The organism is Psychrobacter sp. ANT_H56B (genome assembly GCF_008369245.1).
Classification (GTDB): Bacteria; Pseudomonadota; Gammaproteobacteria; order Pseudomonadales; family Moraxellaceae; genus Psychrobacter; species Psychrobacter cryohalolentis.
In genome coordinates this window covers 115343-157084 of sequence record NZ_VOBF01000008.1, presented here as the reverse complement: position 1 = coordinate 157084, position 41742 = coordinate 115343, and the positions used below count along the sequence as shown (strand labels likewise).

General features: G+C 43.5%; 32 protein-coding genes, 2 tRNA genes and 1 rRNA gene. 21 read left to right on the top strand and 14 right to left on the bottom strand.

Features of this window, described 5'->3' with window-relative positions; translation table 11 throughout:
- The 5 genes from rrf to FQ082_RS10520 form a co-directional block, all read left to right on the top strand.
- Positions 1-106 (top strand): 5S ribosomal RNA (gene rrf / locus FQ082_RS10540); the annotation flags it as partial.
- Between the two features lie 173 nt (positions 107-279).
- Complete coding sequence (locus FQ082_RS10535) at positions 280-1131, top strand: nucleotide-binding protein (protein WP_262498204.1); 852 nt, start codon at positions 280-282, stop codon at positions 1129-1131.
- A 179-nt stretch (positions 1132-1310) separates the two neighbouring features.
- Positions 1311-1724: an OsmC family protein gene (locus FQ082_RS10530; RefSeq protein WP_149493063.1), complete on the top strand. Its 414-nt coding sequence runs from the start codon at positions 1311-1313 to the stop codon at positions 1722-1724.
- A 1-nt stretch (position 1725) separates the two neighbouring features.
- Positions 1726-2190 (top strand): flavodoxin family protein, encoded by a 465-nt coding sequence (locus FQ082_RS10525; protein ID WP_149493062.1) that lies wholly within the window; start codon positions 1726-1728, stop codon positions 2188-2190.
- 73 nt (positions 2191-2263) lie between these two features.
- Complete coding sequence (locus FQ082_RS10520; protein WP_410477388.1) at positions 2264-2917, top strand: DUF938 domain-containing protein; 654 nt, start codon at positions 2264-2266, stop codon at positions 2915-2917.
- Positions 2918-3007: 90 nt separating this feature from the next.
- On the opposite strand, the gene FQ082_RS10515 is transcribed toward FQ082_RS10520, so the two are convergent.
- Positions 3008-3805 carry a dienelactone hydrolase family protein gene (locus FQ082_RS10515; RefSeq protein ID WP_149493061.1) on the bottom strand — a complete coding sequence of 266 codons (798 nt, stop codon included), beginning with the start codon at positions 3803-3805 and terminating at the stop codon, positions 3008-3010.
- A gap of 444 nt (positions 3806-4249) precedes the next feature.
- Here FQ082_RS10515 and FQ082_RS10510 point away from each other — a divergent pair, with 444 nt between their 5' ends.
- Together FQ082_RS10510 and FQ082_RS10505 are read left to right on the top strand one after the other, a co-directional pair.
- Positions 4250-6337 carry a catalase gene (locus tag FQ082_RS10510; protein ID WP_149493060.1) on the top strand — a complete coding sequence of 696 codons (2088 nt, stop codon included), beginning with the start codon at positions 4250-4252 and terminating at the stop codon, positions 6335-6337.
- Between the two features lie 267 nt (positions 6338-6604).
- A complete protein-coding gene (locus FQ082_RS10505; protein ID WP_149493059.1) occupies positions 6605-7387 on the top strand; it encodes an MBL fold metallo-hydrolase in 783 nt (260 codons plus the stop codon).
- A gap of 57 nt (positions 7388-7444) precedes the next feature.
- Here the strand turns inward: FQ082_RS10505 and FQ082_RS10500 are convergent.
- The 7 genes from FQ082_RS10500 to leuS form a co-directional block, all read right to left on the bottom strand.
- Positions 7445-7520, bottom strand: a tRNA-Lys gene (locus FQ082_RS10500).
- A gap of 156 nt (positions 7521-7676) precedes the next feature.
- Positions 7677-7752 (bottom strand) — tRNA-Lys (locus FQ082_RS10495).
- 337 nt (positions 7753-8089) lie between these two features.
- A complete protein-coding gene (locus FQ082_RS10490) occupies positions 8090-10087 on the bottom strand; it encodes a MacB family efflux pump subunit (protein ID WP_149493058.1) in 1998 nt (665 codons plus the stop codon).
- A 93-nt stretch (positions 10088-10180) separates the two neighbouring features.
- Entirely contained in the window at positions 10181-11548 is a 1368-nt protein-coding gene (locus FQ082_RS10485) for an efflux RND transporter periplasmic adaptor subunit (protein WP_149493057.1), read from the bottom strand.
- Between the two features lie 235 nt (positions 11549-11783).
- Positions 11784-12860 (bottom strand): DNA polymerase III subunit delta, encoded by a 1077-nt coding sequence (locus tag FQ082_RS10480; protein ID WP_149493056.1) that lies wholly within the window; start codon positions 12858-12860, stop codon positions 11784-11786.
- A 73-nt stretch (positions 12861-12933) separates the two neighbouring features.
- Positions 12934-13593: an LPS assembly lipoprotein LptE gene (lptE, locus tag FQ082_RS10475; protein WP_149493055.1), complete on the bottom strand. Its 660-nt coding sequence runs from the start codon at positions 13591-13593 to the stop codon at positions 12934-12936.
- Positions 13594-13705: 112 nt separating this feature from the next.
- Positions 13706-16393, bottom strand: coding sequence for a leucine--tRNA ligase (leuS, locus tag FQ082_RS10470; RefSeq protein ID WP_149493054.1), 2688 nt, complete (start codon positions 16391-16393; stop codon positions 13706-13708).
- Between the two features lie 227 nt (positions 16394-16620).
- Here leuS and FQ082_RS10465 point away from each other — a divergent pair, with 227 nt between their 5' ends.
- Positions 16621-16992 carry a Spx/MgsR family RNA polymerase-binding regulatory protein gene (locus FQ082_RS10465; RefSeq protein ID WP_011512918.1) on the top strand — a complete coding sequence of 124 codons (372 nt, stop codon included), beginning with the start codon at positions 16621-16623 and terminating at the stop codon, positions 16990-16992.
- A gap of 31 nt (positions 16993-17023) precedes the next feature.
- Here FQ082_RS10465 and FQ082_RS10460 read toward each other — a convergent pair whose 3' ends face one another.
- From FQ082_RS10460 to FQ082_RS10435, 6 genes are all read right to left on the bottom strand, one after another.
- Positions 17024-17257 (bottom strand): hypothetical protein, encoded by a 234-nt coding sequence (locus FQ082_RS10460; RefSeq protein ID WP_041752979.1) that lies wholly within the window; start codon positions 17255-17257, stop codon positions 17024-17026.
- 27 nt (positions 17258-17284) lie between these two features.
- The gene (gene argB / locus FQ082_RS10455; RefSeq protein WP_149493053.1) at positions 17285-18184 is read right to left on the bottom strand and encodes an acetylglutamate kinase; all 900 of its coding nucleotides are present in this window, start codon (positions 18182-18184) and stop codon (positions 17285-17287) included.
- A gap of 101 nt (positions 18185-18285) precedes the next feature.
- On the bottom strand, positions 18286-20136 hold the full coding sequence (locus FQ082_RS10450) for a phosphomannomutase (protein ID WP_149493052.1): 1851 nt from the start codon (positions 20134-20136) through the stop codon (positions 18286-18288).
- A gap of 93 nt (positions 20137-20229) precedes the next feature.
- Positions 20230-20694: a dUTP diphosphatase gene (gene dut / locus FQ082_RS10445; protein ID WP_149493051.1), complete on the bottom strand. Its 465-nt coding sequence runs from the start codon at positions 20692-20694 to the stop codon at positions 20230-20232.
- Positions 20695-20844: 150 nt separating this feature from the next.
- Positions 20845-22248, bottom strand: a complete 1404-nt coding sequence (gene mgtE / locus FQ082_RS10440; RefSeq protein WP_149493050.1) for a magnesium transporter — start codon at positions 22246-22248, stop codon at positions 20845-20847.
- A gap of 96 nt (positions 22249-22344) precedes the next feature.
- Entirely contained in the window at positions 22345-24378 is a 2034-nt protein-coding gene (locus FQ082_RS10435) for a UvrD-helicase domain-containing protein (protein ID WP_149493049.1), read from the bottom strand.
- Positions 24379-25373: 995 nt separating this feature from the next.
- Here FQ082_RS10435 and ndhC point away from each other — a divergent pair.
- The 13 genes from ndhC to FQ082_RS10370 all read left to right on the top strand — a co-directional run bounded on the left by ndhC (position 25374) and on the right by FQ082_RS10370 (position 41691).
- Entirely contained in the window at positions 25374-25997 is a 624-nt protein-coding gene (gene ndhC, locus FQ082_RS10430) for an NADH-quinone oxidoreductase subunit A (protein ID WP_149409784.1), read from the top strand.
- 124 nt (positions 25998-26121) lie between these two features.
- A complete protein-coding gene (locus FQ082_RS10425; protein ID WP_011512925.1) occupies positions 26122-26790 on the top strand; it encodes a NuoB/complex I 20 kDa subunit family protein in 669 nt (222 codons plus the stop codon).
- A gap of 130 nt (positions 26791-26920) precedes the next feature.
- On the top strand, positions 26921-28696 hold the full coding sequence (nuoC, locus tag FQ082_RS10420; RefSeq protein ID WP_149493048.1) for an NADH-quinone oxidoreductase subunit C/D: 1776 nt from the start codon (positions 26921-26923) through the stop codon (positions 28694-28696).
- Positions 28697-28849: 153 nt separating this feature from the next.
- Positions 28850-29359, top strand: coding sequence for an NADH-quinone oxidoreductase subunit NuoE (nuoE, locus tag FQ082_RS10415; protein ID WP_149493047.1), 510 nt, complete (start codon positions 28850-28852; stop codon positions 29357-29359).
- Positions 29356-30780: an NADH-quinone oxidoreductase subunit NuoF gene (gene nuoF, locus FQ082_RS10410; RefSeq protein WP_149493046.1), complete on the top strand. Its 1425-nt coding sequence runs from the start codon at positions 29356-29358 to the stop codon at positions 30778-30780. The genes nuoE and nuoF overlap by 4 nt, the downstream gene beginning before the upstream one ends.
- A gap of 10 nt (positions 30781-30790) precedes the next feature.
- Positions 30791-33919 (top strand): NADH-quinone oxidoreductase subunit NuoG, encoded by a 3129-nt coding sequence (gene nuoG / locus FQ082_RS10405; protein WP_149493045.1) that lies wholly within the window; start codon positions 30791-30793, stop codon positions 33917-33919.
- Positions 33920-33968: 49 nt separating this feature from the next.
- Entirely contained in the window at positions 33969-34964 is a 996-nt protein-coding gene (gene nuoH / locus FQ082_RS10400; protein ID WP_041753375.1) for an NADH-quinone oxidoreductase subunit NuoH, read from the top strand.
- Positions 34965-35019: 55 nt separating this feature from the next.
- On the top strand, positions 35020-35568 hold the full coding sequence (gene nuoI, locus FQ082_RS10395) for an NADH-quinone oxidoreductase subunit NuoI (protein WP_149493044.1): 549 nt from the start codon (positions 35020-35022) through the stop codon (positions 35566-35568).
- The gene (gene nuoJ / locus FQ082_RS10390) at positions 35565-36296 is read left to right on the top strand and encodes an NADH-quinone oxidoreductase subunit J (protein WP_149493043.1); all 732 of its coding nucleotides are present in this window, start codon (positions 35565-35567) and stop codon (positions 36294-36296) included. Before nuoI ends, nuoJ begins: the two co-directional genes overlap by 4 nt.
- Before the next feature lie 98 nt (positions 36297-36394).
- Entirely contained in the window at positions 36395-36703 is a 309-nt protein-coding gene (nuoK, locus tag FQ082_RS10385) for an NADH-quinone oxidoreductase subunit NuoK (RefSeq protein WP_041753378.1), read from the top strand.
- Between the two features lie 4 nt (positions 36704-36707).
- Positions 36708-38582: an NADH-quinone oxidoreductase subunit L gene (gene nuoL, locus FQ082_RS10380; RefSeq protein WP_149493042.1), complete on the top strand. Its 1875-nt coding sequence runs from the start codon at positions 36708-36710 to the stop codon at positions 38580-38582.
- Between the two features lies 1 nt (position 38583).
- Complete coding sequence (gene nuoM, locus FQ082_RS10375; protein WP_149493041.1) at positions 38584-40209, top strand: NADH-quinone oxidoreductase subunit M; 1626 nt, start codon at positions 38584-38586, stop codon at positions 40207-40209.
- Between the two features lie 3 nt (positions 40210-40212).
- The gene (locus FQ082_RS10370; protein ID WP_149493040.1) at positions 40213-41691 is read left to right on the top strand and encodes an NADH-quinone oxidoreductase subunit N; all 1479 of its coding nucleotides are present in this window, start codon (positions 40213-40215) and stop codon (positions 41689-41691) included.
- The last annotated feature ends 51 nt before the right edge of the window (positions 41692-41742 follow it).

Sequence of the window (41742 nt, the reverse complement as noted above, 5' to 3'; positions counted from 1 at the left end):
CAATAGCACGATGGAACCACCTGATCCCTTCCCGAACTCAGAAGTGAAACATCGTCGCGCCAATGGTAGTGTGGTTCGCCCATGTGAGAGTAGGTCATCGTCAGCTCTCTATTCCAGATAAACCCCCAACGTTAATTCGTTGGGGGTTTTCTTTTGCCTGACGTTTGGATGGGGTGGTGTTTATCGGATAATCGTGCTTACGCTCTAAGAATGTGATAACTCTTACCTTTTCACATTAATATCATCTACAATTGTAAGTTAATGATCTGTTAGAGGGTAATGAATTATGGAGATTATGAGTTGAGAAAACCACGATTATTTATTGCTTCCTCGGTTGAGAGTCTTCCAATTGCTGAGGCTGTGAATGCCAATCTTGATCATGACTTTGAAGTTACTATTTGGAAGAATGGTACATTCAAACTATCTTCTTCAACAATCGAAGATTTAGTAGAAAAGTCATCGACTGTAGATTTTGCTTTATTTATTTTTGCACCTGATGACATTGTTACGATTAGAAATAGAAATGAGCATGTAGTCAGGGACAACGTGATATTCGAAATGGGTTTATTTGTTGGCGCAATTGGGAAGTCTCGCTCTTTTGTTTTAAAGCCACGTGGTATAGAAATGCACTTGCCGACTGATTTATTGGGAGTAACTCCTGCAGACTTCGATGCGAACCGTTCCGATGAAGATTTAGTTTCTGCAACTAATAGAGCATGTTTTTTGATTAAATCTGAGGTAGAGCGATTGGGAACTATAAATCATGCTAGTCTTTCAGAATCTAGAACAATCATTGCTAATCCTGTGAACTATGAGCTAAAAGAGCAAGACTATGAACTCTTAGCTACTTGTCTTCAGAGTTATGTTGCCGATCCAATCGGTCTTCCATTTCATAGGATCTCTAACAACTTTCATGGAGTGAACGAAGCTATTCTTCAAATATCACTTATAAAGCTTGAACGTATGGGATTAATAACAAAGTCTATTGAAACTGATCATCAGGATGGTTATGATTTCTACACATATTCAATTACCGAGTTAGGTGTAGATGAGCTTTTGAAAAATGAAGACTTTCTGCAAATAAACAAACCTATATCACCTAATAGTTTTAGGGGAAATATTTCATTTTGAGATTTAAAGTGAATATGTAGCCAACTCACTTTAAAAAGCTATAATTCATACCAGTAGAATACCATTATCGTATGTATTACATTTATTCTATCTGTATGTACAAAGCATTATATATAAACTATTTTTCTAAAATTTTTTAGAGAAGTGCTTATTTAACAATATCTACTACAGAGAATCTCATGACTACCTCAAAAGTAACCTACCAAGGCGACCTACGCACTACTGCTATTCATCTACAATCTAATAATGAAATTATTACTGATGCGCCGACTGACAATCAAGGTAAGGGCGAAGCTTTTTCACCGACTGATTTATTGGCAACCAGCTTAGCCAGTTGCATGCTGACGATTATCGGTATCAAAGCTCATGATATGGAAATTGATATCGCAGGCACTACCGCTGAAGTAACGAAAGTAATGGCAGCTGACCCGAGACGCGTTAGTGAAGTGCATATCGCCATTACTTTTAATCAAGAGTTGGATGATAAGACGCAAAAAATATTCTATAACACCGCGCTCACTTGTCCGGTTGCGAAAAGTATCCATCCTGATATTATTCAAAAAGTGGCTATTAATTGTAAGAATAATAATTAATATGGCTACCAAAACCTTACTTATCGTTGCTCATGCACCATCGCCTAATACCAAAAAATTGGCACAAGCGGCTTATAAAGGTGGCAATCATCCCGATATAGATATTAATGTCATATTGAAGTCGCCACAAGATACCCAGCCTGAGGATGTGCTGGCGGCAGATGCGCTACTACTAGGTACTACTGAGAACTTGGCTTATATGGCAGGGCTGACCAAAGACTTTTTTGATCGCTGTTATTATCCGGTGTTAGAGAAGAAACAGGGTATGCCATTTGCGTTATATATTCGTGCAGGACATGATGGTACGGGCACCAAACTTGCGATGAAGACGATTACCACTGGTCTGCGTTGGGAATGGATTCAAGAAGCACTGATATTGCAAGGTGATTGGCAAGAGGCATTTACTGAGCAAGTAGAAGAGCTTGCTATGACACTAGCAGCTGGGGTAGAAGCGGGTATTTATTAGTTTTTTAATGCTTTGCTTGTAGTCATTATTCCTATCAAAGCTGTGATAACGAAGGCATATAAGGATATTAGCAGTGTTTAATAATGATTTAGATAATAGCCAATCTATTGCTCCTGTTGGTATGCCATTTTCTCAAGCCTGTGAAAACAATAAGCAACCAATTTTAGAAATTTTACAGCAGGAATTGCAAGATTTTAATCATGTATTGGAAGTGGGTTCAGGAACAGGTCAGCATAGTGTGTATTTTGCACCGAGATTGGCTCATTTAAAATGGCAGACCAGTGATGTGTTAGCTCATCATGCCACTATCAGTGCTTGGCATACTGCTTACCCTGCGCCCAATCTATATGCTTCACTGGCTTTTGATTTGGCAGTTGATCCATTACCGATGAGTCTTGCTAGCAATGAGCCCTACGATGTGGTGTTTACTGCCAATACCCTACATATCATCTCATGGTCGTTGGTGGAAAAATTGTTTGAGTTAGTAGGTGATGCTTTACCTATCAATGGAAAGTTAATCGTATATGGACCATTTAATGAAAACGGACATTATACCAGCGCGGGTAATCAGCAGTTTGATAGTAGTCTCAGGCAACGCGACGCAAAGAGCGGCATTCGTCATTTAGAAGACATAATAGCTTTGGCAAAAACACATCATCTAAACCTATCTGATAAATATGCGATGCCAGCCAATAACCAGCTATTGGTATTTCAAAAAATTAGATAATGAAGCTTTGGCATAAAAAGACCTCTTAATTACGATTGATTGAGAGGTCTTTTTATTTAGAGCTACTTATGTTGTTTACATACAGTCAAATTACTTATAGGCTTCTGCTAAAAAATCTAAATAACGTTTCCAAGAACGCTCATCAGCACGGGCATCATATCTATCGCTTCCGAACACACTAAATGCATGTGGCGCACCACTATAGGTTAGCATCTCATGTGGCACTTTTGCCGCTTCTAACGTCTTACCCAAAGTGGCAAAGCTTTCAAGGGAGACGGATTCATCCGCAGAGCCATGAAATACCAATATCTCGCCAGTCGTCTTATCATAACTTTGACCTATTGGGGTGTCAAAGGCACCATGGAAAGGGACAAACGCTTTTTGTGGGAATCCTGAGCGTGCTAGCTCTAAAGCAACCGTACCGCCAAAACAATAGCCCATCGTTACACCTGTGCGTGCATCATTGCCTTGCTCTTGGCCAGCGTTCAATGCGCCTTGAAGTAGGCGGCGCATTTTGCTGCGATCGTCATATAGTGCACCGGTTAAGCGTTTATTGTCTTCAATAGTTGACGGGCGGATACCTTTCCCAAACATATCAGCAGCCAGTACGTTATAGCCCTCACTTGCCAACATATCAGCGCGCTTGCGCTCATAATCTGTTAGCCCATCCCAATCATGAATCAGTAATATAAATGGCGCATTGGGTTTATCTGCTTTGGCGTAATAGCCCTCATAGGGTTGATTATCTACTGTATAAGTGACATTTTTAGTGGTAATCGCTGCCGCTGTTTGGCTAAGTAGTAGTGCTGTTAAGCCTAGAGAGGCGCTGTACAATAACTTTTCGCCGTAGCGCTTAGATGATTTAATAGAAGTGGATGTGAATGTCATGGTAGCCTCATTATGTTAGTTAAAAAATGTCAGTGAAAAATAGCCTATTTCAAAACCGATCCACCCTTTTAACCCTAATGAGCAGACACCTTTTACAGGATAGCGTAAAGAATAACGACATAACAACGCTATATTGTTAAAAATAATAAGTGTTTCTATCGTTTATAAGTTTAACTAATGCCTGATTTTCTTAACCAAATATCAACACGCTTAACCATATAGTTGACATACCTGAGCAAGATTTTTGAGTAAGATAATTGTTGAGCTCAGCATTGCTATCTCAAGAGTGCTTGAATCAGTTTTTATCTTTAACCGTGCTACAACACAGAAAATAAACGGACATTTGAAGTCGCCACTATCGCTACGGATATAAAAACTGTGTTAGCGCTTATTAAATGGTCTAGTTATAGTCCATTTTTACTCATCAGCTAGCTAGGATATTTTATGAATAAGAATATTGATCATACCGACCCCGCTAAAGACATGAATATGGAACGTGGCAATGGTGGTGAAACCCATCAACGTGCAGGTGATGACACCAAAGTACTCACCACCCAACAGGGTGTACCAATTTCTGACAATCAAAACTCACTCAAAGCAGGACCGCGCGGTCCAACGCTATTAGAGGATTTTGTCTTACGTGAAAAGATCCATCACTTTGATCATGAGCGTATTCCTGAGCGTATTGTGCATGCGCGTGGTAGTGCCGCACACGGTTATTTTGAGCTGACCGAATCATTAGAAGAATATACCACGGCTAAAATTTTGACTGAAACCGGTAAGCAAACCCCATTATTTACACGTTTTTCAACTGTTGCAGGTAGTAAAGGCTCAAAAGATACACCGCGTGATGTACGTGGTTTTTCAGTCAAAGTTTATACCGAAGAAGGCAACTGGGATTTGGTCGGTAATGACATGCCGATTTTCTTTATCCAAGATGCAATGAAATTCCCAGACCTTGTCCATGCAGTCAAACCTGAGCCGGATCGTGGTTTTCCGCAAGCAGCGTCCGCTCATGATACGTTTTGGGACTTTGTATCATTAAGTCCTGAAACCATGCACAACGTCATTTGGTTGATGAGTGATCGCGGGATACCACGTAGCTTACGCATGATTGAAGGTTTTGGTATTCATAGTTATCGCCTAATTAATAAAGAAGGCAAAAGTACCTTTATGCGTTTCCACTGGAAACCAGTGCTGGGTGTACAATCAACGACATGGGATGAAGCGGTAAAAATCTCTGGTGCCGATCCTGATTATCATCGCCGCGATTTGTTTGAGTCGATTAATAACGGTGATTTCCCTGAATGGGAATTTGGTGTGCAATTATTCACGGAAGAAGAAGCCAATGACTTTCCGTTCGACCATTTAGATGCAACCAAGCTGATTCCAGAAGAAATGGTGCCCGTCAAAATCGTTGGTAAAATGGTACTAAATCGTTATCCTGATAATTTCTTTGCTGAAACAGAGCAAGTGGCTTTCTGTCCATCGCATGTACCGCCGGGTATTGATTTTAGTAATGATCCCTTATTACAAGGTCGTCTGTTCAGCTACTTGGACACTCAGTTATCGCGCTTAGGCTCACCGAATTTTGCACAAATTCCAATCAATGCACCAAAATGTCCATTCGCTAATAATCAGCAAGATGGTCATATGCAGATGCAAGTGCCAAAAACGCGCGTGCTTTATGAGCCACAAAGTCTTGATCCTACCAGACCACGTGAGAGTGTGAAGAAAGGCTTTGCATCTTTTGCTGAGACGCTAGATGATGGTGTTAAAGGTCGCGTGCGCGCTGAGAGCTTCGCGGATCATTATAGTCAGCCACGTATGTTCTATCGCAGCCAAACGACAGTTGAACAAGCACATATTGCCTCAGCCTATGCTTTTGAGCTAGGTAAAGTAGATACAGCGCATGTCCGTAGTCGTACGCTTAGCCATTTACGTAATATCGATGAAGATTTGGCAAGTCGCGTGGCAAAAGCGTTGGGTATGGAGCTGCCAGAAGCTGCTGAATCTGCCGCACCTATTCAAGATATGGAAGTCTCTCCTGCCGTAAGAACGATTGGTCTGTCACCTAAGAGGTTAAAGGGTCGCATGATTGGTATTTTGGTAGCGGAAGGCTCAAAGCATAGTGAAATAGAAAAATACGAGAAGGCAGCGCAAGCGCAAGGTGCCAGTGTCAAAATTATTGCACCGAATAAAGAAGTCAAGTTAGACGATAATACCATTATACAAGTTGATGAGCGCGTAGCAGGCGGTCCGTCTGTGATGTTTGATGCCGTGGTTAGTATCATCATGCCTGATCAAGCTAAGAAGTTGGCTAAAGACAGTGCCACGTTAGACTGGTTCACGGATGCTTATGTGCACTGTAAAGCGATTTCTTATTGCGGGGCAACGGACGAGTTTATTTTAAGTAAACTACCGATTGAAAAAGATGCCTTTGTCACGCCACTATCTGATGTAGACGTCTTTATTGAAAATGCCAAATCGCGCCTATGGGAACGTGAGCCAAAGGTTCGTGACTTAGCTTAATTTGGCTTAATATATTCGTATTTAAATCTCCAACAATGAACTCAGCCACTGTGCTGGGTTTTTTTATTCTTTAACCTAAACAATCTTTGGTCACAAGCGTTCACTGAATATCACTTCTAAACCTTTATTGAACGTTATAATAATCAATCATATTGCTTAATAACATCAAGAATACGGCAATGAATAAGCTGGTTAAATATAGCCTTTGCTTTCATATATGGATATTTAAATGGCTAATATAAGCGTTATATTAGATAAAGGGATATTATGAGTTTAGTAGATATTGTTGCGATAGAAGGATATATTCAGACAACGTATATGGCGGTTTATCCTGACAAGTTATTATTGTTAGATTCAGGGTGTCGATGTGATGTCGATAAGATTTTAGCGTATATCACTGACACTCTAAAACGTCCAGTTGAGCAACTTAAGACCGTCATGGTCACGCATATGCATCCCGATCATGCGGGCGGCGCTAAGCTGTTGCAGCAAAAAACCGGCTGTCAGATAGTTACCGCAATGTCCGAAAAGCCTTGGTACCATGGTATTTTGGGTAGAATTGCCCATCTGAATGATTTGGGATTGACTTATTATGTCGCCAGTCGTCAAGGTAAGTCTATGACCAACGTCTGGTACCACCCCATTTTAAAAGCGGATATCACTGTTCAAGATGGCGACCGTGTGCCAAATTTTGACGATTGGATCGTCTTGGAGACGCCAGGGCATACCGATCGAGACTTGTCTTTATGGCATCCGCAAAGCAAGCAGGCGTATACCGCAGATCTCATATTAATCATCAAAAATAGATTTGTCTCGCCTTACTTAATTACCTTACCTGACGCTTACCGCGCGTCATTGGACAAGGTAAAAGCACTGCAACCAGATACTTTATTACTGGCGCATGATAAAAGAGTTAAGCTTAGCGATAAAGACTTTGAAAAATTGATAGAACGGGCACCGAATGAACCACGCAAAACAACGTTACAAAATGGTTTTAAGCTCATGCTTGCACAAGTTAAATTTGCTCGTAAAAGAGTACATACCCCTTAATCAAATAATACAAACAAAAAAAAGCCCAATCATTAAATGATTGGGCTTTCCTAAATATGGTGGGCCGACCGCGACTCGAACGCGGGACCAATTGATTAAAAGTCAACTGCTCTACCAACTGAGCTATCGGCCCTGAGAAGCGTTAAAAAATTGTATGACAATTTTAGCTTCGCAAGATAAATTTCCTTAAAGGGAAATTTATTAAAACAAGACATCAAAAAGGATGTCTTTAAACTTATTACATCACTACCGGATAGGGTAGCATACATAACAAGCGTAATACTAAAGATGGTGGGCCGACCGCGACTCGAACGCGGGACCAATTGATTAAAAGTCAACTGCTCTACCAACTGAGCTATCGGCCCTGAAGAGTATAAAAAAAGCACTGCTTTTTAACTCTACAAGAGAAAATTCTTTTAAGGGAATTTTCGGTAAGCTTAAAATCTTTCTTTATTGACTACTCAATATCAAAAGAGGCATCAAACTCGTTTCACATTTAGATAATTTGTATCTCTAAACGTGAGAGCACATTATATATATAATTAAGACAAATACAACCCCGAATCAGAAAAAAAGTTAAAAATCTTAGATAATAATGAATGTTTTTTAACTTTGACCCTTATTTGGCTATCGAGTCACCTATTACCGCTGATAGTTTGTTATTTTAAAAATGATGTTTGAAAATTTTTGCTTAAAATTTTACTAATCTCTAGAGAGTGCTTCTACTGGATCCAATTTGGCAGCATTGCGTGCTGGTAAAAAGCCAAAGACCACGCCGATAAGCGTTGAGCAGACAAAGGCGGCAATAATGGAGGTCGAAGAATAAATGACTTTAAAACTATCACCACCAACACGGTTGATCAGCTCACCAATAGCAAATGCCAGTCCAATGCCTAATAAACCACCTAAGATACAAACCAAAATGGCTTCAATCAAAAACTGCTGCATGATATCGCTTTGACGAGCACCGACTGCCATACGTACGCCAATCTCATTGGTGCGCTCGGTCACGGATACCAACATGATATTCATGACGCCAATACCGCCGACAATCAGCGAGATAATGGCGATAGAGGATATCAGCAAGGTCAATGCTGCCGTTGTAGACTCAATGGTTTGACGGATAGAGTCGGAGTTACGTATGCGAAAATCATCGGTACCGTGACGGCTTGTCATCAGATCTGAGATGGCAGACTCAGCGGCAGAAGAGGAGATGTTAGTATCAATCAGCGCAATAAAACTCTCGATATAGGCGCTGCCTATGAGCCGTGACATCATGGTGGTATAGGGCATATATAAAGTAGGAGTGTCGACGCTTCTACTAAAACCGCCTTCGTTTGGCTCCAGTACCCCAATCACGCGTCCAGGAACACTCCCTATTAATAGTACCTCACCGATAGGGTTTGCTATAGTAGGAAAGAAAGTTTTATGTGCATTGCTGTCGATAATAATATCTTGGGTACGGCGTAAGATGCTTTGTTCATCAAAGCCTTGACCCATTGCCAATGTTTCACCACTGACATCGAGATAATCTTTACCTACTCCGCTGATACTGGCGGCTTCTTGGACATTACGATAGCGGACGCTCATATTGCTATTCAGCTGGGGACTGACACTAAGTACATAAGGCTGATCTGCAACCGCTTGGGCATCCTGTGGGGTCAAATTGTCATCATTATACTGACGTCTAGGATCGCCGTAAGGGTAGCCGTCAGTGACGGTGATGGTATTGGTACCTAGTGAGCTAATATTGGACAAAATCTGCGCTTGTGAGCCTTTACCGAGCCCGACAACCGACACCACAGAGGCGATACCAATGATGATACCTAGCATTGTCAGCAGAGTACGCATTTTGTGCGCACGCATAGCAAGTAAAGACATTTTAAACGATTCAAGCAAGCGGTCGATAAAGCTGCCAAATGCGCTCTTACGGTGTTTGTCTATTATCGACGCAGATTGTGCTGCTGGACGCTGATAGTCTTCGTTTTTATAATCGGCAATGATATAACCGTCTTTGATTTCAATCACGCGCTCAGCTTGAGCAGCAAGACTGGGGTCATGCGTTACCATAATAATCGTATGACCTTGCGCATTTAAGTCTTTTAAAATTTGTACGACATCTTTGCCTGACTTGCTATCTAGCGCGCCTGTCGGCTCATCCGCTAAGATAATATCACCGCCGTTCATCAATGCCCTTGCGATGGATACACGCTGCTGCTGACCACCCGATAACTGGCTTGGGCGATTATTGACTTTGTCCGCCAGTCCCAAGTCTGATAAGAGCTTTTCGGCACGCTCATTGCGCGCTTGCCCATCCATCCCTGCATAGACGGCAGGCACAGAGACATTGTCACGGGCACTGATGTCACCCAATAGATGGTAACGCTGAAAAATAAAACCAAAGTGTTCACGGCGCAGCTTTGCCAGTTCATCAGGGGCTAAACGATTAACGGATTGACCAAATACTTGATAATCGCCGGCAGTCGCTTGATCCAAGCAGCCCAAAATATTCATCAAGGTTGATTTGCCTGAGCCTGATTGTCCAATAATAGCCACCATCTCGCCTTGATGGATGGTTAGATTGATATCGTGCAATACACGAATGGTCTGCTCGCCCGCTTTAAACTCTCTAATCAAGCCTTTGACTTGCATCAAAGGCTTATCAGTGTCGGCGTTAGCATAAAGATCTTGGCTGCTCATTTACTATCCTGCTTATCTCAATCAATATCAAAGCTGATTTGTCGCTAATTTAAATTCATTTAAATCTTGTTCTATCTGATTCTGGAGTTAGGGCTAAAATGGTCGACCGCCTCTGCCACCATCGCCTTTGCTGCCACTATCTGGTCCCTCTTCGCTTAAGATAACCTCGTCACCTTTTTTAAGACCGCTCAATATCTCCGCATTGACGCGGTTATTGATACCGACTTTGACAGTTTGTTCAACCACTGTGCCATCAGCTTTAAGAACGCGTACATTTGCCATAGTCGCCGTAGAATCACTGTCAACATTCGTCACAGTATTCTTAGTAGTCACATTTTTAGATTTTCCAGTTTTACCGGCAGGTTGCAGTGCGGCAGAAGGGATAAGTAGCGCATTTTTGGCTTGGTTAATGACAATATAAACTTGCGCGGTCATATCAATACGAAAGCGGCGCTCGGTATTGGGTACTTCAATATAACCGACATAATAAATGGCAGCATCGGTCGAGCTGGTATCACTGATTTTTTCAGGAGCCGGTTCAATCGCTTTAAGAATCGAATCATATTTTTGATCGGGATTACCGATGATATTAAAATAAACAGGCAAGCCCGCTTTGACATTAATGACGTCAGCTTCAGAGATTTGAGCATTGATGCGTACGGTAGATAAATCAGCTAAGGTCACAATGGTCGGTGCACTTTGATTGGCATTGACCGTCGTCCCTTGCTCAGTCGTTACCGATACTACAGTACCTGACATCGGCGCGCGAATGGTGGTGTAGCTTAAATCTTCTTGCGCGGTGCTGACGTTGGTTTGAGATTTACGTAATGCTGCCTGCTGGCTGTTAATATTCGCTGCAGTAGTGGCAATAGCGGCTTTAGCAGTATCGATAGAGGCACGCGCATTGGCGACTGCTGCCTGCGCAGTTTGTACCTTTGTCCCTTGAGTATCATAATCCTGCTGTGATATCGCGTCGATAGCGAGTAAGCCTTGCAAGCGTGAAAAATCTGCTTGCGCTTGTCTTAACTCAGCTTGGCGGCTGGCAAGATCTGCCTGCGCACTTTTTAAACCTGCTTGACGACTTAATGACTCAGCTTGCGCACTTTGTAGCGCCGCTTCACTTTGCTCAAGGCTTGCTTGCTCATTGCTCAGACTGTTCTTCTGCGTTACTTGGTCAATCTGCGCAATCAAATCGCCTTTTTGCACCTCATCACCGACTTCAACGAATAGTCGCGTCACTTCACCAGATACTTGCGCACCAACATCGACGGTATTTAAAGCCTTAACTTTGCCCGATGCCATAACGTTGTTTTCGATATCGCCAATCTCAGCGGTCGCTGTTAGATAGTTGGGTGTTACTTCTTTTGGTTTTAAGGTTTTATAGGCTAAAACCCCTAAAGCGATGATGACGAGGGCAATAATGCCCCATTTAATAGCAGAGTTTTTGCTAATTTTGCGCATGACGACAATCCAATAACAAGAAAATCAAATGTAACTATAATAGAGGCTCGATGGACAAAAGGGAATGGGAGTTAGTTTGCGAAAGGTTAAGAAGAGATATTGAGGCAGGTTTTGCAGAGGAGATTTGGATTTTTGCAGGAATTTTATCGTTGAAAAAGCAGGTTAAGAAATAATATCGTTCTTAGAGGTATTATTGGTTACTGACTGATAAATAACTAAGAATTCATCACTTTGGTTATTTAGTAGGGAATAAACGTTTTCCTGATAACTCTAACGCTGTTAGTAGTAATAGCTCCCACGCTGGTTGGATGATAAGTCCTTTAATTGCCTGATCACAGCGATAAAGCAGAGTAGGCCACGCTGCTGTTTGCACTTTTGACTGACGACGACAGGCTTGCTGATATAAGCCTTGTTTACTGCGCCAAATACCTAGGGCTTGCGGATCTTGTCCATCCATCAGTTGCATGATTTGCCGCATGTCTTTACTGATTGCCCATAACACCAGTGTCGTTGGCTCATCCGTGGCTTTGAGTTGAAAAATGATTTTAGCGACTTGGGCACTATTGCCAGCAAGCATCGCATCGGACAAATCAAACACGCTAAACTGCGCATCGCTGACCAATGCCGCTTGTAAGTCATTAATATCTAGTGCGACCTGTGATAGGTGCGGGCTAGAGTTTGTAGTTCCTTGAATGGCAGCATCATTATTTGCTATGAGTTGTGGGGCAAACAAATAAGATAAGCGCCATAAGGTTTGATAGGCACTGAGCAAATGATGTTCAGTATGTGACATGAGTAGCTGCCACGCTTCTTGCGATAGCTTTAAGCCAAACTGCTGCGCTTGTATCTGCAATAACTGCTGACGCTGCTGCTCATTGTACAAATTACAGTCGATGACGTGACCATATTGCGCAAATGGCGTAAACCATTTGCTGCTCTGAGCGCGTTTGTCTTGTTTTGGGGTCAACCATAATAAGCTATGACTGTGGCTGCCTGCTTGAGCGTCCTGTGCAAAGCGTTCAAGTTCTGTAATGACTGCCTTATCAGGTTTATGGTTGCCTGTGACAATCAAGGCACTGGCATCATCAAATAAAGACTGGCTGCCAAGCTCTGACAATACTTCTTGCCAGCTCTTAACTGATACCAGCTCAATACGCTTAATGGCGTAATTCTGCGCGCGCCAATGTGGACGCAGCGCATCGATGAGCCATTGACTTAATAATGGCTCGTCACCATGTGCTAGCCACAAGCCTGCTACAGCAACTGAGGATCGCTGTAGTTTTGGATAAGCTTGTATAAAAGTATCTTGCATAAAAGGCTGACGCACACAAAGTTGTGAATAAAAAAGCAAAGCCAAAAAATTGCTAAGCTACATTTGAGCCATATTAAGGTTTGGGTACAAGAATCGCCGTAGCGCCTGTACCTTTACCGATTTGCGCAGAAGTAGTGGCGCTGGCAGGTGTCACCTTTGGCAGGGCAATCGCGACATATTGATCGGTGATACGTCTTGCTAAACTGTCATAGAGCCATTCACGAATTTGATCACCTTGCTGATCGTCGGTGCTCACTGACGCTTCGTTATACTGATAGCTACGTTCAACTTGAATCGGATTACTGAGCGTTATAGGCTTACCATTATCTATGCTTTGATAGCTAACATCGGCTGATATCACTAAGCGAATTTCTGTTAATACGCCGACCAATTCATAACGCTTAAAACGTACGTTATTGACGGTAATCGCAGCGATGGTTTCAGCGCCTACGTTTTGATTGTTACTAGCCACATCAGTCAATGTCATGTTAGTAATGACATCAACACCCAATGCCTCAAGGCGTTTTGTGAGCGGCAGCTTCAGTGGGAATGCGGTGCGATTATCTTCGATAATTACCGCGGTCTTCGCTACATCAAACAGCATGGGCGCATCATAACCGCGTAGTTGAAAGCCGCAGCCACTAAGACTGGCAGTCGCCCCAACGATGGCAAGCATTGGCAGAGATGCAAGTAATGCGGTCGCTAGTTTATGTCTATTCGACTTAGTAGGCATGTGCTTTTTCCCTTACATGTTGTTCGATATGACGGGATAGCACGGTGCTTATCCGTCATAATCGCTATTCTTATTGTGATAAGAAAACCTAAAATATCCGCGTTTAATTATCCTAACCTGCAACCACAATATTAACCAGTTTATTCGGTACGATAATTTCTTTTTTAATCTCGCCTGTAAGGAATTTTGCCACACCTTCAAGCTCTTTTGCTTGTGCTTTTAGCTGTTCAGGATCGCTATTGGGTGCTACATCCATTTTACCCCGCATTTTACCGTTAACCTGCACTATCATAGTAATCATATCTTGTACCAATGCACTTTCATCGACCATAGGGTAATTTAGGGTGACGGTATCAAGTCCTAATTGCTCAAGTAAATGCTCGCCAATGTGTGGCGCATATACCGACAGCATAATCAATAAATCAGTCAGTGCTTCATGCTGTACTTGCAGCTCTTGCTCGCTATTAGCTTTAAAGTTACTCAGCTCATTAGCGAGCTCCATTAGGCTAGAAACTGGCGTATTGAGTGCTAGACGTTTACCCAAGTCACTATCAATCTTGCCAATAGTTTCATGCGTCTTACGGCGCAAGGTTTTAGCTTCTTTGCTTAGGTCATCAGGGTTTAAAACTGACCCGTGGAATGCGTCAATATCTAAATTAGCGTTAGTTAATGCTTGCATATGCTCAGAAGCAATGCGCCATACTTTTTTAACAAAGTTATAAGGACCTTTTAGTGCATCATCTGACCATTCGAGGGTTTGATCGGCAGGGGCGGTAAATAAGGTGTAAAGACGAACGGTATCCGCGCCATATTTATCAATGGTAAGCTGCGGGTCGACGCCGTTATTTTTTGACTTAGACATTTTTTCAATTTTGCCAATCGTCACCGGCTGTCCATCTGATTTTAGGATGGCTTTAATCGGCTGACCGCGCTCGTTAAAGTCAATATCGATGTCTTTAGTAAAGTAATAAGTGGTACTGCCATCAGCATTGACGCGGTAGAAAGTACCCGCAAGTACCATTCCTTGAGTCATTAAATTGGCAAATGGCTCATCGCCTGATACCAAGTTTTCATCACGCATGAGCTTGTGGAAGAAGCGCGCATAAAGCAGATGCATCACCGCATGCTCGACACCACCGATATATTGGTCAACTGGCAACCATTTATTGGCGGCAGATTTATTAACCATATTGGTTGTATCGTGTGGGCTGGCAAAGCGCGCATAGTACCAGCTTGACTCTACAAAGGTATCAAAGGTATCGGTTTCGCGCTCAGCAGGATTGCCACATTTAGGGCAAGTGGTATTCACAAATTCTGGAATATTTTTTAGTGGATTGCCACGACCGTCCGGAACGACGTCAGTTGGCAAGACAACCGGCAAGTCTTGTTCTTCAACTGGCACGGTACCGCAATGCTCACAGTTAACCATTGGGATAGGGCAACCCCAATAACGCTGGCGTGAAACACCCCAATCACGGAGACGGTATTGAATTTTTTTCCTAGCAAGCTCTTGAGGCTCAAGTTTGGTTAGCATCGCTGCAAATGCTTGTTCGAAATCTAAACCATCAAATTCACCTGAATTGACCAAAGTATTGCGTTCGGTATAAGCACGATTAATCTCAGTATCGTTCGCCTTTGCATCTGCTTCTAACGCATCGAAATAGCCGACAGGAATGTCAATGACTTGTTTAATCGGTAAGTTGTATTTGGTTGCAAACTCATAGTCGCGCTCATCGTGAGCAGGTACTGCCATTACCGCACCTGAGCCATAGCTCATAAGTACATAATTGGCAACCCATACTGGCACTTCTTCGCCAGTCAATGGATGGGTCACGGTTAGACCCGTATCCATACCAATTTTTTCGGCTTTAGCAAGGTCTGCCTCAGCGACTGAGCCTTTCTTACAAAGGGCACAAAACTCTGCAATCGCTTTATTATTCTCAGAGGCATATTGGGCTAGCGGGTGCTCTGCGGCCACTGCCACATAAGTGACACCCATCAAGGTATCAGGGCGAGTGGTAAAGACGTCTAAGCTATTGCTTTGACCAGCCAGCTCATAAGGGAAGTGTACTTCCATACCTGAGCTACGACCAATCCAATTGCGCTGCATGGTAATCACTTCAGATGGCCAATGACCTTCTAGCTGATCCAAATCATCAAGCAACTCATCAGCATAATCAGTGATATTGAAATAATACATCGGAATATCACGCTTTTCGACCATAGCGCCACTGCGCCAGCCTTTACCATCGATGACTTGCTCGTTGGCTAATACAGTATTGTCAATCGGATCCCAGTTGACGGTTGCAAGCTTTTTATAGACCAAGCCTTTTTTATATAACTGCAAAAACAACCACTGCTCCCACTGATAATATTCAGGGCTACAAGTGGCAAATTCACGTGACCAGTCAATAGACAAGCCAAGCAATTTTAGCTGGGCGCGCATGCTATCAATATTCTCAAACGTCCATTTAGCAGGCGGCGTCTGATTGGCAATCGCGGCGTTTTCTGCTGGCAAGCCAAAACCATCCCAGCCCATTGGCTGCATGACTTCATAACCTTTGAGGCGATAGTAACGGCTCAGTACATCAGAAATCGTATAGTTACGCACGTGACCCATATGCAGCTTACCGCTTGGGTAAGGGAACATCGACAGCATATAGCGACTTGGCTTATCGCTTGGCTCATTGCTCACTTCAAAGCGCTTGTCAGTTGCCCATTTGGCTTGTTGCGCCGCTTCGATAGCTTGTGGGTTATAATAATTGTTTTCAGTTTGGTCAGATGTCACAGTATTACTCATAGTGGGCTCGAAATTGGTTAATACAGATAAAAAATAGGTGGAATTCGACAATGCCATAGCATAGCGTAATTTGGCGAAAATTGCGACGATATGATGCCGCCTTTCATTGATTACCTAGTGGCTTTTCGGCTTGTATTCGCTGCTTGCCGATATCCACATTTGCCATGTGCCAGCTTCGAGCATTATTTGAGTATAATAAACAGTAACATTCTTGACGAGGAGACATTATGACCATCACTATTTACGGTATCAAATCTTGTAGCACCATGAAAAAAGCCTTTACCAAGCTTGATGAGTTGGGCGTTAGCTATAACTTTCATGATTATAAAAAACAAGGTATCGACAAAGATAGCGTTCAGCGTTGGGTCAACGAGCTTGGTATTGATAAAGTATTAAACAAGCGCGGAACGACATGGCGTAAGCTAGAAGATGTTCAAAAGCAAGCAGCGGATAGCGATGTGGATCAAGCAATTGACTTACTCATTGAAAATACCAGTATGATTAAGCGTCCGATAGTTGAAGGTGAGCTGACTGATAAAAATAAGCCGATATTATTATGTGGCTTTGATGAAGCCGAGTTTGATAAAGTTTTTTCGTAAAAGAATACTGCTACCATCAGTAAAGCCCAAGCTAAGAACCTCTTAGCTCGGGCTTTATAACACCTAAAATAAACCAAATCACACTTGCGAGCCATATAAGCAAGACGTAAAAGCGAATTTGTTCGGCATTCCAATCTAGTGCAAACCACTCAATGAGGAAAAATGATTTCCACCCTTCTATCCATTTTGCGCCACCATAGCCAATAATCCACCAGCAGTACGAGCTTTCTAAGATAAAAAGTAGACACCAAAGCCACAATGCCATGATTTACTCCTACTATTTGGCCAATGATTAGCCTAGATCTCGACTGATTAGTGTACCAACACCTTCGTTGGTAAAAATCTCTAACAGCGTCGCATGCGGTACGCGGCCATCGACGATAACAGCACTTTTTACGCCGCTACGAACCGCATCAAGCGCACATTGAATTTTAGGAATCATGCCGCCTGAAATCGTACCATCTTCAATTAGGCTATCCACAGTCTTAGGCGTCAAACCAGTCACGACTTCGCCATCACGACCCAATACCCCTTTGATATTGGTTAATAGCATGAGTTTCTCTGCCTGCAAGAATTCGGCGACTTTACCAGCGACCAAATCGGCGTTGATATTATAAGTATTGCCTTCTTCATCGACGCCAAGAGGGGCGATAACAGGGATAAAGTCAGAAGCAATCAGCATATTAATCACGTCTTTATTAACGCTCACTACGTCCCCGACAAAGCCTAAATCTACTGGTACAGCAATACCATCTGCGCCGATTTTTTCCATCATCAATTTTTTAGCCAAGATTAAGTTGGCATCTTTACCCGTCAAACCGATGGCGCAGCCGCCATGTTTATTTATTAAGCTCACAATCGATTTATTAACATTGCCGCCAAGTACCATCTCGACGATATCCATGGTGTCCTTGTCAGTAACGCGCATCCCATCGATACGGTCTGAGTGCCGCCCAAGCTCTTTTAATAAATTATCCACTTGTGGACCGCCACCATGTACGACCACAGGATGCATACCAACGGTTTTGAGTAGGACGATATCTCGGGCAAATGAGCTTTCAAGCGCAGGATCGGTCATGGCATTGCCGCCGTATTTGACCACAATGATTTTATCGACGAAGCGTTGAATATAGGGCAGGGCGGTGGTCAAGACTTCAGCAGTAATTTTGGCTTCATCTAAATTCAAGGTCATTATAAACTCCTAAAATACGGTGTTAAGCGATTGGTTGTTGTTATAAACAGTCATAAATAACAAAGTTACATTTGTGATAAAAAAATAGTTTTGATAACTGATTACTGAGGGGAAATAGCTACAATCTGCGCAGCTAGATTTTCATCAAAGGGACGGCATAGCGCGGCAAATTTTGCTTGAATATCTTGTAGGTGTGCCATGCTGTCTCCTGCAAAGCGCGCGGTTAAATTGTGACTGGTATTTGATTGACGCAGTACGCCAAAACCATGGGCGAAATCTAGACGCACGCCATCAATACAGCTCAGAGTTGTACCTATTGGCAATAAGTCTTTGGCTTGCTCTATGCTAATAGGAAGGTTTTTTATAGAGCAACTACAAAGCGTCCGCTGACAAGTACTGAGTACTTGATATTCAGCCTGAGTAGGCAGTGGAGCGGTTACTTTCATGAGTTGTTGTAAGTACACGCATAGTCGAGTTAGCTGCTCAATGATTGAGCAATCGGTTGACGCATTTAATGGCAGCGGTAAATAATGATCGGCAGTACTGACAATGTTTGGTAATTGATAGATGATATTAGCAAGATTTGTTGTAGGATTTAGACTATTTGAGTGATCAGCTGCCAGCCAATGCAACAGTCTTAAAGCTGCATATATGGCATCATCATAGACAATAAAGCGACTGTCGTTAAAGATAAAATGCCCCGATAACTCTCCAGCAAATATGATTTGCCCAGCAGAGTCCTGCATCTGTTGGCGCATTAGGCTACTGCCAGTTTTGCTGATGATAGGTTCTGCGCCAAGCTCAGTCAGTAGCTTCGGCAAATGATGCGAACATTTAATATCAAAGAGAATTTGCGGCGGAGATTGCAACTGGGTACAAGCGACTGGACGCTCAGTCAATATTACCTTTGCTAATAAATAGAGCAAGTGATCGGGTGTGACTACCTTACCTATATTATCGACAATCATTAGTCGGTCGCCATCACCGTCAAAGGCGATACCTATATCTGCCTGATGATTAATTACGCTTTGCTGCAACTGTTTGAGCCGATGTGGTTCAGTAGGATCGGGATTGCCAGCAGGGAAATCTCCATTAGGCGTGTCATTAAGCGTGATAACACGGTGGCAAAAACGATCAAACAATTGTGGCGCGATATGACTGGTTGCACCATGCATACAATCGATAATAACCACCAAATCTAGCTTGGTAAAAGGCAATTGATTGCTGGTATGACCGAAAGTATTAGTAGTCGGTTGGTTATCATGCGGATAGAGTGCGTTAAACACTTGCACAATAGCATCAATATAATGCGCTGCTACTTGCTCAGGCGATAAAGACATTTGCTGATTGCTAATAGGATTATCCACTACATGTCGTGGAGTGCTTAACGCTTTATAGCCTTTTTGATTGTCTTTTTTAACGATCACTTTTTGAAAATCAGTAGTTTTAAAACCAGTTTCTTGCAAACAGCCTTTATAGAATTTACTTTTTTCAAGCATGCTATTGTCTAAAGAACGTTCAATTAACTGCTGATGAATAACTTGCTGGTAAAGCGTCTGAATGTCTTCGCTGCTAGGGGATTGATGATTGACCAACCACTTAATACCTAAAACATCTCTCGCAGAATGACTAGCAGTCACGATAATGCCATGCCCTTGATATTCCTCAGCCCAAAATACCATCATAGGCGTGGTAATCAGCCCCAATTGAATAACTTGTAAGCCACATTCGCTCAATGTATTAGCAAGTCTGTAAGCAATGACATCGCTATCACGACGTACATCATAGCCAATCACGACGATATCTTTTTTGTTATCACTGTCTTGTTGAACGTGATAAAGATGCGCAAAAGCGTACCCTAAGGCTTGTATAAAGTCAGTGGTGAAATGCTGGCGCGAACCGCGAATATCATAAGCACGAAATAAGGAGTGCTGCGCAGCAAAAAACGGCATCTTTTACTTCCTTATTATCGTGATAAATATGAATGATAAATAAATCGTCTAAGAGTATTAGGCGTATAGCTGATCGTTATTTTAGAATAGCTACTACTGACGACCGGAGTGTCCAAAACCACCAGCACCGCGCGCACTGGTATCGCTAAATTCTGTCACGACTTCAAATTCAGGGCGGGCAACAGGGACAACCACATATTGTGCCATGCGTTCTGCAGGACTTAATACAAAGTCTTCCTGACTACGATTCCAAATACTGACCATCAGCTCACCTTGATAATCAGCATCGATAAGTCCAACCAAGTTACCCAAAACAATACCATGCTTATGTCCAAGACCTGAACGTGGTAAAATCATGCCAGCATAGTTAGGGTCTTGAATATAAACCGCCAAACCAGTACCAATCAAATGGGTAGCACCCGCTTTAATCGTTAAAGGCTCATCAATACAAGCGCGCAAATCAATACCTGCGCTGCCATCAGTGGCACGAGTAGGCAAAGAAAACGCTTTATCTTCAGTGATTTTAGGGTTTAAGACTTTAACTTGTACAGCTTGCATAACGCACTCACTTAACGATTTAATGGTTTTATAAATAGAATGAATTTAGGGCGTGCCCTAATTTTTAAATTTAATTGCTTAACAACAACTATTTTTATAAATAGCTGATGATTTTTAACTTTTGGTTTCTAAATTTTAATAAGCGATTGATTAAAGAATCAGTATACTTGCCAAGCCCAAAAACGACATAAAGCCAACAATGTCCGTTACCGTGGTGAGGATAACAGAGGCAGATAATGCCGGATCAATATTCATGCGCTTTAGCATCAGTGGAATACTAATGCCCGATACATTGGCAGCGGTCATATTAATCGCAATCGCTAGACCGATGACCGCGCTGATTTTAATGTTATGAAACCACAATTGCGCAATAAACGCCATAATTATCGCCCATATGATACCGTTTATCGCCCCAACCCACAGCTCTTTATTTAATAACCATACACGGTTAGAGCCACCAATCTGTCCCATTGCCATACCGCGAATGACGACAGTAAGCGTCTGCGAGCCTGCAATACCGCCCATACTGGCAACTACGGGCATAAGAATCGCCAGTGCCACCACTTTTGCTAATACGGCTTCAAACTGTCCAATTACAGCAGCGGCTAATAGCGCCGTACATAAATTGATACCAAGCCAAATACTACGGCTTTTTGCACTGGTCAAAATAGGCGCGAACAGCTCTTCGTCTTGACTGACACCAGCAAGGTTTTTCATGGTACTGTCGACATCATCTTGGATGATTTCCATGATGTCCTCACCGTTTAGTTGACCGACTAGCTCGCCATGACTGTTAATAACTGGGGCAAAACGAATGTCTTCTGAGCGAAAAATCGCCGCCGCATCTTGAATGTCCAAGCGATCATTGATGGTAATAGCGCTATCAATCAAATCAGCAACTAAGGTGCTTTGGTCATGCTTAATCAAATCAGCCAGACTTAATAAGCCAAGTAGTTGCTGGCTTTGATCGACAACCAATAGCTCTTGGCTTTCATCATCAAGCAGCTCAATATCTTCTCGCAGCCAGTTTTGAACATCAGCCAGCGTCATGTCTTCTTGGACTTGAATAAGCTCAGGATCCATATAGCTGCCAACTTCCCAGTCGGCATAGGTATCGAGTTTATTGACCTGAATGCGTATGTCTTCATCCAAAGTCGCCATCACCGAAGTACGCACGCTTTCGGTAACGGTGTCTAAAATCTCTGAGATATCTTGTGCATCAAGATCTTGGGTAAACAGCGATATCTCTTTTGACGAGATATTTTCCATCAATGGCTGGCGTGTATCAAACTCTAGCTCAGCTAATACTTCACCTTTGATATTCTCTGGGACTTGTGCCCAAATCAGTAGTCGGCTCTGAGTCGGGAACGACTCTAGTAAGTTGGCAATCTCATATTCTGACTGCTTCCCTAAAAACTCAGTAATTGCCTCATATGCCTTGTCCGCAACCAACTCTTGCAAATAGAGTAGTTTATACTCAGCGTTAGATTCAGCCGGATTGTAGTCTCCCTGTCGTGTCGATGGTCGTGCAGAATTCGGCGTAGGAGCGGGCATAAAAGTTCCAAGTTTTTCAAAATATATAAATAATAATGACTAAGATCTAAGCTTAATGAATCAGTTGTATTTGTTAGCTTTTTTAATAGTTAAACATTATCGATTGCCCAATAAAGCGCGAATATTAGCCAAGTATTCATCAGCAACTGCTGCGGGATCTTTGGTGGCTTTTTGTTTTTTTGCTTTGGCAGGCCAATCGATATGATCTTCTGGCAACTCATCTAGAAATCTTGATTCAGACGTGACGCGCATTTGACCACCAGCACGTCGCTGAGTGGCTAGTGTCAAAGTTAGCTCGCGACGCGCGCGAGTAATGCCCACATACATCAAGCGCCGTTCCTCTTCGACCGTCTCGCTTAGGATAGAGTTGCGATGTGGTAGCATCTCTTCCTCAAGCCCCATGATATAAACAAAGTCAAACTCCAAGCCTTTTGCCGCATGTAAGGTCATTAGATTAACTTTATTGGTGTTTTCTTCTTCCTGCTGCTGCTCCAGCATATCAAGCAATACCAGCTTGCGAATGATGGTATCAATGGTACGGTCTTCGTCTTCTTCGGCGCGATTAATCAGCGATTGAATACTGGTGTAAAGCATATCGATATTATCAATACGATTTTTTTCTTGCTGCGGTGTTTTAGAGTCACTGCGCACAAAATCAATATAACCGGTCTCATCAATCATCTGGCGCACGATTGGCACAGGGTCAGGATGTTGATCAAGCTCGCGAGTATAGTGTTCAATGAAATCGCCAAACTCCTTTAAAGTACTATAAGATTTCGACGGTAAAACGTGGGCCAGACTGGCATGCGTACAAGAAGCCAGTAGCGAGATGCTATGTTCTTGTGAAAATAAGCCAAGCTTTTCAAGCGTGGCTGGTCCCATACCACGCTTGGGCGTATTAATCACGCGCAAAAAAGCACTGTCATCTTCTGGGTTTAAAATCAGCCGCAAGTAGCTCATAACGTCTTTAATTTCACTACGAGCAAAGAACGACTGACCACCCGATAATTTATAAGGCACTTGCAGTTGACGCAACTGCGCCTCTAGCATCCGCGCTTGGAAGTTACTGCGATAAAGAACGGCATATTGTTCCCACTCATTGCCAAAGCGCAATTTGTGAGTGACGATTTCTTTGGCGACGCGCTCAGACTCATCATCATCATTACGGCAATTGATAATACGGATTTTTTCGCCTTGACCTTTATCTGACCAGAGCTTCTTTTCAAATAAATGCTCATTGTTGGTAATAACCGCATTTGCAGAGGTCAAAATACGGGTGGTCGAGCGATAGTTTTGCTCAAGCATGACGATTTTTAATTTTGGGAAATCCTCTTTAAGTAAACCCATGTTTTCAGGTTTAGCACCGCGCCATGCATAAATAGATTGGTCATCATCACCAACGACCGTAAAGCGTCCTTGTGGTCCGACCAAATATTTGATCATCTCATACTGAGCGGTATTGGTATCTTGGTATTCATCGACCAATAGATAGCGAATACGGTTTTGCCATTTATCACGTAGCTCTCGATTTTCACGCAGTATTTTGGTCGGCAGGACAATCAAATCATCAAAATCAACGGCGTTATAAGCCCGTAGATTGCGCTCATATAAAGCATAAAGCGTCGCAAAAATCATATCTTCTGGATCGTCTAAGGTTTCCATCGCCTTATCCGGCTCAATCAAATCATTTTTCCAATCAGAAATCATCTTGATTGCTTTACCAACCAACTCACGACTCTCAGCGCCGCTTAAGTTATCACGCATCATAAGCTCCATTAGCAAACGCTTGCTATCGTCGCTGTCCATAATGGAGAAATTGCCTTTCAATGGCGTATGAAGCAGCTCATATCGCAGAAACTGCAGCCCAAATTGGTGAAAGGTTGAAACCGTCAGACCACGAGTCTTTTCACTCGGTAGTAGCTTACTGACTCGAGCTTTCATTTCACGCGCCGCTTTATTGGTAAAGGTCACCGCCGTGATACGCTCAGCAGGCATGTTGCATTCTTCGATCAAATAAGCAATCTTGCGGGTAATCACTGACGTCTTACCGGAGCCGGCACCTGCTAACACCAGTAGCGGACCAGATACGTAGAGCATGGCTTCTTGTTGTTTGGGATTAAGTTGACTCATAACGTGACCTGTAAGACAAAAGCAAAAAGAGGATAGCAGTAAATCGTAAAATGCCACTAGCTGCCATCAAGCGAAAAATACATTCGTTAAAATAGAGGGCATATTGGCATTTTAAATAGAGTAACTCACAGAAGAATTTTAAAGTTTTAGGCAATCTGCGAGCAAAATTAGATGAGTTATTATAAAGCAAAACCAAGGCTTTTGGGCAGGAGTTAGTAGCGTGGAATATATAAGATTATGAGGTATATATAAGGTACGTCTTGGAAAATGACATAGAGAAACATTTTGTTTCAATGAAAACCGTCGAAAATTTGGCCAATGCAAGCTCATTTCCCGTGAATAGAAATAAGGAGGCAGACTTAAGTATTATCCATTACGGAAGTGAAAGTGAAATAATTATAAGCTGTGACTAACTGCGCGGTTTATATACATTTTTCATCTTAGCTAGCAGTCAATTAATAATATATTCCTTAAACTTTTAGAAGGTTTTTAGAGAAGGATGATGAATAATCTATAGCATAGTTTGCGGATAAAAAAACCTATTTTTTTTGCCGATAAAGTGACCGCTCAATGCAGTTAAAAACTAGCTTTTGATTGCCGATATGCGTATAGTACGTAAATAATTTATGCCAGTTGTCACGTCATTGTTGACCACGTGTAATGAGCTATTAAATCAATTAAATAAACTATCGAATATGACATTGATTTAATACGTTGATCTTACGTTGTTAGAAGATGCGTTGGGCGACCAGCCTTTATCCGCATATAGAGCGGACACTCTGCAGTTGGTCAGATCTGACATCGTCGTCAATAAGCTTGATAATTGGTTGTTACCAGTACAGAACCTAACATGTGACTCAATGACAGTTACTTAAATACAGTGACAGTTGCTTTGTGTTTTCGTCTGCGTTATGCCTGTTGCTTGACGACCTTAATATGTGGGTCGGTGCTTGCGCGGCGTGTAACACTCGATTGGGTGAGGAGCACGTATTATCATGTCTGCTTTTAATTGGTCAGCCATTGCTTTTATTTTAGCCGCCATTGGGCTAGTTGTGTTTATGTTGGTTGTCCCGCGTCTACTTGGCGGTCGCTCACATGGCTCACAAAAAGAAGAGATATTTGAAGCGGGTGTTGTCGGATCTGGCAACGCCCGTATTCGTTTGTCTGCCAAATTCTATTTGGTGGCGATCTTCTTTGTTATTTTTGATCTAGAAGCCCTCTACTTATATGCTTATGCAGTCTCAGTTCGTGAAGCGGGCTGGCTTGGTTTTGCTGCTGCCGCTATATTTATCACCATCTTGATCATTGGCTTGGTATACGAGTTGAGTCTGGGTGCGATGAATTGGGCACCGGCTGATAAGCTACGCAAAAAAGCGCGCCTATATGCTGCACCCGCAGGCTTTAGTTTAGCTGATATCACCAAGTTCGATGGTGTTGATGAACTCATGGTCGATCCTACGGGCAAGATACCTGCGCAGTCCTCCGGTCAGATTAACGTCTCAAACAATATTGAGACCAATCGTCGTCACTTACAAAACATTGATCATATTAATACCACGGGCAATGTCACTTCTGTGGACTTTGCGACGTCTGCACAAACAGATAAAATGACGCGTTAATGAATAACAGTGCGTGTTAATTACTAGCATGGCACGTGAATAACAAAATTATTTAATAATGAAGTTAAGGCAGTAGTGAGGGCAAATCATTGCCGCACTTTGTTTAACATAAAGGTTGTATGTTATGAAATACACATTAACAAAAGCCAACCCTGATGCAGATGTCTATCCTGCTCAGACAAGCCAAACTGTCAACGATCCAATGGAAGATGAAGTCAATAAAAACGTCTTTATGGGTCGTCTAGAAGATCTTGTGCATTCAACAGCAAACTGGGGGCGTAAGCACTCATTATGGCCATTTAACTTTGGTACCTCATGTTGTTATGTCGAATATGCGACTACTTTAACGGCGGTTCACGATTTGTCACGCTTTGGTGCCGAGGTTATTCGCGCCTCGCCACGTCAGGCAGATGTGATGATTGTTGCTGGTACTTGCTTTGTTAAAATGGCACCCGTTATTCAGCGCCTATACGAGCAAATGCTTGAGCCAAAATGGGTCATTTCGATGGGTGCTTGTGCCAACTCGGGCGGTATGTATGACATCTATTCGGTCGTGCAAGGCGTGGATAAAATTATCCCTGTCGATGTCTATGTGCCTGGTTGTCCGCCACGTCCAGAAGCATTGATTCAAGGCTTGATGTTATTACAAGAATCTATCACTAAAGAACGTCGTCCGCTGGGTATTCATGTTAATGATCAGGGTGTCTATCAGCCGCAGATGACGCCTGAGCGTGACCGTAAGCAAGCAGATCGTATCGCTGTGAAAAACTTACGTAGCCCAGATAGCATTTAGTTAAGCAGTTTGGCGTAGTTATTAATAATTGTTAGAAGTGCGCGTACGCTCATCATAGTTTGGTTATGATTATCATGTTTTATTATGGTTGTCATGGTTCAGTTATGATTAATGAAGGAAGACATCATTCATGGTCACGGTAGTCGAAAACACAGATCCTAAGATCAAGCCTGTCCCAGCGGTTATCAAAGAGCTGGAAGAAAAATATGCTGGTAAGTTCGTTGTGCAGCACACGGTTGACGACATTCCAACGGTTTGGGTGGCACGCGCTGATTTATTAGACGTTCTCTTATTCTTACGCAAATTGCCAAAACCTTATGTCATGTTATTTGACTTGTCAGCGATAGATGAGCGTCTACGTCAGCATCGTCAAGGTTTACCTGACAGTGATTTTACGGTGTTTTATCACTTGATGTCGCTTGAGCGTAATAGTGATGTACGTATCAAAGTGGCGCTCAGTGAAGAAGATTTAAACGTCCCAAGTACGACACAGATTTGGCCCAATGCCAACTGGTATGAGCGCGAAGTGTGGGACATGTTTGGTATTGTCTTTACTGGTCATCCGCATTTAACGCGTATTTTATTGCCAAAATACTGGGAAGGTCATCCACTGCGCAAAGAATATCATGCGCGGGCAACTGAGTTTACTCCGTATTTCTTAAATACCGCCAAACAACAATATGAGCAAGAAAACCTGCGCTTTGTCCCAGAAGAGTGGGGTATGAAACGCTCGGGTCGCGATGAAGACTTTATGTTCTTGAACATCGGTCCTAACCATCCATCCGCTCATGGTGCTTTCCGTTTGGTACTACAGCTTGATGGTGAAGAAGTCGTCGATTGTATCCCTGATATTGGCTATCACCATCGCGGCGCCGAAAAAATGGCTGAGCGTCAAACATGGCACTCATTTATTCCTTATACCGACCGTATTGATTATCTTGGCGGCGTAATGAATGAGCTACCGTATATCATGTCGGTTGAAAAGCTTGCCGGTATTACTATTCCGCCGCGTGCTGAAACCATCCGCGTGATGATGAGTGAGTTTTTCCGTATTACCAATAACTTGCTGTTCGTCGGTACCTTTATCCAAGATGCCGGTGGTATGACGCCGGTATTCTATATGTTTACCGATCGCCAAAAAGCTTATGACGTTATCGAAGCGGTGACCGGTTACCGTATGCATCCTGCGTGGTTCCGTATCGGCGGTACAGCGCATGATTTACCGCGCGGCTGGCAGCGTTTGGTACGTGAGTTCTTAGATTGGATGCCAAAACGCTTGGATGAGTATGTTAAAGCAGCATTGCAAAACAGTGTGCTTAAAGGTCGTACTCAAGGCGTTGCCCAATATAATACTAAGCAAGCATTGGCATGGGGCGTTACTGGCGCAGGTTTGCGTGCAACAGGTTTGGATTTTGATTTGCGTAAAGCGCGTCCGTACATGGGCTATGAGAATTACGACTTTGAAGTACCAGTCGGCTATAACGGCGATGCTTATGATCGCTGCATGGTGAAAGTCGAAGAGATGCGCCAGTCGCTACGTATTATCCGTCAATGTATGGATAATATGCCGCAAGGTCCTTATAAGGCGGATCATCCATTGGCAGTACCGCCGCCAAAAGACCGTACCTTGAATGACATCGAAACCTTGATTAATCACTTTATCTCCGTCTCTTGGGGTCCTGTGATGCCAGCGGGTGAGTGCACCACGATTGTGGAAGCTACCAAAGGTCTAAACAGTTATTACATCACCTCGGATAAAGCGACGATGAGCTATCGTACCCGTATCCGTACTCCGACATTCGCGCATTTGCAGCAGATGCCATCGGTGATTAATGGCTCACTGGTATCCGATGCCATTATGTATTTGGCATCGATTGATATTGTGATGGCGGATTGTGACCGTTAGAGCGTCTGTGGTTATACGTTTATCATTATCGTTTATATATTAAAAGTACGACGCGTTCATTAACATATTATCGCCAAACTGGCACACCAAAACGCTGTCATTGCGCCGTGAGCGCAACCTTAACAGTGGGCTGAGTGAGGAAAGAAAAAGATTATGAAAATTGTTTCCGATAAAATGCCAAAAGTAGATGTGGCAAGTATCTTAACTGCAGAAGAAATTGCGGCTATTCATGAGTTTATGCATCATTATCCGCATCCACGAGCAGCGTCTTTAGATTCGCTAAAAATCGTGCAAAAGCGTAACGGCTGGGTTGATGATGCGCAAGTGAATGCGATTGCTAATATTTTAAATGTACCGATGACGGATATGGATGGGGTAGCAACCTTCTTTAACCGTATCTATCGTCAGCCAGTTGGTCGTCATGTCATCCTTGTTTGTGATTCGGTCGCTTGTTATTTAACAGGCTATGAAGCACTGGCAGCTGAATTAAAGTCGCAGCTGGGCATCAACTATGGTCAAACCACTGATGATGGTCGTTTTACGCTATTGCCGATTTGCTGTTTAGGTAACTGTGACAAAGGTCCTGCGGTATTGATTGATGAAGATACCTATGGTCCTGTCCAGCCTGAAGAAGTCGCCCAATTGTTGGAGCTATACGCATGAGATTAACTGTTTCAGAGCAGATTGCTCGTCGTAATCAAGGCAAAGCGCCAAGCCAACTTAATGAACAGCGTATTCCTATCTATGGCGATAGAGCGACTGCTATCAGTGAAACAAAACCACTGACATGGCGCTTAGCGCATCATGATGCCGTGCTTGATTTGGCCACTTATGAATCATTACGTGGTTTTGAAGCGTTAAAGATAGCGTTAAACCAATCGCCAGATGATACGTTAAATACTATTAAAGAAGCGGTGGTAAAAGGTCGCGGCGGTGCAGGTTTTCCAGCAGGTATTAAATGGTCGCTAATGGCACCGCCAGATGGCGGTCCACGCTATCTAGTCTGTAATGCTGATGAGATGGAGCCGGGTACGTTTAAAGACCGTTTGCTCATGGAGCGTTTGCCGCTTCAGCTTATTGAAGGCATGCTTATTTCTGCCTATGCGATTGGTGCAACAGCCGGTTATATCTTTATCCGTGGTGAATATATCTTAGCTGCGGAGCGTTTAACGGCAGCGATCGAAGAATTAAAAGCCAATAATCTAGTCGGCGATAATATTTTAGGCTCAGATTTTAGTTTTGATTTACATGTGCATACGGGTGCTGGTCGTTATATCTGCGGTGAAGAAACGGCATTGATTAACTGCTTAGAAGGTCGCCGTGCCAATCCTCGTACCAAACCACCATTTCCACAAGTGGCTGGTGCATGGGGTCGTCCAACCGTGGTCAATAACGTTGAAACTTTGCATAACGTTTCAGCGATTATCTTACATGGTAGCAAGTGGTATCAAGATCTGCCAAAAGCCAAGGGTGTAGTCGAGACGCCCGGTACGAAGCTATTTGGCTGTTCTGGTTTGGTCAATGACCCCGGTCTTTGGGAATTACCTTTTGGTTATACGGCGCGCGAAATCATCGAAGATTTCGCCGGTGGCATGCAGGAAGGTCGCACACTTAAGGCTTGGTTACCAGGCGGCGCATCAACGGATTTTTTAACCGCTGAACACTTAGATACTGTCGTTGATTTTGACACCATTCAAAAAGCGGGTAGCCGTATGGGTACGGGTCTGCTTATGGTCGTTGACGAAGAACAAGATATGGTGCCATTGGTACGTAATCTTGAGATTTTCTTTCAACGCGAATCGTGCGGTTGGTGTACGCCATGCCGTGATGGTTTGCCGTGGGGCGTTAAAATCCTCACTGCCATCAACGATGGTGAAGGGCAGATTGGTGATGTCGAAAAGTTAGAAGGTTTAACCCGTGACTTATGGATCGGTAAAACCTTTTGCGCGCATGCCCCAGGTGCGATGGAACCACTGATGAGTGCAATTAAATATTTCCGTCCTGAGTTTGATCAAAAGATTGCGCAGGCGGTTGGTAAAGATGTCATTGAGGCTGCAGCCAATCAACAGCTAGATGTGAAATAAGGAGAGCGGCATGGCAGTCATACATATTGATGGAACCACTGTCGAAGTAGATAGCGCGGACAACTTGCTACAAGCATGTTTGTCACTCGGCATTGATGTGCCGTATTTTTGTTATCACCCAGCCCTTGGTTCAGTAGGCTCTTGCCGTCAGTGCGCGGTTAAGCAATATATGACCAAAGAAGATATGGAAGCGGGTCGCGGTCGCCTTGTGATGTCCTGTATGGTCGCCCCAGGCGATGATATGTACATCTCAGTGACTGATGATGAAGCGAAGGCGTTCCGTAAGTCGATGGTTGAGCTGTTGATGATTAACCATCCCCATGACTGCCCAACCTGTGAAGAAGGTGGACACTGTCATTTACAAGATATGACCTATATGTCAGGTCATCATCGTCGTCGCTACCGCTTTACTAAGCGCACTCACCATAACCAAGAACTTGGTCCGTTTATCGCGCATGAGATGAACCGCTGTATCGCTTGCTATCGCTGTGTCCGTTTTTATAAAGACTATGCAGGCGGCGAAGATTTGGGTGTTTATGGCTCAAATGAACGCGTTTATTTTGGTCGTGATAAAGATGGTCAGTTTGAAAGTGAGTTTTCAGGTAACCTAACGGAAGTTTGTCCAACGGGTGTATTTACCGATAAGACGCATTCGGATCGTTATAACCGTAAATGGGATATGCAGTATGCACCAAGCATCTGTCATGGCTGCTCAGCAGGTTGTAATATCTCTGCTGGTGAGCGCTATGGTGAATTACGCCGTATCGAAAACCGCTATAACGGTGAAGTAAATCGCTATTTCTTATGTGACCGTGGTCGTTTTGGTTATGGCTATGTCAATCGTGAAGATCGTCCAACCCAAGCGCTTGAACGTATCAATGATAAACACGTCAAAATCAATATTGACTATGCTCTTGATGAAACTATTAAGCGTATTAAAGACAAAAAAGTCATTGGTATTGGTTCGCCACGTGCCAGCCTTGAGACCAACTTTGCGCTAAAAAACCTCGTTGGTTTTGATAATTTTTCAACGGGTCTTAATCATCAGCAGCAAGCACTGGTCAATAAATGTATTGAAGTCTTGAGTACTGAGGGTATTTATAATCCAGGTATGACCGATATTGAAAGCCACGATGCGGTACTGATTTTGGGTGAAGATATCACTCAAACGTCATCACGTGTGGCACTCTCTATCCGTCAAGCAGCGAAAAATGAAGCCATAAAAATGGCGGCTGCTACCAAAACGCAATCGTGGTTGGCTGAGCCAGTCAAACGTATTGCTCAAGGCGCGCAAAGCCCAGTATATGTTATCGATGTGACTCAAACCAAACTTGAAGATATCAGTAAGGTTAGCGTCGTAGCGACTCCTGAAGACATCACTAAACTTGGTTTTAAAGTTGCGGATGAAATTGCTAAATTTGCTGATAACTTATCAAAAATAGTCGATCCGCAAAAAGCTGAAAAAGAGGCTGATGCCAATATTGGCGCTGATCCTATGCAAGCGCTGGCACAGCAAATCGCTTATGACTTGATCCAAGCGGACAAGCCGTTGGTTGTCTCTGGTAGCAGCTTATCGTCTATTGCCTTGATAGAAGCAGCTGCGCAAATCACGCAAGCATTAAGCCAAAAGCGTGCAGCGATCAAAGCAACTGAGCAGTATGAAGTTGAGACACATAATGCCAAAGTTGCAGCAGCTGAAGCGCAAGCACAAACAACAACGGCGCAGCAAACAGAAGATAAAGATCTGTCTGCCAAGCCAAATAAGCCTGAAACGGGCGTTAATACTGAAGTACAAGACGATGTTGAACGTCAGCCAGCAACCAAACTTGAGCTAAAAGAAGTTAATAAAAAGTATCATGCCCAAGCGGGTATCTATTTAGCAGTGACAGATGCTAATAGTATCGGTGTTTGTATACTCGGTGGTCATTCAGTTGAAGAATTGCTGGCGACTGATTTTGATGTGGTGATAGTTTCTGAAAATCAGCTGACTGATGCTATTGATGCGAATAAATTAACTCAGCTATTGACTGATAAAACCGTCATTGCGTTAGATCATCAATTGCTTGATTGGCACAAAGACGTCGACATTGTATTGCCAGCAGCTACCTTTGCTGAAGCAGACGGCACGCTTATTTCTGCCGAAGGTCGTGCGCAGCGCTTCTTCCAAGTTTATGATAATGACTATTACCATCCGCTTAGTAGTATCAAAGAAGGTTGGCGCTGGTTGCATGCTGTGCACAGCAGCTTAGAAGGTCGTGATGTCGACTGGACGCAGCTTGACGATGTCATCAATGCTTTGATAGCGACCCATCCTAAGCTTGCCGGTATCAAAGAAGCTGCACCCGATGCTGATTACCGTATGACGGGTCTAAAAATTGCCCGTCAGCCACGTCGTTACTCAGGTCGTACTTCTATGCGCGCGCCTGTCTCTGTACATGAACCAATGCAGCCAAAAGATTTGGATACCGGTTTAACCTTTTCAATGGAAGGCTATAGCGGTAAGCAAACCCCAAGCGCGATGATTCCTTTTGCGCAATCTGCCGGTTGGAACTCACCGCAAGCTTGGAACAAATACCAAGATAAAGTGGGTGGTAGTCTTAGAAATGGTGATCCGGGCGTACGCTTGTTCGACCAATTAGAGCGTTTAGCTACGCGCCAATATATTGCGCCAGAAGTTAGCTCAGTAGCTACGACAGATATGCATCAAGGGCAAGCCAAATTGGTGCCTATTTATAACATTTATGCCAGCTCAATGATGGCATCGCGTAGCCCAGTCGTTGCTGAACAATTACCAGTAGCTGCATGGCGTATAGGGATTGATGACGCCAAAGATTGGAATATCGTGGCTGGTGATTATCTAGCGATTGAGATTGATAAACAGCAAATCACGCTGCCAGTAGAGCTTGTTGGCTATTTAGCCGAAGGTTGTATTGGTTACCCTGTCGGTCAGGTGAGCATTATTCATCCATCGATGCCAGCGTCAGTACGTAAAGTCGATGCACCTATTACGATGATGGGCGGCTTGGCTAATGACGTTAGTGGCAATTCTGAAAATGGCAGTGCTTTAAACAGCTTTGAAGATAACAATAACCGCACAGCGCCAGTAAGTACAGCGCCGACCACCACACAGGAGGTGTAATATGCAAGTCACTCGTATTATCCCTGATGTGCCAAGTTTTTTGGCAAGTATGATGACCTTTGATACTTGGTCCATACTTTTTATGGTCGTACAATCGCTGGTTATCTTTTTAGTCGTCGTCATTGTCGCAGCAATGATGATTATCTATGAGCGCCGGATGCTAGCACTCTGGCAAGATCGTTATGGCCCAAACCGTGTTGGACCGTTTGGTTCACTACAGCTAGTCGCCGATATGCTCAAAATCTTCTTTAAAGAAGATTGGACGCCAAATTTTACCGATAAGTTTATGTTTACTTTGGCGCCTGCGGTTGCCATGTTTACCGCTCTGGCTTCATTTGCCATTATTCCTATCTCACCAACGCTTGGCGTTGCTGATTGGGATATTGGTATTTTGTTCTTTTTTGCCATGGCTGGTATTGCAGTCTATGCAGTACTGTTCGGTGGTTGGGCATCAGCCAATAAGTTCTCATTACTTGGCGGCTTACGTTCAGCCGCGCAAACCATCAGTTATGAAGTGTTCTTAGGATTGTCGTTGATGGGCGTTGTTGCATTGACGGGCTCATTTAATTTACGTGCGATTGTTGAAGCACAGGCTGATGGTTGGTATATCATTCCGCAGTTCTTTGGCTTCTTAACTTTTGTGGTTGCTGGTGTTGCGGTCACGCATAGACATCCATTTGATCAACCAGAAGCAGAGCAAGAGCTTGCCGAAGGGTATCATGTTGAATATTCTGGCATGAAGTTCGGTATGTTCTTTATTGGCGAATACGTCAATGTTGTATTAATTTCTGCTTTGATGACCTGCTTATTCTTTGGTGGTTGGCTTGCACCTTTTAATTTAGATATTCCATTTATTCCACCAGCTTTTTGGTTCATGATTAAGACGCTTTTCTTTATGACTATGTTTGTTTTGGCTCGAGGCTCACTAATGCGTCCGCGCTATGATCAGGTGATGAACTTTGGCTGGAAAGTCTGCCTGCCCGTAACCTTGATTAATCTATTGGTTACTGCTGCAGTCATTTTGATTTTTTCCCCAACGTTGTAATCATCACTAGCCATCACTGATGAACTAGGGTAAAGCTGAGAAGGATAATAATCCCATGTTTACTACGATAAAAAAGACCGTCATTGGACTATTTACCATTGTCCGCAGCATGTGGATGGTCAATAGTCATGCGCTCAGACCACGCGACACCATTCTTTATCCTGAGGTGCCAGTACCCGTGCCGCCACGCTTTCGTGGACGTATTATATTGTCGCGTGACCCTGACGGCGATGAGCGTTGCGTTGCTTGTAACTTGTGCGCTGTGGCATGTCCAGTTGGTTGTATTTCCCTGCAAAAAGCGGAACGTGAAGATGGACGCTGGTATCCAGAGTTCTTTCGTATTAACTTTTCACGTTGTATTTTTTGTGGCTTGTGTGAAGAAGCTTGTCCTACGACAGCTATTCAGATGACCCCTGATTTTGAGATGGGTGAATACGTCCGTCAAGACTTGGTCTATGAAAAAGAGCATTTGCTGATTTCAGGACCGGGTAAATATCCCGATTATAACTATTATCGCGTGACGGGTATGGCGGTAGCAGATAAACCAAAAGGCGCGGCGCAAAATGAAGCGTCACCGATTGATCTAAGGAGCTTGCTACCATGATGAATATTTTAAATAATCCTGAATTGGCAGGGTTTTACTCATTAGCAGCGGTAGCAATATTTGCCAGTTTGCGCGTGGTAACCCAAGCCAATCCAGTGCATGCTATTTTATCGATGATTGTGTCATTGCTAGCGATCGCTGGCATATTTTTTGTGATAGGTGCGCCGTTTGCTGGAGCACTTGAAATTGTCGTTTACGCGGGTGCCATTATGGTGCTGTTCGTCTTCGTGATTATGATGCTGAATTTAGGCATGCGTAATGATGAGCGGGAAGAGCGTTGGCTTGATGCCGGCACTTGGGCGATACCGACGGGGCTAACGATTATTATCGCGGTCGTGCTATATGCGATGATTGGTCTCAATCATAACGAAGCAGCTATGATAGGCGGCACGACGATTTCAGCAAAAGCAGTGGGGACGGTCTTATTTACCAAATATATTATGCTGATAGAAGTGGCAGCATTGCTACTACTCGCGGCCTTGGTTGCGGCTTATCATTTAGGTAAAGAAGCTATCGATGATGAGATTGTCGGTAACGATAGCTTAGTCGCCAATCCAAATGTCGGCAGTATTGAGCTCTATGAAAACGATAGCCCGCACACCAATAATGATGCAGTAAAGATGGCAAAACCATACGAATATAAAGATGTCGACCCGCATGATTATGTGGGCATGAAAGCAGGTACGCAGAACGGTATGAAGAAAGTCACGCGCAAGGAGTCAGACTGATGGTACTAGCAGCAAGCGTGGCACAAGATATTGCCAATGTGCCGTTTGCCCATGAAGTAGCAGGCTTAGTGCAGCCGGTTGCTGAGGCGCAAAATGTACTGGGTCTGATACCCATGAGCCATGGACTAATCTTGGCAGGTATTTTATTTGCGATTGGTCTGTGCGGTGTTATGGTACGGCGTAATTTTCTATTTATGCTGATGAGCCTTGAGATCATGATGAATGCGGCGGCACTAGCATTTGTGGTAGCAGGTAGTCGTTGGGTCGATCCAGATGGACAGATTATGTTTATCTTTATCTTGACCTTAGCAGCAGCAGAGGCCGCCATTGGTTTAGCAATATTATTGCGTTTTTATCATCAGCGTGGGCATCTTGATGTCGACAGCGCCAATGAGATGAAAGGATGATGTCATGAGTTTATTACCATTAACCTTTATATTCCCGCTCGTTGGCTTTTTGATTCTAGCCTTTATGCGCGATAAATTAAGCGAGCAGGTGGCAGCGATTGTTGGTGTCGGTAGTATGCTGCTATCAGCGCTATGTACGCTGATCGTCAGCTATACCTTTTTAACGACGTATCCAGCCGGAACTGTTGTAGAGATTCCACTCTGGACATGGTTCCAAGTCGGTGATTTTGCGCCAAATTTTGGCTTAAGCTTTGATGGATTAGCATTAACGATGACGGGTGTCATTACCGGTATCGGCTTTTTGATTCATCTGTTTGCCGCATGGTATATGAAAGGTGAAACAGGCTTTGCGCGCTTCTTTAGCTATATGAACTTATTCGTCGCCAGTATGTTATTGCTGGTATTGGCGGATAACTTGTTCTTGCTATATCTTGGCTGGGAAGGCGTCGGTATCTGTTCTTACTTGCTGATTGGTTTTTATTATCATGACCGTGCGAATGGTCGTGCGGCGATAAAAGCCTTTACCGTGACCCGTGTTGGTGATGTGTTCTTAGCTTTCGGTTTGTTTTTATTATTCCGCGAATTTGGTACGCTTAATATTCAAGAGATCATTACCCGTGCCCCGGAAGTATTTGATATCAATAATCCAACCATGATTTTGACCACCATGATGTTGGTTGGCGGGGCGATGGGTAAATCAGCGCAGCTACCATTGCATACATGGCTTGCAGATGCGATGGCAGGTCCAACGCCCGTATCGGCATTGATTCACGCGGCAACCATGGTTACCGCTGGTGTTTATCTGATTGCGCGTTTACATCCGTTATTTATATTAACACCTGGCGTACTATTGTACTGGGTTGGGGCAGTGGGCGCATTAACGCTGGTTATCGCAGGATTCTGTGCGTTAGCACAAACGGACATCAAGCGTATCCTTGCTTATTCGACTATGAGCCAAATTGGCTATATGTTCTTAGCACTCGGTGTTGGCGCATGGCAAGGTGCCATCTTCCATTTGATGACCCATGCTTTCTTTAAAGCGTTGTTATTCTTATCATCAGGTGCGGTCATTCTTGCGGTACATCATGAGCAAAACATCTTTAAGATGGGCGGCTTACGTAAAAAGATTCCATTGGTTTTTTGGTGCTATATCGTCGGTGGCGGTGCACTTGCCGCGATACCTTGGGTCACCGTTGGTTTTTATTCTAAAGAAGCCATTCTGTGGGAAAGTTATGCAACCGGTCATATGGTTTTATTCTATATGGGCGTATTCGGTGCTTTCTTAACCGCGCTTTATACCTTCCGTATGATTTGGATTATCTTCTTTGGTGAAGAGAAAACGCATGCACATAAATTATCTGGTGTGTCATATTGGCTGCCGCTTAGTGTGTTGCTCGTATTATCTACGGCAGTGGGTGCATTTATTACCCCGCCATTGCAAGGCGTATTGCCAGAAAGTGTTGGGCATTTATTAGAAGTTGCTGGTCAAGCGCATGGTAAGCATACGGCTGAGTTTATCGCGATGGGTGCGATGGCAGCAGGCTTGATATTGGCGGCGCTATTATATGTCGTTAATAAAGGTCGAATGCTGACCAGCTTTAAGCGCACGCGTATCGGTGGGGCGCTGTATCATTGGTGCTATCACGGTATGGGCTTTGACGCGCTATACGATATAGTTTTTGTAAAACCCTTTTTGTTCATCGGCCGCTTATTTAAAGCCGACCCTATCGATAAAACGTGGCTGCTATTACCTAAGCTGGCATCAGCAGGTAATAAGGTATTGTCTGCGACGCAAACAGGGTCACTTCGAGGTTATGCTGCAAGCTTTGGCTTGGGTATGGCTGTATTACTCGTGCTGGTAATGATGACGGTGGTATAAGATGATTGAGTTACAACAAACGTGGATGCTACCAGCATTAATCGCCATTCCTTTTATTGCAGGATTGCTATGCTGGTTGGTTGAACGCTTTAATAAACGCTTGCCGCGCTGGATTGCCTTAATTGGTATGACGTTGACCTTTGTGTTGTCAATGGTACTTTGGCAATACGGTGATTTTTCTGGCATGAGTCAGCAAGTCATTGCGCCAGATGCTGCTGTGCCTTGGGTCGCTGAATTTAGTGTGCCTTGGATACCGAGTTTTGGTATCAGTTTTCACTTAGCATTAGATGGTTTATCGCTAATGATGGTTGCATTAACTGGTCTGCTCGGTGTTGCCGCAGTTGCCTGTTCGTGGAATGAGATTCAGCGCCGTGTTGGTTTCTTCCATCTAAACTTGCTGTGGAGTTTGGGCGGCGTCATCGGTGTTTTTTTAGCCATTGATATGTTCTTGTTCTTCTTCTTTTGGGAGATGATGCTGGTTCCAATTTACTTCTTGATCGCGATTTGGGGTCATGACGTCGTTGGTAAAACCAAAGAATACGCAGCAACTAAGTTCTTTATTTATACCCAAGTATCTGGTCTTATCATGCTGGTCGGTATTTTGATATTGGTCATTATCAGCTACGCCCAAAAAGGCGTGGTCAGCTTTAACTATAATGATTTACTCGGTACGTCACTTGGCGGCTGGGAATATCCGATCATGCTGTGCTTCTTTATTGGTTTTGCCGTTAAGCTGCCGATTATTCCGTTTCATGGCTGGTTGCCAGATGCCCATGCGCAAGCACCAACAGCCGGTTCGGTGGATTTGGCAGGGGTTTTGATTAAGACTGCTGCTTATGGTTTGATTCGTTTTGTCTTGCCATTGTTTCCAGCAGCATCACAAGATTTTGCGCCTATTGCCATGACGTTAGGTACGATTGGTATCTTCTATGGCGCATGGCTAGCCTTTATGCAAACCGATATGAAGCGTCTGCTTGCTTATACCAGTATCTCGCATATGGGCTTTGTGGTATTGGCAATTTATGCCGGAACATTACTTAGCTTACAAGGTTTGATGATTCAAATGCTTGCACATGGTCTAAGCTCAGCAGCGCTATTCATTATGGCAGGGCAGTTATATGAGCGCTTACATACACGTGATTTGACCCTGATGGGTGGTATGTGGGGTCAGTTCCGTTATTACGCGCCAATACTGATGTTCTTCTGTGCCGCCTTACTTGGTATTCCGGGTACGGGTAACTTTATCGGTGAATTCTTGATCTTATTTGGTGCCTTTGCTCAGTATCCTGTGTTTGTAGTCTTAGCAACCTTTAGCTTAGTATTGGCAGGTTTATACTCGCTTATTTTGATTCATAAAGCGCTATTTGGTATCAACAATATTAAAGAAGTGGCATTAAAAGAAACCAAATCGCATGGCCTGCCGACGCGTCCGTTAAAAGATTTGGGTAAACGTGAGCTGTCTTTATTATTAATGCTAGCGGCAGGCTTGGTATGGCTTGGACTGTATCCACAGCCATTCCTTGATACCTCAAGTCATGCGATGCAATGGATTAATAACGCTTATATATATAGTCAAGTAACCCAAGTAGATGCCTCGCAGCTGCTTGATGCAATGGAGGCACGTTAAGTCATGAACGATTTTACGATGAATGATTTGATGCGGCTATTGCCTTATGCACCAATCATTGCGGTAGTCATTACGGTATTGGCGGTGATGATTGCCATTACTATGAAGCGCTCACATATGGTGACTGGTACAATTTCGGTCATCGGTCTCAATATCGGTCTGTTTATTTTGCTTGGGCAAATGGCAGGTATAGTCGATAGTGGAACGCTTGTGCCAGCGGCTGAGCAGTTATTTGTGATTGATAATTTTGCTCAGTTTAACATGGTGATTATTTTTATCTGTGCATTGGCTTGTTGTACGTTGTCTTATGCGTATTTAGCAAACCTCAAGGATAATAAAGAAGAGCTGTATTTGCTTATGTTGTTATCGACGATTGGTGCACTGCTTATGGTTTGCGCCCAGCATTTGGCATCATTCTTTATGAGCCTTGAGATGCTATCGATACCGCTATATGGCATGCTATCATATACCTATATGCGCATCCGCTCGCTTGAGTCAGGGCTGAAATACTTAGTGCTATCAGCGACAGCATCGGCAACGCTGCTGATGGGTATGGCATTTATTTATGCAGAAGTCGGCTCACTGGCATTTAAGCCTATTAGTTTAACCTTGGCGGATACGTTTGAATCGCCGCTGTTAATCTTAGGGGCAGCGATGATGATGTTTGGTATTGCCTTTAAACTTTCTGCTGCGCCCTTTCATATCTGGACACCTGATGTCTATGAAGGCGCACCTGCTCCTATCGCGACTTATCTGGCCTCGGTATCAAAAGTAGCGATGATGGCATTGGCAGTACGATTTTTAATTGATACCTCATTATTGGCATTGCCATCGGTACAGATGCTATTGATGGTGATGGCAACCTTATCTATTTTGCTAGGTAACTTACTTGCGGTACGCCAAACCAGTCTCAAACGCTTGCTTGGTTATTCATCGATTGCCCATATGGGTTATGTGTTAATCGTAATCGTGAGCATTGGCTCTGCTGCTGATAGTATTTCTAGTATGTATATGGCAATTTATGCCTTTACCTCTATCGGTGCCTTTGGTGTCGTGACCTTGATGTCTAGCCCTTATCGTTTATCTGGTGAAGCCGATCAATTGATTCATTATCAAGGATTGTTCTGGAGACGTCCGGTATTGACTGGTGTTATGACTATCATGATGCTATCTCTAGCGGGTATTCCATTAACCGCAGGCTTTATCACGAAGCTATTTGCGATTCTTGCTGCAGTACAAGGGACTAATTGGTTCTTGGCAGCGATGATTATCCTCGGCAGTGCGATTGGCTTGTTCTATTACTTGCGCGTCTTGCTCACGCTATTTAAACGTCCAAAACAATTTATCGAATTTGACGTCTCGAAGCAGTGGGGTCTACGTACTGGTGGTATCATGGTCATTGCAGTCACGGCGATCATCTTGTTCTTTGGCGTATTACCAAATAGTATGATTGAATGGGCAAGCTTGGCTCGTATTTGGTAAGCCTAAAAAGTAAAAAGCTGAAATAAGTAGTGCTATATCCATACTACTACT

What these genes read in the sequence shown, in the direction of transcription:
- FQ082_RS10535 (WP_262498204.1), top strand. Translation starts at nt 280, where the DNA reads ATGAATTATGGAGATTATGAGTTGAGAAAACCACGATTATTTATTGCT.
- FQ082_RS10530 (WP_149493063.1), top strand. Translation starts at nt 1,311, where the DNA reads ATGACTACCTCAAAAGTAACCTACCAAGGCGACCTACGCACTACTGCT.
- FQ082_RS10525 (WP_149493062.1), top strand. Translation starts at nt 1,726, where the DNA reads ATGGCTACCAAAACCTTACTTATCGTTGCTCATGCACCATCGCCTAAT.
- FQ082_RS10515 (WP_149493061.1), bottom strand. Translation starts at nt 3,805, where the DNA reads ATGACATTCACATCCACTTCTATTAAATCATCTAAGCGCTACGGCGAA.
- FQ082_RS10510 (WP_149493060.1), top strand. Translation starts at nt 4,250, where the DNA reads ATGAATAAGAATATTGATCATACCGACCCCGCTAAAGACATGAATATG.
- FQ082_RS10505 (WP_149493059.1), top strand. Translation starts at nt 6,605, where the DNA reads ATGAGTTTAGTAGATATTGTTGCGATAGAAGGATATATTCAGACAACG.
- FQ082_RS10490 (WP_149493058.1), bottom strand. Translation starts at nt 10,087, where the DNA reads ATGAGCAGCCAAGATCTTTATGCTAACGCCGACACTGATAAGCCTTTG.
- FQ082_RS10485 (WP_149493057.1), bottom strand. Translation starts at nt 11,548, where the DNA reads ATGCGCAAAATTAGCAAAAACTCTGCTATTAAATGGGGCATTATTGCC.
- FQ082_RS10480 (WP_149493056.1), bottom strand. Translation starts at nt 12,860, where the DNA reads ATGCAAGATACTTTTATACAAGCTTATCCAAAACTACAGCGATCCTCA.
- lptE (WP_149493055.1), bottom strand. Translation starts at nt 13,593, where the DNA reads ATGCCTACTAAGTCGAATAGACATAAACTAGCGACCGCATTACTTGCA.
- leuS (WP_149493054.1), bottom strand. Translation starts at nt 16,393, where the DNA reads ATGAGTAATACTGTGACATCTGACCAAACTGAAAACAATTATTATAAC.
- FQ082_RS10465 (WP_011512918.1), top strand. Translation starts at nt 16,621, where the DNA reads ATGACCATCACTATTTACGGTATCAAATCTTGTAGCACCATGAAAAAA.
- FQ082_RS10460 (WP_041752979.1), bottom strand. Translation starts at nt 17,257, where the DNA reads ATGGCATTGTGGCTTTGGTGTCTACTTTTTATCTTAGAAAGCTCGTAC.
- argB (WP_149493053.1), bottom strand. Translation starts at nt 18,184, where the DNA reads ATGACCTTGAATTTAGATGAAGCCAAAATTACTGCTGAAGTCTTGACC.
- FQ082_RS10450 (WP_149493052.1), bottom strand. Translation starts at nt 20,136, where the DNA reads ATGCCGTTTTTTGCTGCGCAGCACTCCTTATTTCGTGCTTATGATATT.
- dut (WP_149493051.1), bottom strand. Translation starts at nt 20,694, where the DNA reads ATGCAAGCTGTACAAGTTAAAGTCTTAAACCCTAAAATCACTGAAGAT.
- mgtE (WP_149493050.1), bottom strand. Translation starts at nt 22,248, where the DNA reads ATGCCCGCTCCTACGCCGAATTCTGCACGACCATCGACACGACAGGGA.
- FQ082_RS10435 (WP_149493049.1), bottom strand. Translation starts at nt 24,378, where the DNA reads ATGAGTCAACTTAATCCCAAACAACAAGAAGCCATGCTCTACGTATCT.
- ndhC (WP_149409784.1), top strand. Translation starts at nt 25,374, where the DNA reads ATGTCTGCTTTTAATTGGTCAGCCATTGCTTTTATTTTAGCCGCCATT.
- FQ082_RS10425 (WP_011512925.1), top strand. Translation starts at nt 26,122, where the DNA reads ATGAAATACACATTAACAAAAGCCAACCCTGATGCAGATGTCTATCCT.
- nuoC (WP_149493048.1), top strand. Translation starts at nt 26,921, where the DNA reads ATGGTCACGGTAGTCGAAAACACAGATCCTAAGATCAAGCCTGTCCCA.
- nuoE (WP_149493047.1), top strand. Translation starts at nt 28,850, where the DNA reads ATGAAAATTGTTTCCGATAAAATGCCAAAAGTAGATGTGGCAAGTATC.
- nuoF (WP_149493046.1), top strand. Translation starts at nt 29,356, where the DNA reads ATGAGATTAACTGTTTCAGAGCAGATTGCTCGTCGTAATCAAGGCAAA.
- nuoG (WP_149493045.1), top strand. Translation starts at nt 30,791, where the DNA reads ATGGCAGTCATACATATTGATGGAACCACTGTCGAAGTAGATAGCGCG.
- nuoH (WP_041753375.1), top strand. Translation starts at nt 33,969, where the DNA reads ATGATGACCTTTGATACTTGGTCCATACTTTTTATGGTCGTACAATCG.
- nuoI (WP_149493044.1), top strand. Translation starts at nt 35,020, where the DNA reads ATGTTTACTACGATAAAAAAGACCGTCATTGGACTATTTACCATTGTC.
- nuoJ (WP_149493043.1), top strand. Translation starts at nt 35,565, where the DNA reads ATGATGAATATTTTAAATAATCCTGAATTGGCAGGGTTTTACTCATTA.
- nuoL (WP_149493042.1), top strand. Translation starts at nt 36,708, where the DNA reads ATGAGTTTATTACCATTAACCTTTATATTCCCGCTCGTTGGCTTTTTG.
- nuoM (WP_149493041.1), top strand. Translation starts at nt 38,584, where the DNA reads ATGATTGAGTTACAACAAACGTGGATGCTACCAGCATTAATCGCCATT.
- FQ082_RS10370 (WP_149493040.1), top strand. Translation starts at nt 40,213, where the DNA reads ATGAACGATTTTACGATGAATGATTTGATGCGGCTATTGCCTTATGCA.